The 55,777-nt window shown below is 59.8% G+C and carries 52 protein-coding genes and 1 pseudogene (1 of these 53 running past the window's edge); 21 read left to right on the top strand and 32 right to left on the bottom strand.

Annotated elements, in window-relative coordinates; translation table 11 throughout:
* Positions 1–41: 41 nt before the first annotated feature.
* Positions 42–989: a LysR substrate-binding domain-containing protein gene (locus tag PSH90_RS04420; protein ID WP_016771630.1), complete on the bottom strand. Its 948-nt coding sequence runs from the start codon at positions 987–989 to the stop codon at positions 42–44.
* A 135-nt stretch (positions 990–1,124) separates the two neighbouring features.
* On the opposite strand from PSH90_RS04420, the gene PSH90_RS04415 reads away from it, so the two are divergent.
* A complete protein-coding gene (locus tag PSH90_RS04415) occupies positions 1,125–2,501 on the top strand; it encodes an L-serine ammonia-lyase (RefSeq protein WP_305382240.1) in 1,377 nt (458 codons plus the stop codon).
* 263 nt (positions 2,502–2,764) lie between these two features.
* Positions 2,765–3,082: a DUF3509 domain-containing protein gene (locus tag PSH90_RS04410; RefSeq protein ID WP_016771632.1), complete on the top strand. Its 318-nt coding sequence runs from the start codon at positions 2,765–2,767 to the stop codon at positions 3,080–3,082.
* Here PSH90_RS04410 and PSH90_RS04405 read toward each other — a convergent pair.
* Positions 3,079–3,579, bottom strand: coding sequence for a phosphate-starvation-inducible protein PsiE (locus PSH90_RS04405; RefSeq protein ID WP_039759287.1), 501 nt, complete (start codon positions 3,577–3,579; stop codon positions 3,079–3,081). The genes PSH90_RS04410 and PSH90_RS04405 overlap by 4 nt on opposite strands.
* 347 nt (positions 3,580–3,926) lie before the next feature.
* Here PSH90_RS04405 and PSH90_RS04400 point away from each other — a divergent pair.
* A pseudogene (locus tag PSH90_RS04400) lies at positions 3,927–4,181 on the top strand (YebG family protein); the annotation flags it as partial.
* A 155-nt stretch (positions 4,182–4,336) separates the two neighbouring features.
* On the opposite strand, the gene PSH90_RS04395 reads toward PSH90_RS04400, so the two are convergent.
* Positions 4,337–5,356 carry a Glu/Leu/Phe/Val dehydrogenase dimerization domain-containing protein gene (locus PSH90_RS04395; protein ID WP_041479665.1) on the bottom strand — a complete coding sequence of 340 codons (1,020 nt, stop codon included), beginning with the start codon at positions 5,354–5,356 and terminating at the stop codon, positions 4,337–4,339.
* A 184-nt stretch (positions 5,357–5,540) separates the two neighbouring features.
* Here PSH90_RS04395 and PSH90_RS04390 point away from each other — a divergent pair, with 184 nt between their 5' ends.
* Complete coding sequence (locus PSH90_RS04390; protein WP_305382239.1) at positions 5,541–6,344, top strand: SirB1 family protein; 804 nt, start codon at positions 5,541–5,543, stop codon at positions 6,342–6,344.
* A 139-nt stretch (positions 6,345–6,483) separates the two neighbouring features.
* On the opposite strand, the gene maiA is transcribed toward PSH90_RS04390, so the two are convergent.
* From maiA to hmgA, 3 genes are read right to left on the bottom strand one after another with little or no spacing between them, the layout of a single operon-like run.
* Positions 6,484–7,119 (bottom strand): maleylacetoacetate isomerase, encoded by a 636-nt coding sequence (maiA, locus tag PSH90_RS04385; RefSeq protein ID WP_056782996.1) that lies wholly within the window; start codon positions 7,117–7,119, stop codon positions 6,484–6,486.
* A 12-nt stretch (positions 7,120–7,131) separates the two neighbouring features.
* Positions 7,132–8,436, bottom strand: a complete 1,305-nt coding sequence (gene fahA / locus PSH90_RS04380) for a fumarylacetoacetase (protein ID WP_305382237.1) — start codon at positions 8,434–8,436, stop codon at positions 7,132–7,134.
* 3 nt (positions 8,437–8,439) lie between these two features.
* Positions 8,440–9,744 carry a homogentisate 1,2-dioxygenase gene (hmgA, locus tag PSH90_RS04375; RefSeq protein ID WP_056782993.1) on the bottom strand — a complete coding sequence of 435 codons (1,305 nt, stop codon included), beginning with the start codon at positions 9,742–9,744 and terminating at the stop codon, positions 8,440–8,442.
* Positions 9,745–9,907: 163 nt separating this feature from the next.
* Between hmgA and PSH90_RS04370 the strand changes: the two genes are divergently transcribed.
* The gene (locus PSH90_RS04370; protein WP_056782991.1) at positions 9,908–10,687 is read left to right on the top strand and encodes an IclR family transcriptional regulator; all 780 of its coding nucleotides are present in this window, start codon (positions 9,908–9,910) and stop codon (positions 10,685–10,687) included.
* A gap of 26 nt (positions 10,688–10,713) precedes the next feature.
* On the opposite strand, the gene PSH90_RS04365 is transcribed toward PSH90_RS04370, so the two are convergent.
* From PSH90_RS04365 to PSH90_RS04350, 4 genes are all read right to left on the bottom strand, one after another.
* Positions 10,714–14,178 (bottom strand): dermonecrotic toxin domain-containing protein, encoded by a 3,465-nt coding sequence (locus PSH90_RS04365; protein WP_305382235.1) that lies wholly within the window; start codon positions 14,176–14,178, stop codon positions 10,714–10,716.
* A 153-nt stretch (positions 14,179–14,331) separates the two neighbouring features.
* Positions 14,332–16,884 carry a LuxR C-terminal-related transcriptional regulator gene (locus PSH90_RS04360; RefSeq protein WP_305382234.1) on the bottom strand — a complete coding sequence of 851 codons (2,553 nt, stop codon included), beginning with the start codon at positions 16,882–16,884 and terminating at the stop codon, positions 14,332–14,334.
* 138 nt (positions 16,885–17,022) lie between these two features.
* On the bottom strand, positions 17,023–18,390 hold the full coding sequence (locus tag PSH90_RS04355) for a DUF1329 domain-containing protein (RefSeq protein ID WP_252887339.1): 1,368 nt from the start codon (positions 18,388–18,390) through the stop codon (positions 17,023–17,025).
* A 23-nt stretch (positions 18,391–18,413) separates the two neighbouring features.
* On the bottom strand, positions 18,414–20,207 hold the full coding sequence (locus PSH90_RS04350) for a DUF1302 domain-containing protein (RefSeq protein WP_236169711.1): 1,794 nt from the start codon (positions 20,205–20,207) through the stop codon (positions 18,414–18,416).
* Positions 20,208–20,917: 710 nt separating this feature from the next.
* Between PSH90_RS04350 and PSH90_RS04345 the strand changes: the two genes are divergently transcribed.
* The gene (locus PSH90_RS04345; protein WP_305382232.1) at positions 20,918–21,991 is read left to right on the top strand and encodes an S-type pyocin domain-containing protein; all 1,074 of its coding nucleotides are present in this window, start codon (positions 20,918–20,920) and stop codon (positions 21,989–21,991) included.
* 255 nt (positions 21,992–22,246) lie between these two features.
* Here PSH90_RS04345 and PSH90_RS04340 read toward each other — a convergent pair whose 3' ends face one another.
* The 4 genes from PSH90_RS04340 to PSH90_RS04325 all read right to left on the bottom strand — a co-directional run bounded on the left by PSH90_RS04340 (position 22,247) and on the right by PSH90_RS04325 (position 25,626).
* A complete protein-coding gene (locus PSH90_RS04340; protein ID WP_041478004.1) occupies positions 22,247–23,158 on the bottom strand; it encodes an SDR family oxidoreductase in 912 nt (303 codons plus the stop codon).
* Between the two features lie 152 nt (positions 23,159–23,310).
* Positions 23,311–24,213, bottom strand: a complete 903-nt coding sequence (locus PSH90_RS04335; RefSeq protein WP_305382231.1) for an alpha/beta fold hydrolase — start codon at positions 24,211–24,213, stop codon at positions 23,311–23,313.
* Positions 24,213–24,995, bottom strand: coding sequence for a class II aldolase/adducin family protein (locus PSH90_RS04330; RefSeq protein WP_150636128.1), 783 nt, complete (start codon positions 24,993–24,995; stop codon positions 24,213–24,215). Before PSH90_RS04330 ends, PSH90_RS04335 begins: the two co-directional genes overlap by 1 nt.
* 175 nt (positions 24,996–25,170) lie before the next feature.
* A complete protein-coding gene (locus PSH90_RS04325; RefSeq protein ID WP_041478001.1) occupies positions 25,171–25,626 on the bottom strand; it encodes a flavodoxin in 456 nt (151 codons plus the stop codon).
* A 154-nt stretch (positions 25,627–25,780) separates the two neighbouring features.
* Between PSH90_RS04325 and PSH90_RS04320 the strand changes: the two genes are divergently transcribed.
* Both PSH90_RS04320 and PSH90_RS04315 read left to right on the top strand, forming a co-directional pair.
* Positions 25,781–26,257, top strand: a complete 477-nt coding sequence (locus PSH90_RS04320; protein WP_252883192.1) for a PAS domain-containing protein — start codon at positions 25,781–25,783, stop codon at positions 26,255–26,257.
* 54 nt (positions 26,258–26,311) lie between these two features.
* Entirely contained in the window at positions 26,312–26,917 is a 606-nt protein-coding gene (locus PSH90_RS04315; RefSeq protein ID WP_024011639.1) for a hypothetical protein, read from the top strand.
* Between the two features lie 3 nt (positions 26,918–26,920).
* Here PSH90_RS04315 and PSH90_RS04310 read toward each other — a convergent pair whose 3' ends face one another.
* Positions 26,921–27,880, bottom strand: coding sequence for a MerR family transcriptional regulator (locus PSH90_RS04310; protein WP_095180389.1), 960 nt, complete (start codon positions 27,878–27,880; stop codon positions 26,921–26,923).
* A 211-nt stretch (positions 27,881–28,091) separates the two neighbouring features.
* On the opposite strand from PSH90_RS04310, the gene PSH90_RS04305 reads away from it, so the two are divergent.
* The 5 genes from PSH90_RS04305 (at position 28,092) to PSH90_RS04285 (ending at position 30,620) form a co-directional block, all read left to right on the top strand.
* The gene (locus PSH90_RS04305; RefSeq protein WP_041477999.1) at positions 28,092–28,661 is read left to right on the top strand and encodes an antibiotic biosynthesis monooxygenase; all 570 of its coding nucleotides are present in this window, start codon (positions 28,092–28,094) and stop codon (positions 28,659–28,661) included.
* A gap of 58 nt (positions 28,662–28,719) precedes the next feature.
* Entirely contained in the window at positions 28,720–29,430 is a 711-nt protein-coding gene (gene folM, locus PSH90_RS04300) for a dihydromonapterin reductase (RefSeq protein ID WP_252868814.1), read from the top strand.
* Between the two features lie 72 nt (positions 29,431–29,502).
* The gene (gene folX / locus PSH90_RS04295) at positions 29,503–29,874 is read left to right on the top strand and encodes a dihydroneopterin triphosphate 2'-epimerase (protein ID WP_016771653.1); all 372 of its coding nucleotides are present in this window, start codon (positions 29,503–29,505) and stop codon (positions 29,872–29,874) included.
* 118 nt (positions 29,875–29,992) lie between these two features.
* Positions 29,993–30,289 (top strand): DUF1244 domain-containing protein, encoded by a 297-nt coding sequence (locus PSH90_RS04290; RefSeq protein ID WP_039759325.1) that lies wholly within the window; start codon positions 29,993–29,995, stop codon positions 30,287–30,289.
* Positions 30,282–30,620 carry a HopJ type III effector protein gene (locus PSH90_RS04285; protein WP_305382229.1) on the top strand — a complete coding sequence of 113 codons (339 nt, stop codon included), beginning with the start codon at positions 30,282–30,284 and terminating at the stop codon, positions 30,618–30,620. Before PSH90_RS04290 ends, PSH90_RS04285 begins: the two co-directional genes overlap by 8 nt.
* Positions 30,621–30,811: 191 nt before the next feature.
* Here the strand turns inward: PSH90_RS04285 and trxB are convergent, their stop codons facing one another.
* Positions 30,812–31,774 (bottom strand): thioredoxin-disulfide reductase, encoded by a 963-nt coding sequence (gene trxB / locus PSH90_RS04280; RefSeq protein ID WP_016771656.1) that lies wholly within the window; start codon positions 31,772–31,774, stop codon positions 30,812–30,814.
* Between the two features lie 312 nt (positions 31,775–32,086).
* Here trxB and cysZ point away from each other — a divergent pair, with 312 nt between their 5' ends.
* Both cysZ and PSH90_RS04270 read left to right on the top strand, forming a co-directional pair.
* A complete protein-coding gene (gene cysZ, locus PSH90_RS04275; protein ID WP_056786736.1) occupies positions 32,087–32,839 on the top strand; it encodes a sulfate transporter CysZ in 753 nt (250 codons plus the stop codon).
* A 40-nt stretch (positions 32,840–32,879) separates the two neighbouring features.
* A complete protein-coding gene (locus tag PSH90_RS04270; protein WP_252868813.1) occupies positions 32,880–34,079 on the top strand; it encodes a glycosyltransferase family 1 protein in 1,200 nt (399 codons plus the stop codon).
* A gap of 127 nt (positions 34,080–34,206) precedes the next feature.
* Here the strand turns inward: PSH90_RS04270 and PSH90_RS04265 are convergent, their stop codons facing one another.
* The 3 genes from PSH90_RS04265 to PSH90_RS04255 all read right to left on the bottom strand — a co-directional run bounded on the left by PSH90_RS04265 (position 34,207) and on the right by PSH90_RS04255 (position 36,614).
* Positions 34,207–35,310, bottom strand: coding sequence for an NADH:flavin oxidoreductase (locus PSH90_RS04265; protein ID WP_095180385.1), 1,104 nt, complete (start codon positions 35,308–35,310; stop codon positions 34,207–34,209).
* A 212-nt stretch (positions 35,311–35,522) separates the two neighbouring features.
* The gene (locus tag PSH90_RS04260; protein WP_150742794.1) at positions 35,523–36,005 is read right to left on the bottom strand and encodes a glutathione peroxidase; all 483 of its coding nucleotides are present in this window, start codon (positions 36,003–36,005) and stop codon (positions 35,523–35,525) included.
* A gap of 123 nt (positions 36,006–36,128) precedes the next feature.
* Complete coding sequence (locus PSH90_RS04255) at positions 36,129–36,614, bottom strand: peptidylprolyl isomerase (protein WP_056782966.1); 486 nt, start codon at positions 36,612–36,614, stop codon at positions 36,129–36,131.
* Between PSH90_RS04255 and PSH90_RS04250 the strand changes: the two genes are divergently transcribed.
* Genes PSH90_RS04250 through PSH90_RS04240 form a run of 3 tightly spaced genes read left to right on the top strand, consistent with a single transcriptional unit; the run spans position 36,583 to position 39,963 of the window.
* A complete protein-coding gene (locus tag PSH90_RS04250) occupies positions 36,583–36,909 on the top strand; it encodes a DUF3565 domain-containing protein (RefSeq protein ID WP_076565878.1) in 327 nt (108 codons plus the stop codon). The genes PSH90_RS04255 and PSH90_RS04250 overlap by 32 nt on opposite strands.
* Positions 36,910–36,960: 51 nt before the next feature.
* Positions 36,961–39,060 carry a phosphate acetyltransferase gene (gene pta, locus PSH90_RS04245; protein ID WP_024011632.1) on the top strand — a complete coding sequence of 700 codons (2,100 nt, stop codon included), beginning with the start codon at positions 36,961–36,963 and terminating at the stop codon, positions 39,058–39,060.
* On the top strand, positions 39,061–39,963 hold the full coding sequence (locus PSH90_RS04240) for an acyltransferase (RefSeq protein ID WP_305382228.1): 903 nt from the start codon (positions 39,061–39,063) through the stop codon (positions 39,961–39,963). It begins immediately after the preceding gene.
* A 172-nt stretch (positions 39,964–40,135) separates the two neighbouring features.
* Here PSH90_RS04240 and cysN read toward each other — a convergent pair whose 3' ends face one another.
* The 3 genes from cysN to PSH90_RS04225 form a co-directional block, all read right to left on the bottom strand.
* A complete protein-coding gene (gene cysN, locus PSH90_RS04235; RefSeq protein ID WP_073473760.1) occupies positions 40,136–42,034 on the bottom strand; it encodes a sulfate adenylyltransferase subunit CysN in 1,899 nt (632 codons plus the stop codon).
* 9 nt (positions 42,035–42,043) lie between these two features.
* On the bottom strand, positions 42,044–42,961 hold the full coding sequence (gene cysD / locus PSH90_RS04230) for a sulfate adenylyltransferase subunit CysD (protein ID WP_016771664.1): 918 nt from the start codon (positions 42,959–42,961) through the stop codon (positions 42,044–42,046).
* Between the two features lie 249 nt (positions 42,962–43,210).
* Positions 43,211–43,969, bottom strand: a complete 759-nt coding sequence (locus tag PSH90_RS04225; protein WP_056782960.1) for a Nif3-like dinuclear metal center hexameric protein — start codon at positions 43,967–43,969, stop codon at positions 43,211–43,213.
* Between the two features lie 104 nt (positions 43,970–44,073).
* On the opposite strand from PSH90_RS04225, the gene algW reads away from it, so the two are divergent.
* The 3 genes from algW (at position 44,074) to PSH90_RS04210 (ending at position 48,157) form a co-directional block, all read left to right on the top strand.
* On the top strand, positions 44,074–45,231 hold the full coding sequence (gene algW, locus PSH90_RS04220; protein WP_016770590.1) for a Do family serine endopeptidase AlgW: 1,158 nt from the start codon (positions 44,074–44,076) through the stop codon (positions 45,229–45,231).
* An 88-nt stretch (positions 45,232–45,319) separates the two neighbouring features.
* Complete coding sequence (locus tag PSH90_RS04215) at positions 45,320–47,425, top strand: TonB-dependent siderophore receptor (RefSeq protein WP_305382226.1); 2,106 nt, start codon at positions 45,320–45,322, stop codon at positions 47,423–47,425.
* Between the two features lie 12 nt (positions 47,426–47,437).
* Entirely contained in the window at positions 47,438–48,157 is a 720-nt protein-coding gene (locus tag PSH90_RS04210) for a DUF4198 domain-containing protein (protein WP_305382225.1), read from the top strand.
* 323 nt (positions 48,158–48,480) lie between these two features.
* On the opposite strand, the gene hisC is transcribed toward PSH90_RS04210, so the two are convergent.
* From hisC to PSH90_RS04160, 10 genes are all read right to left on the bottom strand, one after another.
* On the bottom strand, positions 48,481–49,533 hold the full coding sequence (hisC, locus tag PSH90_RS04205; RefSeq protein ID WP_305382223.1) for a histidinol-phosphate transaminase: 1,053 nt from the start codon (positions 49,531–49,533) through the stop codon (positions 48,481–48,483).
* Positions 49,534–49,536: 3 nt separating this feature from the next.
* On the bottom strand, positions 49,537–50,874 hold the full coding sequence (gene hisD / locus PSH90_RS04200; RefSeq protein ID WP_056782950.1) for a histidinol dehydrogenase: 1,338 nt from the start codon (positions 50,872–50,874) through the stop codon (positions 49,537–49,539).
* Between the two features lie 126 nt (positions 50,875–51,000).
* Positions 51,001–51,636, bottom strand: coding sequence for an ATP phosphoribosyltransferase (gene hisG / locus PSH90_RS04195; protein ID WP_016771668.1), 636 nt, complete (start codon positions 51,634–51,636; stop codon positions 51,001–51,003).
* A gap of 128 nt (positions 51,637–51,764) precedes the next feature.
* The gene (gene murA / locus PSH90_RS04190; protein WP_016771669.1) at positions 51,765–53,030 is read right to left on the bottom strand and encodes a UDP-N-acetylglucosamine 1-carboxyvinyltransferase; all 1,266 of its coding nucleotides are present in this window, start codon (positions 53,028–53,030) and stop codon (positions 51,765–51,767) included.
* Between the two features lie 22 nt (positions 53,031–53,052).
* Positions 53,053–53,292, bottom strand: a complete 240-nt coding sequence (locus tag PSH90_RS04185) for a BolA family protein (RefSeq protein ID WP_016771670.1) — start codon at positions 53,290–53,292, stop codon at positions 53,053–53,055.
* A gap of 115 nt (positions 53,293–53,407) precedes the next feature.
* The gene (locus PSH90_RS04180; RefSeq protein ID WP_041477984.1) at positions 53,408–53,713 is read right to left on the bottom strand and encodes a lipid asymmetry maintenance protein MlaB; all 306 of its coding nucleotides are present in this window, start codon (positions 53,711–53,713) and stop codon (positions 53,408–53,410) included.
* A complete protein-coding gene (locus PSH90_RS04175; protein WP_056782946.1) occupies positions 53,710–54,363 on the bottom strand; it encodes a phospholipid-binding protein MlaC in 654 nt (217 codons plus the stop codon). Before PSH90_RS04175 ends, PSH90_RS04180 begins: the two co-directional genes overlap by 4 nt.
* A gap of 11 nt (positions 54,364–54,374) precedes the next feature.
* Positions 54,375–54,842, bottom strand: coding sequence for an outer membrane lipid asymmetry maintenance protein MlaD (gene mlaD / locus PSH90_RS04170; RefSeq protein ID WP_016771673.1), 468 nt, complete (start codon positions 54,840–54,842; stop codon positions 54,375–54,377).
* A complete protein-coding gene (gene mlaE / locus PSH90_RS04165; RefSeq protein ID WP_305382221.1) occupies positions 54,842–55,639 on the bottom strand; it encodes a lipid asymmetry maintenance ABC transporter permease subunit MlaE in 798 nt (265 codons plus the stop codon). The genes mlaD and mlaE overlap by 1 nt, the downstream gene beginning before the upstream one ends.
* A protein-coding gene (locus tag PSH90_RS04160; RefSeq protein ID WP_056782943.1) for an ATP-binding cassette domain-containing protein crosses the window boundary here: on the bottom strand, positions 55,639–55,777 show its end. The gene runs 671 nt beyond the window's last position; only the last 139 of its 810 coding nucleotides appear in the window; its start codon lies beyond the right edge, outside the window; the stop codon is at positions 55,639–55,641. The genes mlaE and PSH90_RS04160 overlap by 1 nt, the downstream gene beginning before the upstream one ends.

Genomic DNA, 55,777 nt, shown 5'->3' with positions numbered 1-55,777 from the left:
ATGTCGGGAGTTGGGTCGACCCGCTCCGTAGAAAAATCTGCTCACATCTGTTGCTCATTCAGCGGGTGCAGGCTGCGAAAAATCCCCGCCTCTTCCACCAGCCAGTCATGCACAGCGCGCACGCCCGGATGGCTCAACGCCCCCGGCGCATATAGCAGCACGTAGCGTTTATGGTTGGGCACCGACAAGCCGAACGGCACAATCAAAGTGCCGCGCTCCAGCTCATCATTGAGCAACGTGCGCCGGGCAATCGCCACGCCCATACCGGCAATCGCCGCTTCAATGGTCAGGTGATTGCGATTGAACGTGTGCCCGCGCCGCACATCGGCGCCTTCGAAGCCGATCGCATTCAAATAGAACTCCCATTCCGCGTATTCGTAACTGCCACGCCAAGCGGTGATGTCGTGCAGCAACGGGAAATGCACCAGATCCGCCGGCCCGTGCAACGGCGGTCGCCCACGCAACAGGCTCGGCGCGCACACCGGGAAAATCTGCTCGTCGAGCAAGGCTGTGGATAACAATCCGGGGTAACTGCCATCGTTGAGGTCGATGGCCAGATCGAAATCGCCTTCGTGCAACGGCACGCTGCTGTCCTCGGCCACCAGGCGCAACTGGATATCCGGAAAGCGTTGCTGCAAGCGCGGCAGGCGCGGAGTCAGCCATTTGCCGAGAAACGACGGGATCGACCGCAACCGCAGAGTTCCGCTGATCATCCCGGCGTCCAGCCGGCGCAATTCCGCATCGATGCTGCCGTACGCTTCATTGACGGTAATCGCCAGTCGCTGCCCCTGTGCACTCAACTCAACGCCCCGCGCGCGCCGATGAAACAGGCGAAAGCCCAGGCGTTCTTCCAATTGGCGGATCTGCTGGCTGACCGCGCCCGGGGTGATGTGCAGCTCTTCGGCACAACGGGTGAACGACAGGTGCCGCGCGGCACAGGCAAACACCTGCAGCCAGACGTAGGTCTGGGCATGCAATTGACGACTCATTGTTTAGTCCTGCTAAAGGCTGTCTTAGGAGGTTTCGTTGGTCACCTCGAAGCGAGGCAGGCAGTATCGCCGACATTGCGCTTGTCCGACAAAAAATGGCAGCGATTCCTACTCCATTGCTTGTAAGGGTTTAGCATGGCTATCAGTGTTTTCGATCTATTCAAAGTGGGCATCGGCCCGTCCAGTTCCCATACCGTCGGCCCGATGCGTGCAGCGGCGACCTTTGCCCAGGCCCTGATCGACCAACATCTGCTCTATGACGTGCGACGGGTGGAAATCCGTCTGTACGGCTCGCTGTCTGCGACCGGCGTTGGCCATGCCACCGATCGCGCGACGGTCATGGGCCTGATGGGCGAGTGGCCGGACAGCATCGATCCTTCGACCATCGATCCACGCATCCAGCAACTGCGCGAAACCGGGCAATTGTCCCTCGCCGGTCAACGCTCGATTGCGTTTGACTGGCAGAGCGATCTGCTGCTGCTCGACGAGAGCTTGCCCTACCACCCCAACGCCATGTCGCTGAGCGCATTTGGCGAAAGCGCCGAGCTGTTCACGCAAACCTATTACTCGGTGGGCGGCGGCTTCATCGTCGAAGCGGCTGAAGCCGAGTCTGGCGTGGCGCCAGCCAGCGACGTGGTGTTGCCCTACGATTTTTCCAGCGCCGCCGAACTGCTCGCTTTGTGCAAAAAGCACAATCTGCGCGTGTCCGAACTGATGATGGCCAACGAGCGCGCCTGGCGCAGCGATGCCGAGATTCGCCAAGGCCTGCTGCACATCTGGTCAGTGATGCGCGAGTGCGTCGAACAAGGTTTGCGCCACGAAGGCATCCTGCCCGGCGGTCTGAAAGTACCGCGCCGCGCGGCGAAACTGCATCGCAGCCTGTTGGAAATCGGCAAACCGAATGTGATCAGCTCGACCCTGTCGGCGATGGAATGGGTCAACCTGTTCGCCCTTGCCGTCAACGAAGAAAATGCCGCCGGCGGGCGCATGGTCACCGCGCCGACCAATGGCGCCGCCGGGATCATTCCGGCCGTTCTGCACTACTACATGAAATTCAATCCGGATGCGTCTGACGATGACGTCGTCGCGTTCTTTCTCGGTGCAACCGCCGTCGGCATTTTGTGCAAGAAAAACGCCTCCATCTCCGGTGCCGAGGTCGGCTGTCAGGGCGAAGTCGGTTCGGCTTGCGCCATGGCCGCCGCCGGCCTCGCCGACGTCCTTGGTGCGACACCGGAGCAACTGGAGAACGCTGCCGAAATCGGCCTGGAACACAACCTCGGCCTGACCTGCGATCCGGTCGGTGGCCTGGTGCAAGTGCCGTGCATCGAGCGCAATGCCATCGCGGCGGTGAAGGCGATCAACGCCACGCAAATGGCCCTGCGCGGCGACGGCAATCATTTCATTTCCCTCGACCGGGTGATCCGCACCATGCGCGACACCGGCGCCGACATGCACGACAAGTACAAGGAAACCTCGCGGGGCGGGCTGGCGGTGAACTGGGTGGAATGCTGATCGGCCTGACTGCACTGTCAGCGATCATCGGCTGATTCCTGCCCTGAAAACGCGCCACAAAAAACGGCGAGCCCCGAGGCTCGCCGTTTTTTTCGCCGTGTTTATTGTTCGACAATTTTTCCGGCATGCCCCTTGCTACATCACCCTTGAGGCAAACGGACATTGCAAACCTCAGCGAACGAGATGCCAGTGGTCTGGTGTTGCGAACCAAATCAGATCATGGCCGGTCAACAACTGCACGTTCAATCAGGCGGTGACGCATCATGGACAACCCATTTCAGATCATTACCGATGCTTTCGCGCCGGACTATCAGATCAATCTGAGCATTCAGGGCCTGGACGGCAGCATCATGCTGACCCTGTCCAACGCCGGCCGCATTGTGGCCAAGCGCATGATCAGTGCCGAACAGCGCAACGATCCCGAGCGTTTGAAGAGGCTGGTGCAAAGCATCCAGTTCGGCATCGCCATCGAACAGGGCCACAGCGCCATGTCGATTCTCGAAGCCATGACCAGCGGCGCCGGGCTCACCCCGCCACCGCCACGCGTCAAGGGCCAGCCCGGCCAGGCGGCGGGCCTTTAAAGCTCGCCCTTCTCCACTTCAGGATGTTCGCTGGAGCCCGTGCCGAGCTTGCGCTGCGGGTTCTCGATCTTCACTGAGGGGAATTGCGACGAAGCGTAACGCACCACCAGGATCGCAAACGCCAGCAGCAGAATGCCGCCGCACAGGTAGATAATGCCCATGTCCGGTGGGTTGTGGTGCGAGACGTTGGAGATCAGCAGGCGCGTCAGCGCGGTGATCGCCACGTAGATCAGGAAGCGCACCGGCATGTGGTTGGTCTTGAAATAAATCCCGACCATCGCGCCCAGTTCCAGATAGATGAACAGCAACAGAATGTCATCGATCTTGATGTGCCCGACTTCGAGCATCCCGAGAAACTCCATCACCGCCGCCCACGCTGTCACCGCACCGATGGCGAATAGCGCCAGATAGTGAAAGGTTTCGACGAACAGGTTGCCCAGGGACTCGGCCAGTTGATGCACGTTACGCCGCAGTTTCTCGGCCCAATTTATTTTCACGATGAGTTTCCTTAGCCCGTTTCGGGCGGATGATGCGTATCGCACGTGACGGTTTTGCGCGCGCGCCTTGTAGCAACGGTTTTCATGCAGGTTCAGGGCCACGCATCATGGCGATCCGCCGCAAATCCCGCGCCGTGGCGTTTGGTCGCAGGCTCGCGGCTTTGCACAATCCCCGTGGGAGCGAGCCTGCTCGCGAATAGCAGCCACACCGTACCCCTGACAAACCCCGAATCCGGTCTACATTGAAAAGCCACTACCCATGGCGCAGGGATTCGCTTATCCTTTTCGCTGTATATGGATACAGTAGTCGTCAAGACAACTTAATGTGAAGGCATGTGAGGTGGTGAATGGCCGTCGAAGTGGTATACCGCAGCAGCCGAGATCTGGAGCGCTTGTTCATGGATAAAGCCGAAGCTGATCGTCATGACAAAATGCTCGAACTGGCCGAATATCTGGCCGATGTGCTGCAAAAAGCCGTTCCGTCCCTGACTGAACAGCAAGTGGAAGAAGCCGGGATCTACATGGCGAAGAATCGCGATGTGTTCGCCAGAGCGTTCAAGAGCCAGCCCGATGCGCTGTCGGAGCTGATCAATGCGCCGGCCGAGCCTGTCGAAAAAGCTGAAGCGGCAGAACCTGATGAGGCGCCGGCGAAGCCAGCCAAACCAGCGAAAGCGCCGAAGTAATTAGAAAGATCGCAGCCTTCGGCAGCTCCTGCACTCGGAATGTAGGAGCTGCCGAAGGCTGCGATCTTTTGCTTTCAGCGATACAAAACCTTTTCGGCCAACTCATCCGCCACCCGCGCCGGCGAACGTTTTTCCGCCTGAGCATGGGCGAAGACTTCGGTCAGCCGCGAACTGATTTTCGACAGATGCGCCGTAATCGTCGGCAACTCCTCACCGCGATGTTTAAGCGATACGTAAATCAGCCCGCCGGCATTGATCACATAATCCGGCGCATAAAGAATCCCGCGCCGTTCCAGTTGATCCGCCACATCCAGATGGGAAAGTTGATTGTTCGCCGAACCGGCCACCGCCGAGCAGCGCAGCTGTGAAACGCTGTGACTGTTGAGCACACCGCCCAACCCGCACGGCGCGAGAATGTCGCACGGCGTGCTGAGCAATGCGTCGTTGGCGATCGGGTGAGCATTGAGCTGCTCCATCGCCAGTTGCACCTTGCCGTGGTCGATGTCACTGACGAGCAACTCGGCGCCTGCCGCGTGCAGTTGCTCGGCCAGCGCAAAACCGACATTGCCAAGCCCCTGGATGGCAACGCGCAGACCTTCGAGGTTGTCGCTGCCCAAGCGCGCCATCGCCGTGGCGCGTATGCCGGCGAACACGCCCATGGCCGCATGCGGCGCCGGGTCGCCTGCCGAAGTGGTGCTGGTAACGTGGCGGGTCTGCTGGGCAATGCAGTCCATGTCCGCCACTGACGTACCGCTGTCGATGGCGGTGATATAGCGGCCGTCGAGTTGCTCGATGCAACGTCCGAAAGCCTCGAACAACGCGGCGCGATTCTCGACATGGGCCGGGCGCACGATCACCGCCACCCCGCCACCTTGCGCGAGGCCGGCGAGCGCCGCTTTGTAGCTCATGTTTTGCGCCAGGCGAATGGCGTCCTCGACCGCAGATTCGTCGTTGGGATAGGCAAGGTAACGGCACCCACCCAGGGCTGGCCCCAGATGGCTGTTATGAATGGCAATGACCGCCTTCAACCCGGTGGCCGGGTCCACGCTCAGGTGCAGCGATTCCAGGCGAGTGCTTTGCATGAGAGCGAACATCGACAGGCTCCCGAATCACTTCTTGTAGAACGCCAGTATAGGCTTGCCCCTGAAAATTGCTGGCGCACACCGGCATGAGCCGCCGAGCGGACAATGCTGCGCCGCTATAACTCGCGCTCAGTGAGCCCGGCACTGGACGAACAACCCGGACGGGGCTAAAACGAGGCATTGGAGGGAGATTTTGATGAGTGCGCGCCAACGCTTTTTCGAATGCCTGCATCGTTCACCGCCGGCCCTGCTGGAAGCTGCGCTGTGGATAAGTGCCGAGCACGACAAAACCCTCGAGCCCGAGGCATGGTTGCGCACCTTCAAGGATTTGCAACTACGCGTCAGCTATGGGCTGCCGATGCTGCCGATCAGCGAACTGGCGCAACCGCTGTTGCGACGCATGGTCGATCTCGGTTTCGCGCAGGATGATTTCCTGCCGCTGCGCCCGCAGGCGGCGCTGCTGCATCGCGTGTTGCACACCCAACGCGGTCAGCCGTTGGCATTGGCGTTGATCGCACTGGAATTGGCGCGTGGGTTGGAGATTCCTCTGGTCGGGGTCAACTTCCCCGGACATTTTCTGCTGCGGGTACCCGGCGCCGACCACTTGCTCGATCCTTGCGGCGGGCGGCGACTGTATCCCAATGACTGCCGAGAACTGTTGCAACGCCAATACGGGCCGAACATGCAGCTCAGCGCCGAACATTTGCTGAGCGCAACGCCGGTGCAGATGCTGCAACGTCTGTCACGCAACCTGCGCCAATTGCACCTGACCCACGACGATCACATCGCCGCGCTGATCGACGCAGAACGAGTGCTCGAACTGGGCGATGCGAAGGCCTCCGATTACATGGCCCGGGCCAGTCTGTATCAACGGCTGGATTGCCCGAACGCTGAACGCTTCGATCTGGAGCATGCATTATTGCTCAGCGAAGACCCGATCCAGCGCCTGCGCCTGACCGAACGCCTCGGCCATCTGCCGCCCAACTCCGTCGTGCATTAACTACCTTCCGCAGGCTGCCACCATCCTTGAGGCCCACACAAACCTGTGTGGGAGCGAGCCTGCTCGCGAAAGCGGTGTGTCAGCTGAATGAAAGGCCACTGACACTCCGTCTTCGCGAGCAGGCTCGCTCCCACAGGAATTACGGGGTGTCTGGTTGATTGGCAGGATGCGCCTTGATAAACGCCGGATGTTCAGCCGCCAACGCAGCCACACGGCAAATTTTCGGATACGCCTCCAGGCTGACGTTGAACCGCTCAGCCGCATACAACTGCGGAATCAGATACACATCTGCCACGCACGGCCATTCGCCAAAACAGAAACCGCTGTCGCCGATCAACTGCTCCACCGTTGCCAGCCCTTGGCTGATCCAATGGCTGATCCACTCCACCACTTGCGCCTCATTCTGCCCCGCCTGGCGCAGGCGATTGAGCACGCTGACGTTGTGCAGCGGGTGCACGTCGCAGCCGATCACCGCCGCGACACCGCGCACCTGCGCGCGCGCCAGCAGATCATCCGGCAGCAACGGCACCTGTGGATAACGCTCTTCCAGATACTCGATGATCGCCGGCGATTGAATCAGCAGCGCACCATCATCGGTGCGCAAGGTCGGCACCCGGCCCTGCGGATTGAGCGCCAGATACGCCGGTTGCCGATGTTCACCGCCCGACGGTGCGATCAGGTTGACCGGCAACGCCTGGTAATCGAGGCCCTTCAACGCCAGCGCAATCCGCACCCGGTACGATGAAGTGGAACGGTAATAGCCATAGAGATCCATAAGCCGCTCCTGTCAGCGCGCAGCGATCACGGTGCCGCGACATTCGCCGAAGCCGATCGAGGCAAAACCGTCGCGGGCGCAGCGGGCACGCAGGATGATTTCGTCACCGTCCTCAAGGAATTTGCGCACTTCGCCAGAAGCCAGTTCGATCGGTTTCTTACCGCCCTCAGTGATCTCCAGCAGGCTGCCGAACTGACCGTTTTCCGGCCCGGACAAAGTGCCCGAACCGAACAGGTCACCGGCCTGCAACTGGCAACCGTTAACGCTGTGGTGCGCGACCATTTGCGCGACGGTCCAGTACATGTAGCGGGTGTTGCTCTGGGTCAGGCGATGGGCCGGCAGGTTCTGCTCGCGCATGGTTTCGGTACGCAAAAGCACTTCCAGCTCGATGTCGAAGGCGCCGCCATCCTGATCGCGCTTGTCGAGCAGATACGGCAGCGGCTGCGGATCACCTTCAGGGCGCGCCGGTTGCGCCGTGCGGAATGGTTCCAGTGCTTCAGCCGTCACCACCCACGGCGAGACGCTGGTGATGAAACTTTTCGACAGGAATGGGCCGAGTGGCTGGTATTCCCAAGCCTGGATATCCCGCGCGGACCAGTCGTTGAGCAGGCAGAAACCGGCGATGTGCTCGGCAGCGTCACCGATGGCAATCGGCTCGCCCATCTCATTGCCCTGGCCGATCCAGATACCCAGTTCCAGTTCGTAATCCAGACGCGCGCATGGACCGAATACCGGTTCTGTCTGGCCGGCCGGCAGCGTCTGGCCTTTCGGCCGGCGCACGTCGGTGCCGGACGCTCGCACCGTGGAAGCGCGACCGTGGTAACCGATCGGCACGTACTTGTAGTTCGGCAGCAGCGGGTTATCCGGGCGGAACAGTTTGCCGACGTTCTGCGCGTGCTCGATGCCGACGTAGAAGTCGGTGTAATCGCTGATCCGTGCCGGCAGGTGCATCTGGCAATCGGCAGCCAGCGGCAAGAGTTTCGCGCCTTGCGCTTCGATGTTGCCACGCAGGGTGCTGCCTTCACTGAACAGTTCGATCAGGCGTTCGCGCAGGGCAACCCGCGCCTCACGGCCAAGTTCAAAGAACGCGTTCAACTGCCCGCCGTGCATGGCTTCCACCGCACTGCGTGCGACACCGTCGAACAGACCGGCCTCAAGCGCCACCTGCAAATCGAAAATGTGCTCGCCGATCGCCACGCCCGCGCGAGGCGCCGAACCGTGCAGGCTGAACACGCCCAGCGGCAGATTCTGCAAGGGGAAATCGCTGTGACCGTTGGCCGAAGCGACCCAGCTGCGGGGAATGGAATTCTGTGTCATGGGTTATCTCCGGGTCGGGTCGAACGTGGCGGGCAGCGTCGCCCAGCAAGCGTCGTAACTGGGTTGCAACTGTGGGCATTCGAGGGCGAAACGACTTGGACGAAGCACCTGGCTGGTCTCGAACATGAAGGCCATGGTGTTATCGATTTTTGCAGGTGCAAGCTCGGCGTTGATCGCCCTGGTGCAGGTTTCGCCGTCCGGGCCGTGGGCGCTCATGCAGCTGTGCAGCGACGCGCCACCGGGCACGAAGCCTTCGGCCTTGGCGTCGTATTCGCCCTGGATCAGGCCCATGAATTCGTTCATCAGGTTGCGGTGGAACCACGGTGGCCGGAAGGTCTTTTCGGCGACCATCCAGCGCGGCGGAAAGATCACGAAATCGAGGTTGGCCAGACCGTGCACGCTGGTCGGCGAGGTCAGTACAGTGAAAATTGAAGGATCAGGGTGATCGAAACTCACCGTGCCGATGGTGTTGAAACGGCGCAGGTCGTATTTGTACGGCACGTTGTTGCCATGCCAGGCGACCACATTGAGCGGTGAGTGATTGAGTTCGGTGGCCCACAACTGGCCAAGGAATTTCTGTACCAGAGTAGTCGGTTGCTGCAGGTTTTCGTAGGCAGCGACCGGGGTGAGGAAATCCCGTGGATTGGCCAGACCGTTGCTGCCGATCGGCCCCAGATCCGGCAGGCGCAGCGGCGCGCCATGGTTCTCGGCGAGGTAGCCGCGTGCCTGTGGATCGAGCAGTTCGACGCGAAATTTCAGGCCACGCGGCAGAACGACGATTTCCAGCGGTGCCACTTCGAGTACGCCCAGTTCGGTGGCGATACGCAGGCGACCGAGTTGCGGCACCAGCAGCATTTCCCCATCGGCGTTAAAGAACACACGCTCCATTGAACGGTTGGCGGTGTAGTTATAAATGCTGATGCCGGAAGGTTTTTCGGCGCCAGCATTGGCCGCCATGCTGACCAGACCATCGATGAAATCCGTTGGCTCGGTCGGCAGCTCCAATGGATTCCAGCGCAGGCGATTGGGCGTCACTTCACCCAAAGGTCCGCCGGCCAGTTGCCGCTCCAGTTTGACGAACGCCGGGTGATTGGCCGACGGCTGAATCCGGTACATCCAGGTACGCCGCGCTTCGCTGCGCGGCATGGTGAAGGCGGTGCCGGAGAACAGCTCGGTATACAGGCCGTACGGGGCTTTCTGCGGAGAGTTCTGGCCAACGGGCAGCGCGCCGGGCAACGCTTCAGTGCTGAATTCGTTGCCGAAGCCGGACTGGTAAACCAGGTCCTGCGCGGTTGAATCGGGGTTCATGGAGCCTCCTGAACAGGGAGTCGGCAGTGGCCCATCGCTCTGGCTCAGAGTTCTCGGCACGCCGGGGTTGTTATTATCGTAATCTGATTACGCATAACGTAATTTGCTCGCTATCCAGCGTCAAGCTATAAAGACGCCCATTCGAACCGGAACCGCCAGCCCCATGGAAAAAACCAGCGACAGCAACGGCAAACAGAAAGTCCGCTCCGCCGAAGTCGGCACCGACATCCTCAAGGCTTTGGCCGAGTTGTCACCGTCGACTTCGCTGTCGCGTCTGGCCGAACATGTGCAGATGCCGGCAAGCAAGGTGCATCGCTATCTGCAGGCGTTGATAGCCTCCGGATTTGCCGAACAGAACACCGCCACCAACCATTACGGCCTCGGTCGCGAAGCACTGCGCGTGGGCCTGGCCGCGCTCAACAGCATGGACGTGCTGAAAGTTGCCGCCCTGCCGCTGTCCGAGCTGCGCGATGAACTCAACGAAACCTGCTTTCTCGCGGTGTGGGGCAATCAGGGCGCAACCGTCGTGCACATTGAACCGGCGGTGCGCGCGGTGACGGTGGTGACGCAGTTGGGTTCGGTGCTGCCACTGCTCAGCTCTTCCACCGGGCTGGTGTTCAGCGCTTACCTGCCGCACCGGGAAACCGATGAATTGCGCGAGCAGGAGATCGCTGTCGAAAAGCATCCCCTCAAGGACGAAAAGGCCTATGCAGCGCTGTGTGAACAGATCCGCGAACGCGGTCTGCATCACGTGCATGGTTTGTTGATGCCGGGTGTGGATGCGCTTTCTGCGCCAGTGTTCAACGCGGTCGGGCAGATCGCTGCGGTGCTGACCATCGTCGGCCCGACCTCACTGTTCCACGCCGACGAAAACGGCCCGGCGGCGCAGCGGTTGTTGGCTGCGACGCGGGCCGTGAGCTGGCGCATGGGTTACGAAAGATAAATCAGACTATGAGCCCTCGAAACGGCTCAGCGAACCGTGGTCTTGCTGAATGCAGACTCAGCCTCTTGCATCAGTGCCTTGAAGAACCCGATCAGTTCATCGGCGGGGTCTTCATGGCCGGTGTAATACGTAACCAGCTCCGCGACCGTGCGGGCGTCTTCAAACAGACTGAGAAACGAGCGTTGCGCACGGGTAAGTTCTTTAGCCGGCGCCCCCGCCGCTGCAGCCTGACCCAATGTCAGCAGTCCGCTCAATACATCCTGCACATGCCCCAGCGCGGCGGAATAATCACCGCGTCGGTGCGACTGCGACGCGTCGTAGATGCTTTTCATCACCTGCACAGCCACCACCACAGTGCCTACGGGTGGCACCAGCAGGCTGACAATGTTTGCGGCCTTCAACAGATTTTCATAAACCACACTGGCGATTATTTCGTTGAGACTGGTGGTCCGTTCGTCGATGTCACTCAATACACGGCGCACTCGCTCGTCATGGAAAGTGAACAGATCGGGCAGTAACGAACGCTGCTGTGTGCGAATGACCGGTCGGGTATCAACCGTTGCGACCAGATTATCGAAGTAGTCATTGGTCACTTTCTGGTCAACCAGCAGTATCCGCTCGCTGTAATAGTTCCTGAACGGGCCTTTTCGAAAACGAATCGAAGGAACGAACTCAGCGATCGGCCGGAAGTTGACTTGATCCGGTGCGTCAGGCGTATAGAGCAAGTCGAAGAAACCTGACGACAACTTCAGTCGAAAAATATAAACGCCGCCAACCGCGCGGTCCCCAGGAGTCGTCAGACCCAGCGCGCCAATATTGAATTTGTACAGCCCGATATCACCTTCGGCGGTGCTGGTCCCTACCGACTGATAACCGCCACTCTCTTTCAGGTTATCGATGACCCCTTGGACAGCAGAGAAAGACTCTGTCGATAATCTGCCGTTGGTGAAATCGGCAAACGCATTGCGATACATCTCACAGCGGATTTTCCGGGCGTGTACCGCGCGCTTGAAAGCGTAATCAGGATGAGCCTTGTTCAGATATTGCTCTTCCAGCATCGCGCTGTATCGGTCACCAGGGCGGAAGGTTTTCGATAGCGAAGACAAATCCCGGATATCCAGTTTTTCAACGAGGGGATGTCCATTCACCAAGTAATATTTGGGGCTGTACTTGGTTTCATAGGCCGGATGCACCGCTTCGAAAGCGAGTCCCTCAAGCAAGACGTCGGTAACGCTCTTACGAAACTCTTCGGTCTGAATAATGATCTGGTCGGGATTGACCGAAATGTTGCTGCCGCGCGAACGCAACAGGTCTTCTATCTGGGCTTTCACCGCGTCATAGGTGAACTGCTCGAATGTCGGAAAACCATTGTCTCGTGCATCAACCGTGGACAGCGCCTTGAGTTCGGTTGTCAGACGCGAATAGCGCTTGCGCCCCTCAATGCCAAGCGCCCGATAAGCTGCCGGTGCAATGGCCTTGTGCAGCGCAACTTCGGCTCGGTAGGCGACATTTACGTAGTCCGCCAAAGGTGCCTTGGCGTTCAGATAAAGATCGACCGGCCGGCTATCAAGCGTGTAGCGGTAGCTCAGTTGAGTACCAGCGCTGCCAAGCAACTCACTCGCCTCGTGCAGGTAGTCGGGATGAATCATCAATGCGGCGTATTCACGATCCGCCGACAATGCCGACTCCAGCCAGCGGTTCGCCGCGTAGATATCGGAAAATTTCTGCAGTTCGAATTGCCCGTCAGCTGTTTTGACCAACATCAGCGACGGTGCGTATTCTTTGGCCGAAATCATCAGAACATCTTTCAATGCTGGGACTTGCAGCCTGATTTTCAAGCCCTGAATAGTCACCGCAGGGTCGTTGGCCATGGCTCGCGCGATGATGTTCGCATCGGTGGAATCCAGCTTCCCGGACTGGCGAGCTACAAAAACTGCAAACTCCATCTGGCTGAAGAGATAGTTGCGATAGGCCTCCTGCCAAGCAACCGACGGCGAGTATGCAAGACTGCCGGTAAACTCCAGGCGCAGGTTACGATTTTCCAGCCACTGTTCAAGCGCTACTGCCGTCAGCCGACTTCCGTCGGGAGCGCCGATGATGGTCAGAGTCGCTTTGTAACCATTGTCGTGCAGACCGAAAACAAGAAACTCCGTCAGCGTCCGGGTTTCTTCCTGCTCGATGGTCCGTCCGGCAATCTGCAAAGTGTACGAGCTATGGACACTGATCGCTTCAGGATCCAGGCGTTCGTCAAAGGCCCTCTGCGCCCATGCGGAGAACGTGCGCAGCACATAGTCCTTGAAAGAAAAACACGTATCGAACGCGCTCGAATATGCAGCCTCATACTGGTCTTTGGATTCTTCAAGCTCGCTATAACGTTGTTGAATATCGCTACCAGCGGCATGCAGCCAAAGCGGCCAGTCGGTGCGCTTCAGTGCCGCCCAGAGCAGATAGAAACGGGTGTCGATACCGTAACGCAGCACATGCAGGCGTTGATTCTCTTGAAGCATGGAGATCAGTGGTTTTTCCAGTTGTTCCCGGCCACTGATCAAGGATGAAACATTTTCAAGCTGACCTTTGAGGTGAGTGTCGACACAAAAGACATGAGGACTTTGCGTGGCTTTCGGATAACTGATCTGCTCGCTACGCAGGGAAAGTCTCTGCTGAAGTTTGCTGTGCAAATCGGTATTTCGTTCAAAGAACTCAAAGCCGTTTTCCGGCGTGTGCAGCAGATAGGAAGTCGACTCGTTGACCAGTTGCATCTCTGCGACCGCACGCTCGGCGTTGTCCAGAACGAAACAGGGCTGGCGCACCAGAAGATAATCCTGTGCCGGTTGCAGGTTGACTTCAAACGCTGCGCGACCGGCATCTGCTTCCAGCAGATGAGCGAATCGCTCGCCCAATCGGGCATCGAAATTGTTGGCCATGACCGACAGCGACATCTCTGCACCGGTGACCACGGCATAGGCCTTGATGAAAGCCTGTTTGTTCGACAGCGGTGCATTGTCGGCATGGACGGGTTTCGCTGGCGCAGCCCAGAACTTTGCGATCTCGGCTCGCAATGTTTTTTCCAGTCCGGCAGTTACAGCAGCGATCAGATCTTCAACAACAATGGTATTGAGCACCTTGACTTTGAATTGCTCACTGAACGTATCCGGCAGAACAAAAACCCCATCACCACCCATAATATAGGCAGGACTTATATGGTTATTCAGACAATGAACCGTCACCTCCCAAAGAGTGCCTGATGGCCGATTTTCATCGGCAGGGAAAGCAGGATCCGTATTGATATAGACCTTGTCGATATCAACTGTTTTGCCCAGACGCTTCAATTCACCCTCAAGCATGCTGCGCAGAATATCCAGCACGCTCGGCATGGCGTCGATGATCTTGAACAGATCTGTTTTAGCCTGTGTTGCCTTTTCCCACTCTTCCGGCCAGGTAACCTGCTCACCGAAAGAACCACGCATCAAACTTTTATATAACTTGGCCACAAACTTTCCTTACTTGATTATCCAGAGCTGCAAGTGCAGCCACCGCCGATAATTGCAAGGTAGTTTCTTTTTCAGCCGACATGAAGCTCGAACAAATTACAAAACATGCCACCCAACAACGAACACCATGTTGTGCTACTGAAATTTACAAAACTAAACCAGTATCCCCATCAACTTGGCTTTCGCCACAGCCTGGGTTCTGCGTTCTACACCCAACTTACCGTTAATCCTTCTCGCATGGGTTTTTACTGTATGTAATGAAATAAACAGTTGTTCGGCAACTTGCTGATTAGAAGCCCCTTGAGCAATCAACATCAGCACTTCCCGTTCGCGCCGACTGAGGCCAGGCGCCTGTTCATCGTTATCCCGTGGCCAGGCAGAGACCTCCTTGCCAGCCCCAGTGAGGCTACCTCGGCGTAATTCCCACTCGCGCACGGCTTGCTGCAATCGGCAACGCTCCGCCAGCGTTGCGGCTCGCTGGAACGCTTGCTGCGCCGCCGCCGTGTCACCGTGCGCTTCGGCCAACTGGGCGAAGGCCAGCAACAATTCCGTTTCCGCCGCCAACATGCCTTTGGCCTGAGCGCGCTTCAACAATCGCTCAATGGTTGACAGAGCGCTTTCGTCCGGGACCGATTGCGCATTCGCGCAGGCCAGCAGGTATTCGATGCGAATAATCAGTTCGAACGTCGCGGGTGGCGCCTGCAACGCCGAAGGTCCCCGGTAATGCCGTAACAGTCGGCTCAACGCTTCTTGCGCAAGATGCGGTCGGCCCTGCTGCAACCAGAACTGGCTGCTCACCTGCAACACAACACCGCGATAGACCGTATCGGGAATCTGCCGCTGCTGCATGACCCTTTCGGCCTCGCGCAGGCGTTCGAAAGCGCAGGCATAATCGCCGCGATTGCCGGCCAGTTGCGCCTGCCCCAGATAACCATACAAGACCCGCTTGTCGTGGCTGCGCAAGCAATCTTCAAGGCCCTGGCTGAACAACTGCGCAGCCTGCTCTTCAAGTCCCATGCACAGCGCCAGTCGTCCGCGCCGCAGGGCAATCCGGCCGAGCAGTGGCACGGGCACTGTGGCGCGCTGGCGCAGCAAGTGCTCGATCTCCACCAGCAGGCTTTCGGCACGCAAAGGCGCGCCCCGCTGCTCGAGCCATTGCGCATGGTCAAGCTCAAGCAAGCCTTCGAACAGCAAGGAGCCGTGAGCACGCGCCAGGCACAGCGCTTCGCGGTTGAGGGCATGGGCCTGATCCAGCTCGCCGCACAGTAACGCCTGCTGGGTCAGTCCCGACAGGCACATCAAACGCGCCTGCCAGGCATCGTCAGCCAGTGCAGACAAAGCCTCCTGAAAGCAGGCGCGTGCCGGCTCCATTTGCCCTTGCAGGTGAAACAGCCATCCCTGTTGCGCCTGCCAGCGGGCCAGCAGTTGCTGCTCCAGTTGCGCTGTCGGCTGCGGCATGAAGCGGCCGAGATGAGCCAGGCATTGCCCGGCCTGTTCGAACCGGCCGGCAAACAATAAGGCGCCCGTGACCAGCACGATCAGCTGTGGTGTCATCAGGGTCAGTTGCTGGCTTTGCTGCTCGTGCAAACGCAACAGCAGGACGACGGTCTGGTCTTCGAACAAGTCTTCGAAGCCGAAATGCTGCAACAGGCTGACGGCAGTTTCGTATTCCTCGGCCAACAACGCTTGCTCGAACGCCGCTCGCCAATCCTGCGTCGCGCTGAACCACTGACAGGCGCGCCGGTGCCAGGAACGCGCACACGGCCAGTGCGACTCCTGGATGATTCGCGACAGCGGGCGGAACACCTGGAGCCAGTCAGCGGATTGCTGCCATGGCTCGATAAAGCAGCCCAACACCTGCAGATCGTGCAGCAGCCGCGCGCCTTCGCCGGCGCCGAACAAATGCTCGCATAACGGCGCATTGAACCGTGGCAGGTGAGCCAGCACACGCCATGCCTCGTCCTGCTCCGGCGTCAGGTTGCTGAACAGTTCATGCTGCAGATAATCGAGCAGAGTGTCGACACGCTGCTGCGGTTGCAGGTTTTGCGACCAGTCGCATTTCTGCAGGAGCGCCATGCGCGCCCCCGCGCACCAACCGCCAGTACGCTGGATGATACGGGTGGCGACGCGGTCCGCCTGGTCAGGCGGCAAATGGTGCAACACCGATACAACTTCATCGTGAGTCAGCGCCAGGCTGGCGCTCTCGAATTCGTAGAGTTCGTCATCGAGCAACAGGCGCGGCCAGTTGCACTGCGGCCGGCGGCGAGTGCTGATCCACCAGGTGAGCGCCGGGCTGCTGACCGCCAGCAAGCGATCCAGCAGAGCATCCACAGCCGGATCCGGCAGCCGACTGTAATCGTCGATAAACAGCGACGTCGGCCTCGACCAATGGGCCAGCTCCGCCATCAGTTGCGTATCGTCAAGGCCTTCGACCAGCCCGAGCGCCCGCGTCAGACGCAGGCAGAATTCTTCGGTGCTGAGCGCCGCTCCCGCCAGCGGCAGCCAGATTGCCTCGCACTCCGCGCGCACCTGAAGGAGACATTCGGTGAGCAGTGCGGTTTTGCCGCTGCCTGCGGGCGCGCACAACAGCCTGACCCGTGCGTTCGATGTCAGCAAAGGTGCGCTCAAACGGCTGCGAAGTTGATGATGCGAAGAAAGCCTGGGCAAAAATCCGGGTCGATCCAGGCACGGGGTCATGGCGGTCATCGGGTGAGCCTTCTTATCGTTGTGCGCTCACCCTAGCCCTCTCCCGCGCCCTTGTTGACGAGTATTCAGCACGCTGATTGATGGCCATAAAAAAGGCGACCGTGCGGTCGCCTTTTGTCCAGCGGTACAGCAGAGCCGTTAGCGCACGCCCTCGGCGCGCAGGGCCGAAGGTGTGTAATCGGCAGCCTTGGCTTCAAAACCGAATTCGAAGCTGTGCTTCTCTTCGTTCTTCATGCCCAACGCAATGTAGCGGCCGGCAATGATGTCGTAGAGCGCTTCCAGCGTGTAAGCCTGAGCCTGATGATCGTAGTAGTACTGCGCGTGACCTTCGGCAACGCGCCACAGTTGCCCGCGACCGTCGTAGTGATCGGCCAGTGCCACTTGCCAGCTGTCCTCGTCGATGTACATGTGGCGCTTGGCGTAGATGTGCCGCTCGTTCGGTTTCACCGTGCCGATCACTTCCCAGACGCGGTGCAGTTCGTAACGGGTCAGGTCCTGATTGATGTGCCCGGCCTTGACGATGTCGTCGTACTTGAGCTTTGGCGAGTCGAGTTTGTAGCTGTTGTAGGGAATGTACATTTCCTTCTTGCCGACCAGTTTCCAGTCGTAGCGATCCGGCGCGCCGGAGAACATGTCGAAATTGTCGGAAGTCCTCAGGCCATCGGCCGCTGTACCCGGGCCGTCATAGGCCACTTGCGGTGCGCGACGTACGCGGCGCTGACCGGCGTTGTAGATCCACGCCAGACGCGGTTCCTTCACCTGATCGAGGGTTTCGTGCACCAGCAGCACGTTACCGGCCAGCCGCGCCGGAGCGGTCACCGATTGCTTGAAGAAGGTCAGTACGTTGGCGGCTTTATCCGGGTCGATGTCTTTCATCAGTTGCGGCACGGCGATCTCTTCTTCGAAGCGGATCGGCGTGTAACTGCCGTTGGTCTGCGGCGTGACCTGGGTGATGATCCGCCGCAGATTACCACCGTGGTAGCGGGTGATGTGGTTCCACAGCACCTCGACGCCGTTCTTCGGAATCGGGAAGGCGTAGTAGCGGTTGCCGGTGAAATTGGCCAGGCCGTTGCCGTCGTTGATTGCGTTGACGTTCAGCGCGCTGCGCTTGGCCGACTCATAGATTTCCGCCGGCGCCCCCACGGAGCGGTGGGTCGGGTAAACCGGGATCTTGTAGGTTTCCGGGTAGCGTTTGAACATCGCCACCTGGCCATCGGAGAGCTTGCTTTTGTACTGCTCGACGTTCGCGGCGGTGATGGTGAACAGCGGTTTTTCGTTGGCAAACGGGTCGGCGAGGAAGCCCTTGCTGTCCACCGCACCGGCGTTTTTCGGGATGCCGCCGGTCCAGGCCGGAATCGAACCGTCCGCATTGCCGGCCTTCTCGGCGCCGAGCGGGGTCAGGCTGGTGCCGAGTTTGTTCGCTTCATCCGGCGACACCGCCGCCATCACGTTGGCGGCCAGCAGACTCAAGGCCAGCACGCCACATTGCAGAATCGTTTTGCGCATTGCAGTCATCCTTCTCGGGCAGATCAGAAGTTCACGCCGAAGCTCAGGGCCACGAAGTCACGGTCTTCGAGGACGTTGTAGTCGCCACCGAAAAAGTCGGTGTAACTCAGACTCGCGGTGTAGGTGTTGCGGTAGTCGGCATCGACGCCGAAGCTGATGGCTTTCGCACCTTCGTTGAACAGTCCGTTGGGGCCGTAACCGGCGACGTCGTGCGACCACGACAGGTTGGGCTTGAGGTTGATCCCGCCGATGACGTTGGCGTAATCGAGAATCGCCCGGGCGCGATAGCCCCAAGAGGTCGAGGTGACGAAGCCGTCGGTATCGCCGCCGAAACCATACTGGCCGTAGACCGAATCACGGCCATAACGCAGCTCACTGCGTGACTCCAGACCACCGACATGCACCACCGCTGCTTCGCCGACCACGGTCAGGCGTTCGGCGCCGAGCACCTGATCGAAGAAGTGTGTGAGGGTGCTCTGGATCTGCGTGACTTCCTTGCGCCGGTAGCCTTTGTTGTCGGCACCCGGCGAAGTGGCGAGTGGCGATGCGGTGCCGCCGGCAATCGGGTTGACCAGCGCCAGGGTGAGATCGTTGGTGTTGACCTGCACCGGCGCGTTCGGCCGGTAGCTGATCTCGCCGGTCCACGCGGTGCCGGTGGGCAGCGTGGTGGAGAAACTGGCGCCGTACAGACGAATGTCTTCCGGGTATTCGAGGTAATACTGACCGCGCCCGAGCATCACGCTCTGCGCCAGCCCCGCACCGCTGCCAGGCGCAAGGCCGTTCGCAATGCCGACCATGCCTGGCAACGCCGCCAGTGTCGACAGCCCCGCCGTGGTGGTGCCGACCGTCGGCGTACGGCTGTGGTAGTTCATGAAGTAGAGGCCGTACTCGGTGTCGTCGCCGAGCCAGCGCAGCGCCGTGCCCCACTGCCCGGAATCGCGCGCATCACGATCGCCGCCACGGGGGATCACCACGCCCTCGCGGGTGACCTGGATGCCTTGGCCGAACGCGGTGGTCAGCGGCACCAGTGGCGCCACCGCTGGGCTGCCGACGGTGTAGCCGTTGTTGCAACCGTCCGCCGCCACGTCGACGCCGAAGAACGTGCCGCAGTTGTCGAGAACGGTCTGGTCCCACTCCAGTTGGTAGAAGCCTTCGACCGAGAGTTTGTCGGTCAGGCTCTGCGAGCCAAACAGCATGTTCACCGGAATCAGGCCTTCCTTGATCTCGGCACCGGGACGGCGGAATGCCGAGACGTCGACCGGGTTGATGCTGTTGATCGAGTTGCCGATGAAGGTACTTTCACCCCAGCTCACCACCTGCTTGCCGGCCCGCACGGTGCCGGGCAAATCGGCGATGGCGTAGTTGTGATAGACGAAGGCATCGAGGATCTGCGCGCCGGAAGACTTGGCGCCTTCCTTGCGGCCGCTGTCGCTGATCTGTTTGAACTCGCGGTCTTCGTCCTTGAGTTCGAAGTCGTACCAGTATTTGCCCCGCACGAACACGCCGGTATCGCCGTACTTCAGTTCGAGGTCATGGATGCCCTTGAAGATCTTCGAAAAGGTTTCGCCCTTCTTGAAATTCAGGCGCCCGTCATCACCGGTGGACGATTGTCCGCTGCCGCCATTGACCGTGCCGACCAGCGAGTTGTCGGCATCGCGCAGACCCCAGCTCGCGCCGACCGAAAGTGACGAGTCGAAGGTGCCTTCGATTTCGCCGATGTTGAAGGCGACCGCGTGCGCCTGGGCGCCGCAACCCAGAGCCACCGCAGCGGCCAGCGCCTGCGGTGTGAAGATGGCGCGCATTGTTGTTTTTGTCATGCGTCTTCCCCGGTGAGTGACAGAAGGCCCCACCCTACTGCCGGGTGAAGCGGTCGATAAGCGCACCAAGGAGGTATTTGCGTTGTCGCTCGAAAGGATGAATGGCCTTGTACGGCGGGGCCTGGGGCGGTTCATGGACTGGCTGGATAGCGCGTCATCAGCGCCATCCATGCGCACGCCACTGTTGCGCGCCCCGTAACAGTGCATGTCTGGAATCGGTATTTTTCCTACAGGCTTGAGACCTTATTCTGAGCGCGCTTTCCTCGGCACACGCCGCAAAGCGCCAAGCTCGCCACGCTGAATCGCGAGCGACTGGCTACAGATTCTGGATAAATCGATGTTTTCGGTTTACCGCCCCGGTGTTCACTGACGTTGATTTGTAGCTCCTTGATCCAACGTCTTACCTTGGCCGCTGCGTTTGCAGCGGCCTTTTTTATGGGCGTTTAAAAAGGCTGGTTAGCGGTTCGGGAGCGCTTCCGATCAGCGCGTCAGACATTTCTTCGAAGCTCGGACGAATTCCCTCTGCATCGATGAAAACCCGCGAAAACCCTTTCGACATAACGCCCTGTTACCGACGGGCTTCTCGGATTTGATTACCGCCACTCTGATGTAACTTGAAACACCTCAACCATTCGCTGGTGACACGGATGTCATCGCCACCCGTGCGCACTTTCGAGCGAGTGAAAACGCACATTCACAAGGATATGAATATGCCAAAGCCTCCACCGTTAGAACTGGATCCGCTCCAGCGTGACATTGCCGAAGCGGTGCGCCGGGAGCAGGAAGAAATCCGCGTACGCGAACAGGCGCGTCTGGCCGCGTTGGCGGAGAAACAGCGTCGGGATACCGAACAGGCTCGACTGGCGGCTGAGACCGCGCGCCTGAATGCTGAGGCTGAAGCTCGGAAGAAAGAGCGGCTGGCTGAGTTGAAAATCGCCCAGGCCGAGGCACAAGCCAAAGCTGAAGCAGCGGCGCTGGCCAATGCGGCAGAACAGGCTCGGTTACAGGAGGAACGCAAGCATGTCTTTCCGGCTTATGGAGCAGTGGCCCGCAACGGCCCGGCCGTTTCTTTCGCTTCGACAGCCGTCCCGCTCGGCCCGGCTACCTCGGCGGGAATACTCAATGCGCTACGTACGGCAAAAGCGACCCTGACAGCGACGGGCACGACGCTGTTCGGCAGTCCGGTACTGATGGGATTCGCAGCGCTGTTGATGCCGTCACCTCTGGGCAACGGCGAACGCTTTGCGATGAGCGTTCCACTGGCCGAGTTGTCGTCCGAGCCGGCCGAGACGCTGCGTGAAATCGCAGACCGGCAGGGCACTTTGGAGATGCAGGTCGGGCTAGGGGTCAGGCGACTCGGGGCTGGCACGCAAGTGTTCGTCGCTACGAGTGATGACTTCCATATTCGCTCAAGTGTGATGGTCCTTAATGCCGCATACGATTTGCTCAACGACGTATACCAGGTCGCGCTATCGAACTCGCCCACCGACTTGCTGACCTGGACTCCGGCTATCTCGCCGGGAGACCAATCGACCGCCTTGCCAATAGTGGATACCGGTTCGCCCGCCTATTCCGGCGCTTCCGTTGTTCCGATTGAAGGGCGGCTGGATCTGAACCCGATCCTGGTCGAACGCTGGGATCGATTCATCATCGTTTTTCCGGCTGATTCGGGGATAGAGCCGCTTTATGTGGTGTTCAGCAGTCCTTATGAGGGGGCAACCGAAAAGGGAAAGCACAGCGGGCGTGGTTTCAACCCAGACGAGACTGGAGATGAAATGACATAGTCACTGTGTTCGCGTTACTTCAGGCAACGCCACATCTGGACATGATGATCAGACGGCACAATCGAGACCTGATCAACGAGTATGGGACCCTGGAAGCGTCGTACTCTCGGCTCTTCGCTGCGGGAATTTTGCTTGAGGGAGAAAAGGGCCTAGCTATCAAAGGACCTAACTGGAAGCCGCCCAAGTTCATGACAGAAAAAAGATACATTTGAAAACTGGAGCCACCCGCCGCGAGGGTTGGTGGCTCCGTTAACTTCAAATCGAATACTTCTGCAAATTCGCCATCATTTCCTTCAATGCTTCAATATTGTCCTTCGGGTGCGCCGCCCCTTCGAAATCGCAAATCTGCTGCCAGTGCGCCGCGACGTCTTCCGGCGAGAACCCTTCGCGCGGATCGAAGCCGGCACCGAGGCTGCGTTCCCAGCGCACCTTGCCCATCCAGCCGCCGCCGACTTCGAACAGGCCCGACGTTTCCTGGCATTGCTCGCTGGCCAGATACACCACCAGCGGGCTGACCAGTTCCGGCTTCAGTTGCTCGAATACTTGCGGCGGGATCAGGCCCTCGGTCATGCGCGTGCCGCCGGTCGGGGCGATGGCGTTGACCAGAATGTTGTTCTTGCGCCCTTCGATCGCCAGCGTTCGGGTCAACCCGTAAAGCCCGAGTTTGGCCATGCCGTAGTTGGACTGACCGAAATTGCCATAGATGCCTGAAGTCGACGCAGTGAAAATCACGCGACCGTAGTTTTGCTCGCGCAGATGCGGCCAGGCGGCACGGGTAACCTTGTAGGCGCCTTCGACGTGGACGCGATAGACCAGATCCCAGTCGGCGTCGTCCATCTTGTGAAACGACTTGTCGCGCAGGATCCCGGCATTGTTGACTACGACGTCGACGCGGCCGAAGGCATCAAGGGCGTTCTGTACCAGTTTGTCGCCGTCAGTCACCGAGTCGTGGTTGGCTTCGGCAATACCGCCGGCCTCGCGGATTTGCGCCACTACGCGGTCGGCAGCCGAAGCGTTGGCGCCCTCGCCCTGCGTCGAGCCACCGAGATCGTTGACCAGCACTTTGGCGCCCTGCCTGGCGAACAGCAGCGCATGCGCACGACCGAGGCCGCCACCGGCGCCGGTCACTATCACGACTTTATCTTCGAAACGCACAGGTTCATTCATCGCGGCAACTCCAGCAGGCCAAGGGATATTGCCCCGAGTGTCAGGCACGGCGCTTTGGGTCACAACGAACACGGCTGCGGCTGAATGGTGCGCGATAAGGCTGAGGGATGATCGAGTGTCAGGACGCCGAGAGCCCGTGCTCTCGGCGAGAATCAGGAGTACGCCACTTTGCGCGGAGGCAATACCAGACGATCGCGGAACGCCAGATAGTGCTTGAGCACCAGCGCCGGCGCCTCGGTTTGCGGATAGTGGCCGATGCCGGGTAAGAGCACGGTGTCTGCATCAGGGATCAGTTCGCGATATCGCTCGACCATGTGCACGCCGGAGATCGGGTCAAATGCGCCATCGATCACCCGCAAGGGAATGTCACCCTGCTGCATGGCCGTCACCCAGCGCTCACGTTGCACCCGGCGCTCGGGGATATAAGTGATCAATTTATGCAGGATGCGCGGGCCATGGTTGCTGTCGACCAGACTCCAGTAATCATCCAGTTCGCTTTCAGTCGGCTGGGTCTGCGGGCCGAAGATCTGCCGGAAACCTTTGACCAACGCCTCACGACTGAATGCGCGACCAAGCAGCCAGCCAATCGGACTGAGCAGCAGTTTCTGCATCAGCAGCGGACGATGGGTTTCCGGAAACAGCCCGCCGTTGAGGAACACGCAACTGGCGACTTCGATGCGCTTTTCGTAGTGCCGCGCGAGCAGTTCCTGAGCGACGCTGTCGCCATAGTCGTGGGCAAGAATATGCACCGCTTGTTCAACCTGCAGATGGGCGAGCAGCGCCTGTTGCAGATCGGCCTGTTCCAGCAGGCTATAGGTGTGATTGCGCGGTTTCGCAGAATCGCCGAAACCGAGCATATCGCAGGCGATCACCTGATAACGCTGGGCCAGTGGCTGCCACAAGTAATGCCAATCCCAACTGGCGGTGGGGAAACCGTGAATCAACAGCAACGGTTCACCCTGCCCGACTGTCCAGTAGCGGATCGACTGGCCACGAAAGACAAAAGTCCGGCTGCGCTTGCGCCAGACACACAAAGGAATCTCGGCAAGTGGCATTAGAATTTATACCCCGAATCCTGCAGGTCGAGTTTGCGCAGCAGCGCCGGCCACGCCAGCGCGCCGCCCATGCCCTGCGCGCTCTTGGTGACGCCGGCAATCATCGCTTTGGCGCCGGCGAGAATCTGCGGTTCGATGGCGATCAGTTCGGTCCCTCCAGTCTGCGCCATGACCTGAATGTCGCAGGCCCGCTGGAAAGTGAACATCATCAGAAAAGTGTCGGCGATAGTCCCGCCGCAGGTGAGCAGACCGTGGTTGTGCAGCATGAGGAAACTGTTGTCGCCGAGATCGGCTTGCAGGCGCGCCTTTTCTTCATGATTCAGGGCCACGCCCTCGTAGGCGTGATAGGCCAGGCTCGACAACACAAACAGTGACTGTTGACTGATCGGCAACACCCCCTGCCTTTGTGCCGACACCGCAACGCCTGACGCAGTGTGCGTATGCAGCACGCAAACCACATCGTGGCGAACTTCGTGGACGGCGCTGTGAATGGTGTAGCCGGCGGGGTTGATTTCGTAGGGGCTGTCCATGAGTTTGTTGCCGGCCTGATCAACCTTCACCAGGCTTGAGGCGGTAATCTCGTGGAACATCAGGCCAAACGGATTGATCAGGAAATCTTCAGTGCCGGGCACCTTGGCCGAGATATGCGTGAAGATCAGATCGTCCCAGCCGTGCAGCGCGACCAGACGGTAACAGGCGGCAAGATCAACGCGGGTCTGCCACTCGGCAGCGCTGACCTGATCTTTGACGTTCGGCGACGATTGGACGGGGGCTACGCTCACTGTATGCACCTCTGCGTTCTTCTTGTTCTGCTCGTGTCAGCAGTCTAGTCAGGCGCAGGGCATCGCGTAGTTGCATTGGCAGCCAGCTTGATGACTGAACGAGTCAGCCGGGCAAACAGCCTGGATCCGTTGCAATGCAACAACGCTTATAAGGTGCAGCGATTATTGCCCGCAATCAGCCCTTGAGCGCTTCGATCAACTGCGCCAGCCACGGCTCGGCATCGGTTTCCGGCGTGACGCTTTCGCTGGCGTCGATGCGCAACATTTCCTGAACCTCGTTTACGCCCAGTTCGGCAAACAGTTCGCGCATCTGCTCGCCACCGCCGCAGAAGGTGTCGCCATAGCTGGCATCACCGAGGGCAATCACCGCGCCGGGCAGGCCCCGCAACGAAGCAGGCAACTGATCGCGCAGCATCGAATACAACGGTTGCAGGTTGTCCGGCAGCTCGCCCATGCCAGTGGTCGAAGTGACGGCCAAAAGAGCCTCAGGAGCGAACGCCTGAATATCGGCCAGCGCGGCCCGCGAGTTGTAGAAGGTTTCAAAGCCGGCGGCTTTCAGCAGGTTCTGGGCGTGGCGGGCGACTTCTTCGGCGGTGCCGTAGACCGAACCTGAGAGGATGGCGACTTTCATCAATCTGATCCTGGAACTGAAAAAAAAGAGCCGCGATAGTAACAGCCCATGCCGCGAAGTTGCGATTGGCTCTCAATGCAAGCGGATGGCCTATAGACAGTCCGCGGCTTTCTTCTAGAATGCCTGCCACTGACATAACGGAAGGGATTCTCGGATGATCAACGCCAGCCTGCTGCAAATGGTGATCAATGCGTCGAATGACGGAATCGTGGTCGCTGAAAAGGAAGGCGAGCAGGACAACATCCTTATTTACGTCAACCCTGCCTTCGAGCGCATGACCGGTTATAGCAGTGAGGAAATCCTCTACCAGGACTGTCGTTTTTTGCAGGCTGGAGACCGTGATCAACCAAGTCTGCAACTGATTCGCGAGACATTGCGTGAAGGCGGTTCCTGCCGGGAAATCCTGCGCAACTATCGCAAGGATGGCACGCCGTTCTGGAACGAATTGTCATTGTCGACGGTAAAGAATGCCGAGGACGGGCAGACTTATTTCATCGGCGTGCAGAAGGATGTGACGGTTCAGGTCAAGGCGCAGCAGCGGGTTGCACAGCTGGAAGCTCAAGTGGCGGCGCTGCAAAGCGAGCTGGCGGCACTCAAAGCGACGAACGGCGCAAACAAAACCGCGAACTGACGGTCATTAACTACAATCACCAATGACTTTGTAACTATTCACTTCGAGTTAGCCATGCAGCGCGACGCCCTCCTCACCCAGGACGAGCTGGATTTCATCCAGACAATGCAGCACAACCCGCAACTGAACGTGCGGGATGCAACGTCGAGTCTGCTGGTTAATGGTGGTTCGCAGATCCGTGACCTGCTGACACGTCTGGCTGCTCACGAGCAAGTGACGATCCAGGCAAACTTCGAAAATCAGCAGATGACTTTCCCGCTGCATCTGGTGGAAGACGAGTTCCACGCGCTGCATCTGCGTCTCGGGGTGCCGAGCATCTATGAAGACGGCCCGATGGTGCGGCCGTGGCGCCTGGTATTGGAAGAGCCGGTGGCATTGGAAAACGCCAAAGGCCAGCCCGGCACGCTGTGGGTGCACGAGGTGTCGCACAAAGGTGTGTTGCTGGAAGTGCGCAACAAGACCAAACCACCGAAACATTTCGCCCTGTGGTTCAGCCCTTCCGGTTATGAGCGCATCTCGTTGCGCGGCCATTTCGAGCGTGAAACCGAGCAAGGTTTCTTCGCTTACGAACTGAGCCAGACCGATGCCGACGAAACCGAGCGCCTGCGCCAGTTCATCCTTCAACAGCATCGCCTGACCCATCCCGCCCTGCACGCCTGAGTCTCAGGTATCCAGCTTGCCTGCCATGAATTGCTTCATGCGTTGACGCATCGTTGCGCCCTCATTCCCCAGACATGCAACGGATGAACCGGCCAGACTGTCTTCGGCCAGTTCCGAGGCATCGCCGGCCAACATCAATTGGCAATCGAGGCTCAGTGCCAGACGATTCAGGCGTCGGGGCAGCTCTGGACCGGGGGCATGATTGGAAAACAGTACAAGTGCGTCAGGCTTGACCTTTTCGCAGACCAGCGTCAATTCATCGAACGGCTGGCCCGTGGTCAGCACCCGCACGCCAGAATCGTTGCCGCTGAGAAACAGCGCCGCGACCAGCAACTCAAGCTCTCTGCACTGCCCCGCGAGCGCGCTGACAATCACCCGGCGCGGTTGCGCACCACGCAACATGACAATGCGCTGCAGTACACGCACCCTGAGAAATCCGTCGAGAAACAACCATTCGCTGGTTTGCCCGAAAGCGTCCTGGCGCTGCAGCAGTTGACGCCACAACGGCATCAGAATGGCTTCGAACACCACCGGCAGCGCGTACGACGAGAAAATCTGCCCGTAGACGCGATCCAGCTGCTGATCGTCGAACGCACTGACCGCCTGCTGAACCTGCTCCTGCCATTGCTTGTAATCGGCCTGCACATGGTCATCGGGGATGAAGTTTGCCAGCACCTTCAGAGGCTCTGTTTTCGCCAGGATCTTGCCGACTTTGCTCACGGCCACGCCGCGATCGATCCAGTCGACAATGCTGCGCACGCGCTCGATATCGTTCATGGAATACAAACGATGCCCGCTTTCGGTGCGCGTCGGCTGGATGAGTCCGTAACGGCGCTCCCAGGCACGCAGGGTCACCGGGTTGACGCCAGTCAGGCGCGCCACTTCGCGGATGGGAAACAGCTCTTCGCGCTCGATCGTGCCGAGTGCTGTCGAAGCCGGGCGAGGGTCCGTGATTACAGGCATCTGGCGGTCAACTTCCATGTCGGTTCATTGGATCCCATTTTAAACATGATGGACTGGAAACCTTCAAGTAGTGATCTACGACGAATGTGGCTGGTTTAATCGACAAAATCAGGAATAATCCTTGCTTGCTGCAAAGCGCAGGTCTCTACCCCGGCCTGCGTCAGGCGAAGCTCTTACCCGGAGCGACGCACTCGAAATACGGAGATACAAAATGTCTACTTCCCCCGTCACGCTAATGGTAGCGCGTCGCGTCGCTGATGGCCGTTATCACGATCTTATCGCCTGGTTGCGCGAAGGCGAGCAACTGGCCACCGACTTCCCCGGCTACCTCGGCTCCGGCGTCCTCGCGCCACCGCCCGGTGACAACGAATTCCAGATTATCTTCCGATTTGTCGATGAGCAGACCCTGCACGCGTGGGAATACTCGGCGTCGCGTACCGCCTGGCTGAATCGTGGCAGCGATCTTTTCGAACATCCCAAAGAGCACCGGGTCAGCGGCATTGAAGGCTGGTTTGGTGCTGCCGGCCAACGCCCGCCGCGCTGGAAACAGGCCGTGGCGATCTGGCTGGCGTTTTTTCCGGTGTCGCTGATATTCAACTTTGCCCTCGGCCCGCTGCTCGCTGAGCTGAGCCTGTTGCCGCGCATCTTGATCGGCACGGCGTGCCTGACGCCGCTGATGGTATATTTCTTCATCCCGTTGTCGACGCGTCTGCTGGCGAACTGGTTGAACAGCACGCCGACGAGGCCATTGGCTGGCGCACCGTCGGCGCAGAATCGCTGATCCGCAGCGGGCGGCGAGCCTGTTATAGTTTTCGCTTCAACCGCGATGCGAGCCGCCCATGCCAGATTCCGCAGCCCCTATCCTCATCACCGGCGCCGGCCAGCGTGTCGGTTTGCACTGCGCGCAGCGCTTGATCGAGGATGGCCACCCGCTGATTTTCACTTACCGCACCGAGCGACCGGGCGTACAGGCCCTTCGCGATCTCGGCGCGACAGCGCTGTTCGCGGATTTTTCCAGTGAGGCAGGAATACTGGCCTTCATTGATTCACTGAAAGCGCACACCGACAGTTTGCGCGCGATTGTGCACAACGCCTCCGAATGGCTGGCGGAAACCCAGGGCAGCGAAGCACAAGCCTTCAATCGCATGTTCAACATTCACATGCTCGCGCCTTACCTGATCAACCTGCACTGCGCCGGGTTGCTGCAACGCTCGACACCTGCCGACATCATTCACATCAGCGACGACGTCACCCGCAAGGGCAGCAGCAAGCACATCGGTTATTGCGCCAGCAAGGCCGGGCTCGACAGTCTGACCCTGTCGTTTGCCGCGCGCTTTGCGCCCGCCATCAAGGTCAACGGCATCGCTCCGGCGCTGCTATTGTTCAACCCCGACGATGACGCCGCCTACCGCAGCAAGGCGCTGGCCAAGTCCGCGCTGGGTATCGAGCCGGGCAGCGAGGTGATCTATCAGAGCCTGCGCTATCTGCTCGACAATCCCTATGTCACCGGCACGACCCTGACCGTCAACGGCGGCCGGCACGTCAAATAGGCCGTCCCGCTTCAGCCGCGAGTCGAGTAAGATCCACCTGAACGCCTGCAATAGACTGGACGGAGCAAATCAATGCCACAACTTCAACCGGGAATGGCGCGCATCCGGGTCAAGGATCTGCGCCTGCGCACCTTTATCGGCATCAACGAGGACGAAATCCTCAACAAGCAGGATGTGCTGATCAACCTGACCATTCTGTACGCAGCGCAGGAAGCGGTGCGCGACAACGATATCGACCACGCGCTGAATTACCGCACCATCACCAAGGCAATCATCGCCCACGTCGAAGGTAACCGCTTCGCGCTGCTCGAACGCCTGACGCAAGAATTGCTCGATCTGGTGATGACCAATGCATCGGTGCTGTACGCCGAAGTCGAAGTCGACAAGCCCCACGCGCTGCGCTTCGCCGAATCGGTATCGATTACGCTCGCAGCGAGCCGCTAGCTTCAAGCTTCAAGCTTCAAGCTTCAAGCTTCAAGCCGTAAGCGTTAATCTAACGCCCCCCACAATTCAATCTTGCAGCTTGTAGCTTGCCGCTTGAAGCTGTCTCGAAGAGACCCTTATGACCGAGCAACAACGCCTGGAACTCGAAGCCGCCGCCTTTCGCCGACTGGTCGCTCACCTCGACAGCCGCAAGGACGTGCAGAACATCGACCTGATGAACCTCGCCGGGTTCTGCCGCAACTGCCTGTCGAAATGGTACAAGGCTGAAGCCGACCAACGTCAGATCGAGGTCAGCCTCGATGACGCCCGCGAAGTGGTGTACGGCATGCCCTACGCCGAGTGGAAAGCCCAATACCAGCAAGAAGCCAGCGCCGAGCAGCAAGCAGCGTTTGCCAAAGGAAAACCCAATGACTGATCTGAACACCCTGCGCGCCAGCCTCAAGAGTGGCGAGCATGCTTTCGCCGACACCCTGGCGTTCATCGCCGCCGGTTACGACTACCAGCCGCAAGCATTCAACAACGGCGGCGTGGAAAATGCTGCCGGGCAGAACGAAGGCTCGTGCAAGACCCTGGGCCTGGCACTGCTGGAAGGTCTGAGCGATGAAGAAGCGCTGCTGGCGTTCGGCGAGCATTACCGTTCGGTGCTGGCGACGCCCGAGGGCAGCGATCACGGCAATATCCGCGCGTTGATCAAGCACGGCCTGGCCGGGGTGAAGTTCAGCGCCCAACCCCTGACCCGCCGCTGATCCCCAACAGCCACACATAACACCTGTGGGAGCGAGCCTGCTCGCGAAGACGGACTGACATTCAACGTTGATGTCGACTGATACACCGCTTTCGCGAGCAGGCTCGCTCCCACACTGGATGCGTGGCGACTGCGAATCTCGGGCACAAAAAAACCGGCCAATCTGGCCGGTTTTTTTTATGCCCTGCGGTCTTAGAACGTGGCGTTCTGCAAGCCGTCCAGGTAACGCTCGGTGTCCAGTGCCGCCATGCAACCGGCGCCGGCCGAGGTGATGGCCTGACGGTAAACGTGGTCAGCCACGTCACCGGCAGCGAAGATGCCTTCGACGCTGGTGGCAGTCGCATTGCCTTCACGGCCGCCCTGCACAACCAGGTAACCGTCTTTCAGCGTCAACTGGCCTTCGAACAGCGAAGTGTTCGGGGTGTGGCCGATGGCGATGAACACGCCGTCGACTTTGATCTCGTCGAAGCTGCCATCATTGTTGCGCAGGCGCGCACCGGTCACGCCCATGTTGTCGCCGAGGACTTCGTCCAGGTTGGCGTTCAACTTGAGAATGATCTTGCCTTCAGCCACACGAGCGTTGAGCTTGTCGATCAGGATCTTCTCGGCGCGGAAGGTTTCGCGACGGTGGATCAGGGTCACGGTGCTGGCGATGTTGGCCAGGTACAGCGCTTCTTCGACAGCGGTGTTGCCACCGCCAACCACGGCGACCGGCTTGTTGCGGTAGAAGAAACCGTCGCAGGTCGCGCAGGCCGACACGCCTTTGCCCATGAACGCTTCTTCCGACGGCAGGCCCAGGTAACGGGCGCTGGCACCCGTGGCGATGATCAGCGCATCGCAGGTATAGACGGCGCTGTCGCCGGTCAGGGTGTACGGCTTGGCAGCGAAGTCCACGGCGTTGATGTGATCGAAAACGATCTCGGTCTCGAAACGCTCGGCGTGCTCGCGCATGCGCTCCATCAACACCGGACCGGTCAGGCCATGAACATCACCCGGCCAGTTGTCGACTTCGGTGGTGGTGGTCAGTTGACCGCCGGCCTGCATGCCGGTAATCAGCAGTGGCTTGAGGTTGGCGCGGGCCGCGTAGACCGCAGCGCTGTAACCGGCGGGGCCGGAACCGAGAATGATCACTCGCGAATGACGGACTTCAGACATGAATCTGCTCCTGTTGGCCGGCCATGAAAAATCTGGCGCGGACGCCGGACGGCCGGCGGAATAAAAAAGGACCGTGGACACCTTGGGGAAGGCTTGAACTCGACAGTCCTGTAAAAAGTTGGGTGCAGCGTATCGAGGGGGGCAAGATTAAGGAAATACGGTTTAACAATCCAGCTCATAGGTGGTCTCTATGCCGAGACGGTGACGAGATAGACCTCTTTGTTACAGTGAATGTCGATTGCTCTGCCGCGCTTTCGCCGCTGGGGCAAAGTCGGTAACGTCGGCGCGATTTCCCTTGCTTCGGAGCACCTTATGCCCGCCCCTGTTCTGTCAGGCCCGCAATACCTGCGCGAAGGCCTCAAACTGGTCCTGAGCCCTGGCCTGCGCCTGTTCGTGTTGTTGCCGCTGGCTATCAACCTGGTGCTGTTCGTCGGATTGATCTATCTGGCCGGCCACCAGTTCAGCCTGTGGGTCGACACGCTGATGCCCTCGTTGCCTGAATGGCTGAGTTTCCTCAGCTATATCCTCTGGCCATTGTTCGTGGTCCTGGTGGCCTTGATGGTGTTTTTCACCTTCACCATGCTCGCCAACATCATTGCCGCACCGTTCAACGGCTTCCTTGCGGAAAAAGTCGAAGTGGTGGTGCGCGGTACCGATGATTTCCCGGCGTTCAGTTGGGGCGAACTGATCGCGATGGTCCCACGCACCCTCGCCCGGGAAATGCGCAAGCTCGGCTACTTCCTGCCGCGCGCCATTGGCCTGTTCATCCTTTCGTTCATCCCGGTGGTAAATATCGTCGCCGCGCCGTTATGGCTGCTGTTCGGTGTGTGGATGATGGCCATCCAGTACATCGACTACCCGGCGGATAACCACAAACTCGGCTGGAACGAGATGCTCGCCTGGCTGCGGCAGAAGCGCTGGCAGAGCATGAGTTTTGGCGGGATCGTTTATCTGGTGTTGCTGATTCCCGTGGTGAACATCCTGATGATGCCAGCGGCGGTGGCCGGAGCGACATTGTTCTGGGTGCGCGAACGTGGCGCCGAAAACCTGGTGATACAGCACTGACCGCGTCACAAATCCATCATCCGATCGTAACAAGCTCGACATGGCCTCAGCCGACACTGAGGTCATGACGACAGCTCTACATATCACCCTCATCAGCGAAACCTTCCCACCGGAAATCAACGGCGTGGCCAATACCCTTGGCCGCTTGTGCGAGGGTTTGCGCGCACGAGGGCATCAGGTGGAGCTGGTGCGCCCGCGCCAGGCCGGTGATCCACAACGCAGCGAAGACGATGCACTGTTGCTGTGTCGCGGATGGCCGCTGCCGGGCTATCCGGGGCTGCAATGGGGCCAGTCGTCGATGCATAAACTGCTGCGCCGCTGGAAACGCCAGCGCCCCGATGTGCTGTACATCGCCACGGAAGGCCCGCTGGGATTGTCAGCACTGCGCGCCGCACGGCGCCTGGGGATTGCGGTGGTGAGCGGCTTTCACACCAACTTCCAGCAATACACCAGCCAGTACGGCCTCGGTCTGCTGACGCGGATGCTTACCCACTACCTGCGCTGGTTTCACAATCGTTCGGCAATGACTTTAGTGCCGAGCGCCAGTCAGCGCCTGGAGTTGGAGCGGCGGCATTTCGAGCGGCTGGCGTTGTTGTCGCGGGGTGTGGACAGCCAGTTGTTTCATCCGAGCAAACGTCAGAGCGCGTTGCGTGAGCAATGGGGGCTCTCTGACACGGATATCGCGGTCATCCACGTAGGAAGGCTCGCCCCGGAGAAAAATCTGGGCCTGCTCAAACGCTGCTTTGAAACCCTGTGTGAGACTTATCCACAGCGCCATCTGAAGCTGATCGTGGTCGGTGACGGCCCGCAGCGTTCGGCGCTGGAAAAAGAATTGCCGGAAGCGATCTTCTGCGGCGCGCAGCGGGGTGAAGTACTGGCGGCGCACTATGCCTCAGGGGATCTGTTTGTATTTCCCAGCCTCACCGAAACTTTCGGCAATGTGGTGCTGGAAGCCCTGGCTTCGGGACTTGGCGTTATTGCTTATGACCAGGCAGCGGCGGCGCAGCATATTCGCCATGGCTACAACGGCGTTTCGGCAATGCCCGGCGATGAGCAGGCGTTTTGCGAAGCGGCGGCGTGGTTGCTGGAGGAAGATGAACGGTTGCGTTGTGTGCGGCTGAATGCGCGGCAGCATGGCAGTCGCCAGGGCTGGGCGGCGATTATCGAGCAATTCGAGGGGTATTTGCGGGGGGCTTGTGTGGGGGAGTTGGTGGTGCCTGGGGCTCAGACACAACCATAGATTTGCGTCGACATAGAAACAGCGTTCGCGAGCAGGCTCGCTCCCACATGGGCACCGCATTCCTTCATATGAAATGCAGTAGAGGGTGGGAGCGAGCCTGCTCGCGAAAAGGTCGAACTGGCGCTGCTTAAACCAGGGTCATCAACGCCTCACGACTGAACGGCAGAATATCCTGCTCACGTCCTTCACGGACTTTCTGCGCCCAGTCCGGATCGACCAGCAGCGCGCGGCCCACTGCTACCAGGTCGAACTCTTCTTTGTTCAGACGCTCCAGCAGATTTTCCAGGCTGGCCGGTTGCGCGACCTTGTCGGTGTTGACCATGAACTGCAGGAACTCGCCGTCCAGGCCGACGCTGCCCACGGTGATGGTCGGTTTGCCGGTCAGCTTGCGGGTCCAGCCAGCGAGGTTCAGATCCGAGCCGTCGAACTCCGGCTCCCAGAAGCGTCGGGTCGAGCAGTGGAAAATGTCCACGCCAGCGTCAGACAGCGGCTTGAGAAACTCGCCCAGCGCTTCGGGAGTTTGTACCAGACGCGCGGTGTAATCCTGCTGCTTCCATTGCGAGAAGCGGAAGATGATCGGGAAACCCTCACCGACAGCCGCGCGTACTGCTTGAATCAATTCGATGGCAAAACGCGAACGGTTGGCCAGGCTGCCACCGTATTCATCGCTGCGCTGATTGCTGCCTTCCCAGAAGAACTGGTCGATCAGATAACCGTGAGCGCCATGGATTTCCACACCGTCCATGCCGATGCTTTGCGCATCTTTGGCAGCCTGGGCAAACGCAGCGATCACGTCCTGGATGTCCTGCTTGGTCATGCCGTGAACCACGACCTGACCGTCCTTGAGTTTTTCCGACGGACCGTAGCCCGGCACGCTGGCGTCCGGCTCGGTGCCGAGGCGGCGTACGCTGCCGACATGCCACAGTTGCGGGACGATCTTGCCGCCCTCGGCGTGCACGGCGTCGACAACTTTTTTCCAGCCGGCCAGCGGCGCTTCACCGAAAAACTGCGGCACGTTTGGATAGCCATTGGACGCGATGTGGCCGACCGTGGTGCCTTCGGTGATGATCAAGCCAACCCCAGCGGCCGCACGACGACGGTAGTACTCGATGACTTTGGAATTCGGCACGCCGCCCGGGGAGAACGAGCGGGTCATTGGCGCCATGACGACGCGGGTCGGCAGTTCGAGGGCACCGAGATGGAACGGTTTGAACAGGGCTTTAACGGGCATCGAGAGGCTCCACGAAAACATTGGCGACAGGCATGAATCGATATGACGCCGATAATATTGAGAGTCGAGAGCTCTGAACAGCATTATTGATTTTGGTGATTAAGGATCAAAAGATTGAAAAGCAAAAGATCGCAGCCTTCGGCAGCTCCTACACGAGATTGGTGTTCTCCCTGTAGGAGCTGCCGAAGGCTGCGATCTTTTGATGCTGCTTTTCAGCCCAGCGCTTTTTCAATCGCATGCACGATCGTCGGATCATCCGGCGCCGTGCGCGGCGAGAACCGCGCCAGCACCCGGCCGTCCTTGCCGAGCAGAAACTTCTCGAAATTCCAGGTGATGTCGCCGGGAAACTCGGCGCCCTCGCCCGCCAGCAGGCGATACAACTGATGCCGTTCGTGGCCGTTGACTTCGAGTTTGCTCGCCAACGGGAACGTCACGCCATAGTTGAGGCTGCAGAATTCCTGGATTTCCTTTTCCGAGCCTGGCTCTTGACCGGCAAACTGGTTGCACGGCAGGCCCAGCACAGTGAAGCCTTTGGCCTTGTATTGCTGGTAGAGGTTTTCCAGTGCCGCGTACTGGGGGGTCAAGCCGCATTTGGAGGCCACGTTGACCACCAGCACGACTTGGCCCTTGAACGGCGCCAGCGGTAGCTCCTGACCATCCAGGCCGGTCAACTTAAGGTCGTGAAAAGCACTCATGCCGAACTCCAGGATTCTCGTGTTCTACTCGAAACAGCCACTTGGCGAGGCCACCAAGGACAGCCGCGGACTAAAAAGGCGCCCACAGGCGCCTCTCCAGTACTCGAAGCTTAGCGCAGAAAATCAGTGGTGATGGCCACCTTCGCCATGGACGTGACCATGAGCGATTTCTTCCTGGCTGGCGTCACGGATATCAACGATCTTCACCTTGAAGTTCAGGCGCTGACCGGCCAGAGGGTGGTTGCCATCAACGGTGACGTCGTCGCCGTCCAGGTCACGAATGGTGACGATCTGCATCTGGCCGTCCGGCGCCGAAGCGTGGAACTGCATGCCGACTTCCAGCTCGTCAACGCCTTCGAACATGCTGCGGCTCAGGGTGCTGACCAGCTCGGCGGCGTATTCGCCGTAAGCATCTTCCGGCTCAACGGCCACTTCCAGCTCGTCGCCGACAGCTTTGCCTTCCAGGGCTTTTTCCAGGCCCGGGATGATGTTGCCTGCACCTTGCAGGTAAACCAGCGGAGCGCCGCCGGCGGAGCTGTCGATGACCTCACCAGCGTCGTTGGTCAGGGTATAGTCGATGGAGACAGCCTTATTGGCGGCGATCAGCATGGGGCGAGACCTTTTGCATAAGAATATAGAAAGGCCAAGTTTAGCGAAGCAATCGCGTGAAAGCGACCACAACCCGGACAAACGGGTTTCGACCATCACCGGCTTCCATCAGGACGAAGAAGGCCATTGGGTGGTCGAGCTTTCCTGTGGCCACACCCAGCACCTGCGCCACCAGCCGCCGTGGCAAACCCGCGCCTGGGTCCTGGATCCGGCGCAACGTATTGAAAAAACAGGTCAACCCTTTGCCTGCGGTTGGTGTGCACAAGGCTCGGTTAGCGCTAACCTTGGCGACTGAATTTCGGTAGTCGGCCAGACATAGGCTGACACCCTTGCATAGAGAATTCCCATGCAAACTTTTTTTATCGCCCCCACCGATTTTGGCGTGGGTCTGACCTCCATCAGCCTCGGGCTGGTGCGCACGCTTGAACGCGCCGGGCTCAAAGTCGGCTTCTTCAAACCGATCGCCCAGCCGCACCCCGGCGACACCGGCCCTGAGCGATCCACCGAACTGGTGGCGCGCACCCACGGTCTGAAACCGCCGCAGCCGTTAGGCCTGGCGCACGTTGAACGCATGCTCGGCGACGGTCAGCTCGACGAACTGCTCGAAGAAATCATCGCCCTGTATCAGCAAGCGGCGGTCGGCAAAGACGTGCTGGTGGTCGAAGGCATGGTGCCGACCCGCAGCGCCAGTTACGCCGCGCGGGTCAATCTGCACCTGGCCAAGAGTCTGGATGCCGAGGTGATTCTGGTCTCGGCGCCGGAAAACGAAGTGCTCGCCGAGCTTTCTGGCCGTGTCGAGCTTCAGGCTCAATTGTTCGGTGGCCCGAAAGATCCGAAAGTCCTCGGCGTGATCCTCAACAAGGTCAAGACCGACGAGAGCATGGACGCCTTCGCCACGCGTCTGAAGGAGCATTCGCCGTTGCTGCGCAGCGGTGATTTCCGCTTGCTCGGCTGCATCCCGTTTCAGCCGGAACTCAATGCGCCACGCACCCGCGACGTCGCCGACCTGATGGGCGCGCAAGTGCTCAACGCGGGCGACTACGAAACCCGGCGCATGAGCAAAATCATCATTTGCGCACGAACCATGCGCAACACCGTCGAGCTGCTCAAGCCCGGCGTGCTGGTGGTGACGCCGGGCGATCGCGACGACATCATCCTCGCCGTCAGCCTCGCAGCGATCAACGGCGTGCCGCTGGCCGGCCTGCTGCTGACCAGCGACACCCTGCCCGACCCGCGCATCATGGATCTGTGCCGGGGCGCGTTGCAGGCCGGTCTGCCGGTGTTGTCGGTGAGCACCGGCTCCTACGACACCGCCAATCTGCTCAATGGCCTGAACAAGGAAATCCCGATCGATGACCGCGAGCGCGCGGAGATCATCACCGATTTCGTCGCCAGCCACCTCGACGCCAACTGGCTGCATCAGCGCTGCGGTACGCCTCGGGAGATGCGCCTGTCGCCGGCAGTGTTCCGCTATCAATTGATCCAGCGCGCGCAAGCGGCGAACAAGCGCATCGTCTTGCCCGAAGGCAGCGAGCCGTTCACCGTGCAAGCGGCGGCAATCTGTCAGGAACGCGGGATCGCCCGCTGCGTGCTATTGGCCAAACCCGAAGACGTCGAAGCGGTCGCCCGCGCGCAAGGTATCGTGCTGCCGCCGGGTCTGGAAATCCTTGACCCGGACCACATCCGCGAGCGTTACGTCGAGCCGATGGTCGCTCTGCGCAAGAGCAAAAGCCTCAACGCACCGATGGCCGAGCAACAACTGGAAGACACCGTGGTGATCGGCACCATGATGCTTGCGCTGGATGAGGTCGACGGCCTGGTTTCGGGTGTGATCAACACCACCGCCAACACCATCCGCCCCGCCCTGCAACTGATCAAGACCGCACCGGGCTGCACGCTGGTGTCGTCGGTATTCTTCATGCTGTTCCCCGAAGAAGTGCTGGTCTACGGCGACTGCGTGATGAATCCACACCCGAGCGCCGCGGAACTGGCCGAGATCGCCCTGCAAAGCGCTGACTCGGCGGCCGCATTCGGTATCACTCCACGGGTGGCGATGATCAGCTATTCCAGCGGCGAATCGGCTCGCGGTGAAGAAGTCGAGAAAGTCCGCGAGGCGACTCTGCTGGCTCATGAGCAACAGAATTCGCTGCTGATCGACGGCCCGTTGCAATACGACGCCGCCGCCAACGCCGACGTCGCGCGGCAACTGGCGCCGAACAGTCAGGTCGCCGGGCGCGCCACGGTGTTTGTGTTCCCCGATCTGAACACCGGCAACACTACGCACAAAGCCGTGCAGCGCAGCGCCGATTGCGTCAGCCTCGGGCCGATGCTGCAAGGCCTGCGCAAACCGGTGAACGACCTGCCGCGCGGCGCGCAAGTCGATGACATCGTCTACACCATCGCGCTCACCGCGATTCAAGCCGCCAACCGACCTATGGATGTATAAATGCTGGATTTTCTACCCGCACCCGTGCGCGGCGTGATCGCCTCGCTGCTGTTGGCGCTCAACACGATTCTGCTGTGCTCGTTTCTGTTCTGCGTGGCGCTGGTCAAGGCCCTGTCGTTTGCCTTTACCCAGCGCATTGCCGGTTGGCTGATGAGCCACACTCACGAGGCGTGGATCAGCAATAACAAGGGCTGGATGAATCTGGTTCGGCGCACCCGCTGGCACGTCAGCGGCCTGCAAGGTCTCGACTATCAGCACTCGTACCTGATCACCAGCAACCACCAGAGCTGGGTGGATATTCTGGTGCTGCAATACGTGCTCAACCGCAAGATTCAGCCGCTGAAGTTTTTCCTCAAGCAGGAGCTGATCTGGGTGCCGGTGATTGGCCTGGCCTGGTGGGCGCTGGGCTTTCCGTTCATGAAGCGCTACTCCAAGGCGTATCTGGAAAAACACCCGGAAAAGAAAGGTAAGGACCTGGAAACCACGCGCAAGACCTGCGCGAAATTCCGCCATAACCCGGTGGGGATTTTCAACTTCGTCGAAGGCACACGCTTCACCGAAGGCAAGCATGCGCAGCAGCAGTCACCGTTCAAATACCTGCTCAAGCCCAAGGCCGGCGGGATCGCCTTTGTGCTGGATGCGATGGGCGAACAGCTGGAGTCGATCGTCAACGTGACGATTCATTATCCAGCGGGGCGTCCAGGGTTCTGGGATTTGCTCTGCGGCAATGTGCGCGATGTGGTGGTGCATTTTGAGGAAATCAAAATCCCGCCGGCCTTCATCGGCAAGAACTACGACCAGGACGGCGAGTATAGATTGCAGTTCCAGGGCTGGATCAATCAGCTGTGGCTGGACAAGGATGCGTTGCTGGAGCAGATGCACCGCGAATTTCCTCCAGTATGATCGTTCCCACGCTCCGCGTGGGAATGCAGCCCGGGACGCTCCGCGTCCCTGCCGAAGCGGACGCGGAGCGTCCAATGAGGCATTCCCACGCGGAGCGTGGGAACGATCACCCAACACTAAAAAAGCCCGCCGATGATCACTCATCGGCGGGCTTTTCATTAGTGCCTAACGCTTATATCGCGCCACGCTGACGCAACAGCTCCAGCACTTGCTTGACGCTTTCTTCCAGACTCAGCGACTGCGTGTCGATCACCAGGTCGGCGTTGAGCGGCACGTCGTACGGGAAGGATTCGCCCGGGATGTTGTCGCCACCAGCGGCGTACAGCCCTTGCGGATCACGCTCGGCGCACACGGTCGGCGAGGCCTGCACGTAGACCGTCAGCAAGCGATCCTTGCCGATCAGTTCCTTGGCCTGCTCGCGACCTTCGGCACTTGGCGCAACGAACGCGGCCAATGTCAGCAGCCCCGCTTCGTTGAACTGACGCGCCACGTGCGCGGCACGACGCCAGTTCTCGGTACGCCCGGCGCGATCCTGCGGCAGACCCTTGTTCAGATCGTGACGCAGGTTCTGGCCATCGAGTACAAACACCGCACGGCCCATGTCGAACAGCTTGCGCTCGACCGCATACGCCAGGGTGCTTTTACCCGCGCCGGACAGGCCGCTGAACAGCACGGTGGCCGGTTGCTGGCCGAAGCGCTGGGCACGTTCTTCTGTCGCCACGTGGGCCAGTTTGCCGTGGTGGGTGGCGGTGCCATGGGCCACTGGCTGAGCGACGATCATGCCGGCGCCAACGGTGCCGTTGGTCAGGCGATCGATGACGATGAACGCGCCGGTAGTGCGGTTGCTTTCGTAACCGTCGAGGGCGATCGGCGCGTCGAGCGCGATCTTCACCTTGCCGATTTCGTTGAGCTGCAACGCGCTCGCCGGGCCTTCTTCCAATGTGTTCACGTCGACCTTGTTGACGATGCTGGCGATGGAGCCCGGCACGTAACTGGTGGCGCGTTTGATGTCGTATTTCTTGCCCGGCAGCATCGGCTCTTCAGCCATCCACACCAGCATCGCTTCGAAGCTGTCGGTGACCGGCGGCACGTTGTCGGCATGCACCAACAGGTCGCCACGGGAGATATCGATTTCGTCTTCCATGGTCAGGGTTACCGCCTGACCTGGACCTGCGTGCTCCAGTTCACCTTCGAAGGTGACGATGGATTTCACCCGGCTGCTCTTGCCCGACGGCAGCACCACGACTTCGTCGCCCTTGTGCACGATGCCGCTGGCCAGGGTGCCGGCGAAACCACGGAAATTCAGGTTCGGACGGTTGACGTACTGCACCGGGAAACGCAGATCGGTGAAGTTGCGATCGCCCGCCACTTCCACTGTCTCGAGAATTTCCATCAGCGACTGGCCGGTGTACCACGGCGAGCGCTCGGACTTGTTCACCACGTTGTCGCCTTTAAGGGCAGACATCGGCACGAAGTGCATGCTGGTCGGCTTCATCTTCAAGCCTTCGGCGAACTTCAGGTAGTCGGCCTTGATCGACTCGAACACGCCTTCGTCGAAGTCCTTCAAGTCCATCTTGTTGATGGCAACGACGATGTGTTTGATGCCCAGCAACGAAGCGATGAAGCTGTGGCGACGGGTCTGGGTCTGCACGCCGTAACGGGCGTCGACCAGAATGATCGCCAGGTCACAGGTGGACGCACCGGTGGCCATGTTGCGGGTGTACTGCTCATGGCCGGGGGTGTCGGCAATGATGAATTTGCGCTTGGCGGTGGAGAAATAGCGGTAAGCGACATCAATGGTGATGCCCTGCTCACGCTCGGCCTGCAGACCGTCGACCAGCAATGCCAGGTCGATGTCGTCACCGGTGGTGCCGACTTTCTTCGAATCGCGGGTGATCGCTTCGAGGTGATCTTCGTAGATCATCTTCGAGTCGTGCAGCAGGCGCCCGATCAGGGTGCTCTTGCCGTCATCGACGTTACCGCAGGTCAAAAAGCGCAGCAGCTCTTTACGTTCGTGCTGGCCCAGGTAGGCGAGGATGTCCTCGCTGATCAAATCAGAAACATGCGACATGACAGCCCCTTAGAAATAGCCTTGACGTTTTTTGTCTTCCATCGAGCCTGCGCCATCGTGGTCGATGACCCGGCCCTGGCGCTCGGAAGTTCGCGTCAGGAGCATTTCCTGAATGATGTCCGTAAGGCTTTCGGCCTCGGACTCCACCGCGCCCGTCAACGGGTAGCAGCCAAGGGTGCGGAACCGCACTTTCTTTTTCACGATGCGCGCTTTGTCTTCATCGGACAGGTGCTCGAGGATGCGCTCGTCGTCGATCATGATCAGCGTGCCGTTCTTCTCGATCACTTCGCGTTCGGCGGCAAAGTACAGCGGCACGATCGGGATGCCTTCGAGGTAGATGTACTGCCAGATATCCAGTTCGGTCCAGTTCGACAACGGGAACACACGGATGGATTCGCCCTTGTTGACCTTGCCGTTGTAGACGTTCCACAGCTCCGGACGCTGGTTTTTCGGGTCCCAGCGGTGCTTGCTGTCACGGAACGAGTACACGCGCTCTTTGGCGCGGGATTTCTCTTCATCGCGACGGGCGCCGCCGAACGCTGCGTCGAAACCATGCTTGTCGAGTGCCTGTTTCAGGCCTTCGGTTTTCATGATGTCGGTGTGCTTGGCACTGCCGTGGGTGAACGGGTTGATGTTCTGCGCCACGCCATCGGGGTTGATGTGGGTAATCAGGTCCAGGCCCAAGTCTTCGACCATCTTGTCGCGGAACTTGTACATTTCCTGGAATTTCCAGCGGGTGTCGACGTGCATCACCGGAAACGGCAGTTTGCCCGGGAAGAACGCCTTGCGTGCCAGGTGCAGCATCACGGCGGAGTCTTTACCGATGGAGTACAGCATCACCGGGTTATCGAACTCGGCGGCCACCTCGCGGATGATGTGGATGCTTTCCGCCTCCAGCTGTTTCAGATGCGTCAGTTTGTCGACCATGGCTACTCACGAAAGCTTTCTTATGAACGGCCAGCGGGCCGTGTTCGAGCGAGGAATCCTAGCACAGCGACCTCTTCTAATCAGGACGCCAACTAGATCGAAAGGGTATATGAATATGCCCACCAGTTCGGCCGTCAGGGCCGAACGTGGGAGCGAGCCTGCTCGCGAAGGCGGAGTGTCAGGCACCTTTGTATTGAAGGTCTGACGCCTTCGCGAGCAGGCTCGCTCCCACAGGAGTTTGCGGTGAGCTCAGATCGGGTTGGGGCAATCGATGAAGATGTGCTCAAGGGCAAAGCGCTTCGCCAGATACTCGCCCAACGCCTGCACGCCATAGCGTTCGGTGGCGTGATGGCCGGCGGCGATGAAGCTGATGTCGTTTTCCCGCGCACTGTGGAAAGTCTGCTCGGAGGCCTCGCCACTGATGAACAGATCGACCCCCGCCGCCACGCCCTGATCGATATAACCCTGGCCACCGCCGGTGCACCAACCGACGCGGCGGATCATGCCGCTGCCTTCGATCAGCAGCGGCTCGCGGCCCATGACTTCCTGCACCTTGCGCGCGAAATCCCGCGCGGTCATCGGCTCATTCAGCGAGCCTACCAGCCCGACGATTTTCGGGTTGCTCGGGTCCAACGGCCCTTCGACAGTGATGTCGAGCTGACGCGCCAGTTGCACGTTGTTGCCGACGTCCGGGTGCAGATCCAGCGGCAGGTGATAGGCGAGCAGACTGATGTCGTGCTTGAGCAAGGTTTTCAAGCGGCGCTGTTTCATGCCGGTGACGCAGGGGTTTTCGCCTTTCCAGAAATACCCGTGATGGACCAGGATCAGGTCGGCCTCGGCCTCGACGGCGGCATCGAGCAACGCCTGGCTGGCGGTGACGCCACTGACGATGCGCATCACTTGCGGGCGGCCTTCGACCTGTAATCCGTTAGGGCAATAATCGGCGATTTTCGCACTGCCCAGGTAACGGTCGGCTTCTTCGACGAGGGTGCTGAGGGCAACGGCCATGAAAGACTCCTAAATATCCCGTTCAGAGGCGCGCGCGGCCTCGTATAATGCGCGACATTATGGGCGGTCTGACCTCGCCTGCAACCTTTCCAGGAACGTGCTTAATGCTCAAGGCGCTGCGTTTTTTTGGCTGGCCGCTGTTGGCCGGTGTGCTTATCGCTCTGTTGATTATTCAGCGTTACCCCGAGTGGGTCGGGCTGCCGAGCCTCGACGTCAATCTGCAACAGGCGCCACAGACCACGATCGTGCAACAGGGGCCGGTGTCCTATGCGGATGCGGTGGGCATCGCCGCGCCGTCGGTGGTCAACCTGTACACCACCAAGGTCATCAACAAACCGGCGCATCCCTTGTTCGAGGATCCGCAGTTCCGCCGCTTCTTCGGTGACAATTCGCCGAAACAGAAGCGCATGGAATCGAGCCTCGGTTCCGGAGTCATCATGAGCCCGGAAGGCTACATCCTCACCAACAACCACGTCACCAGCGGCGCCGACCAGATTGTCGTGGCGTTGAAGGACGGTCGCGAAACACTCGCACGGGTGATTGGCAGCGATCCGGAGACTGACCTGGCTGTCCTGAAAATCGACCTGAAAAACCTCCCGGCAATCACCGTCGGCCGCTCCGACAGCATTCGCATCGGTGACGTCGCGCTCGCCATCGGCAACCCGTTCGGCGTCGGTCAGACCGTGACCATGGGCATCATCAGCGCCACCGGCCGCAATCAGTTGGGCCTGAACAACTACGAAGACTTCATCCAGACCGATGCGGCGATCAACCCGGGCAACTCCGGCGGTGCGCTGGTCGATGCCAACGGCAACCTCACCGGAATCAACACGGCGATCTTTTCCAAGTCCGGCGGCTCGCAAGGCATCGGATTTGCCATTCCGGTGAAACTGGCGATGGAAGTGATGAAGTCGATCATCGAGCACGGCCAGGTGATTCGTGGCTGGCTGGGCATCGAAGTGCAACCGCTGACTCAGGAACTGGCGGAGTCGTTTGGCTTGTCCGGGCGTCCTGGGATTGTCGTCGCCGGAATCTTCCGTGACGGCCCGGCGCAGAAAGCCGGCCTGCAACTGGGCGATGTGATTCTGAGCATCGATGGCGAGCCCGCCGGCGATGGTCGCCGCTCGATGAACCAGGTGGCGCGGATCAAACCGACCGACAAGGTGACAATTCAGGTCATGCGCAACGGCAAGGAACTGAAGCTGACGGCTGAAATCGGCCTGCGTCCACCACCGGCACCGGTGAAAGAAAAAGAAGAGTAAAAATGTTTTCGCGCCAACGGCGCGAATAGCAGACATTCTCAACGGGCATGTTATATTGTTTCAATTCTAGCAATTGGAACAACATAACATGTCGTCTCGCAAAAAGGCCTCACTGTTGGGCCTGACTCTGGGTTTGCTCTGCGATCCCGCCCTCGCCGATGAGCCGCAGCCCGTTGAGCTGGAAGCCATCAGCGTCACCTCCGACTACGAAACACCCACCGGCCCGGTCAGCGGTTATCGCGCGACTCGCTCCGCCAGTGCGACCAAAACCGACACGGCGATTCGCGATATCCCGCAAGCCATCAGCGTGGTCCCGGCCAGTGTGCTCTCGGATCTGGGCAGCAGCAGCGTCGAACGCGCGCTGGATTTTGCTGGCGGCGTATCGAAGCAGAACAACTTCGGCGGCCTGACCCTGTACGAATACAGCGTGCGCGGCTTCACCACGTCCGAGTTCTACAAGGACGGTTTCAGCGCCAATCGCGGTTACCCGAGCACGCCGGATGCGGCCAATATCGAGCGCATCGAAGTGCTCAAAGGCCCGGCCGCCAGCCTGTACGGCCGGGGCGATCCCGGCGGTACGGTGAACATCGTCACCAAGAAACCGCAGCCCGAAGCGTTCACCACTGTGCAAACCAGCGCCGGCAGTTGGGACCGCTACCGCACCGCGCTGGACGTCAACACGCCCCTCGATGATCAGGGCGATTTGCTCTCGCGCATCAACCTCGCCGTAGAAGACAACAACAGCTTTCGCGATCACGTCGACAGCCAGCGGGTCTTCGTTGCGCCCTCGATCAGTTGGCAGTTGAGCCCGGACACATCGCTGCTGGTGGAGAGCGAAATCGTCCGTCACAACTCGACGTTCGATCGTGGCGTTGTGGCGCCGAACAACAAATGGAGCGGCGTATCGCGCTCGACGTTCTTGGGCGAGCCCAACGACGGCAACATCGACAACCATAACAACCTGCTCCAGGCCACTCTTGAACACCATCTGAACGACAGCTGGAAACTGCGTCTGGCCAGCCACTACAAGGAAGGCAAGCTCTGGGGCGACGCCACGGAACAACGCGCGCTGAACGCCGACGGCCATACGGTCAACCGCCGCTTGCGCGAACGCGACACGAGTTGGCACGACAGCATCACCCAACTGGAACTGCGCGGTCTGTTCGACCTCGGGCCGTGGCAGCATGAATTGCTGATCGGCACCGAGTACGAGAATTACCGCAAGGACGAACGCGTCACCACCATTGCTGGCGGCCCCTACGCCATCGACATCTATAAGCCGGTCTACGGCCAGCCGAAACCCAACGGCGCACGCTCGGGCACCGACTTCTTCGAACACGTCGAAAGTCATGCGCTGAATCTGCAGGACCAGATCATCTTCACCGACAAGCTGCGCGGCATGGTCGGCGCGCGCTTCGAGCACTTCGATCAGCGCATCGACGATCACAGCCGCAACGCCAAAAGTCAGCAACGCCACGACGCGCTGACTCAACGCGCCGGCCTGCTCTATCAGCTCACGCCGAACACCGGCCTGTTCGCCAACGCCTCGACCTCGTTCAAACCGAACAACGACCTGGATGCTTCCGGCAAATCCTTCGATCCGGAAGAAGGTGTCGGTTACGAAGTGGGGATCAAGAACGAACTCTTCGATGAGCGCGTGAGCAGCACCCTCGCCTTCTTCCACATCGACAAGGAAAACGTCCTCGCCCTCGATCCGGGCACCGACACCAGCCGCGCCATGGGCAAGGCGCGCAGTCAGGGTTTCGATTGGCAAGTGAGCGGCCAGGTGACCGACGCGATACGGGTCATCGGCGCCTTCGCCTACATCGACGCCGAGGTGACCAAGGGCGACGCGACCATTCCCACCGGCAGCCGCATCCTCGGCGTGGCCAAACGCAGCGGCAGTCTGCTGGGCGTCTATGAATTTCAGGATGGCCGTCTGCGCGGTTCAGACGTCGGCGCAGCGTTCACCTACGTCGGCGATCGCTCGGGCGAATCCGGCAGCGACTTCGAATTGCCGGCCTACCAGACCGTCGACTTGCTCGCGCACTACAAGGCCAGCGACAACGTAACGGTCGGCCTCAACCTGAACAACGTCTTCGACGAGAAATATTACGAGCGCTCCTACAGCAACTACTGGGTCAACCCCGGCGAGCCACGCAATTTCACCGTCAGCCTGACACTCAACCTGTAAAAGGACGTCACCATGCACTACGGCAAATCCCTTCTGCTCATCGCTGCGCTCTTCACCGGGCAAGTGTCGGCCCACGGCCTGTGGACAGAGGAACGACGCGGCAACATCGAAGTGGTCTACGGTCACGGCGCCGAAGACAACGCCTTCAAGGCACAAAAAATCAGCGGTGCCTGGGCATATGACGCAAGCGGCAAAATGATCCCGGTCAGCGTCGAGCGCCTGGCCGATCATGCCCGTTTGAAACCATTGAAGCCGCCGGCGGTGATGGCCGTGGCGCTGAATAATGGCATGTGGTCGCAGACGGCGGACAAGAAGTGGATCAACGAAGGACGCAGCAAAGTGCCCGGCGCCACCGAGGCTACGCAGACGTTCAAGTACAGCCTGGCGATCTATCAGCCGGGGGCGAAATTGCCGAAACTGGACCAGATCAAACTGCTGATCCTGCCGGAGGTCGATCCGCTGACGGTCGGGCCGGGCAAATCGTTACCGGTGCGGGTGCTGCTCGATGGCAAACCGGCGGCAGGGGTGAAGTTGATTGGCGACTATCGCAGCGCGCCCAACACCCTGAGCACCGAGACCGACAAGGAAGGGCGTGCGCAGGTGCTGGTGCGTAATGAAGGGTTGAATGTGATTGCGGCGCAGGTTGAAGTGCCGGTGAAGGACAGTGTGGATGTGGACAGTCGTGGGTTGTTCAGTTCGCTGACATTCGTTAGCGAGCCGCATCACGAATAAAAGCACACCCTCACCCCAGCCCTCTCCCGGCGGGAGAGGGAGCCGACCGAGTTGTCTTGCGGGATACATCGACCTGAAAGACCGAGTTGATTATGGATTCAATACAAATCGTTCAAGTCGGTGAACCTCTGCAATATTCCCATTCAGCCCCCTCTCCCTCTGGGAGAGGGGGCCGACCGAGTTGTCTTGCGGGATACATCGACCTGAAAGACCGAGTTGATTATGGATTCAATACAAATCGTTCAAGTCGGTGAACCTCTGCAATATTCCCCATTCAGTCCCCTCTCCCTCTGGGAGAGGGCTAGGGTGAGGGGCTTTTGCTTTTAGAGGTCGCCAAGGCCGTCGATCAACGCCTGATTCTGCTCCGGCGTACCCACCGATATCCGCAAGAACTGCGCAATCCGTTCCTGCTTGAAGTGCCGCACGATCACGCCCTGCTCGCGCAGCTTGGCCGCCAGGCCCGCCGCATCATGCTGCGGGTGGCGAGCGAAGATGAAGTTGGCCGCCGACGGCAGCACTTCAAAGCCTTTAGCCTGCAACTGCGCCACCACCCATTCGCGGCTCTCTATCACCTGACGACAGGTCTTGTCGAAATACTCGCGATCGGCAAAAGCCGCCGCCGCGCCGACAATCGCCAGACGATCCAGTGGATAGGAGTTGAAGCTGTTCTTGATCCGCTCCAGCGCTTCGATCAGGTCCGGATGCCCTACCGCCAGACCGACACGCAGGCCGGCCAGCGAGCGTGACTTGGACAGCGTCTGCGTCACCAGCAGGTTCGGATAGCGGTCCACCAGACTGATCGCCGTCTCGCCGCCGAAGTCGATGTACGCCTCGTCGACGACCACGACCGAATCAGGACTGGCCTTGAGGATTTTCTCGACGGCGTCCAGCGCCAGCAGGCATCCGGTCGGGGCGTTCGGGTTGGGGAAAATGATCCCGCCATTCGGTTTGGCGTAGTCGGCCGGGTTGATCTGGAATTGCGCATCCAGCGGCACCGCATCGAATTCAATGCCGTACAGACCGCAGTAGACCGGATAGAAGCTGTAGCTGATGTCCGGGAACAGCAGCGGCTGATCGTGTTGCAGCAGACCGTGGAAGATGTGCGCGAGCACTTCGTCCGAACCGTTGCCAAGGAACACCTGACTGGTTTGCACGCCGTAATATTCGGCCACGGCGTTTTTCAGCAGATCACTGTTCGGGTCCGGGTACAGGCGCAAGTTGTCGTTGAGTTCGGCTTGCATCGCCGCCAGCGCTTTTGGCGACGGGCCATACGGATTTTCGTTGGTATTGAGCTTGACCAGTTTGGTCAGCTTCGGCTGTTCGCCCGGCACGTAGGGCACCAGATCCTTGACGAACGGGCTCCAGAATTTACTCATCGCTCAGTTCCCCTGCCCTTTCAGAAAGTCTTGGTCTTTGATGCGGTATTCGGCGCTGCGCGCGTGGGCGCTCAGCGATTCACCACGGGCCAGTACCGATGCAGTTTTGCCCAGTTCGGAAGCGCCGGCCTCGGAGCAGAAGATGATCGACGAGCGCTTCTGGAAGTCGTAGACACCCAGCGGCGAGGAGAACCGCGCGGTGCCGGAAGTCGGCAACACGTGGTTCGGACCGGCGCAGTAATCGCCCAACGCTTCGGAAGTGTGGCGGCCCATGAAGATCGCACCGGCGTGACGAATCTGCGGCAACCAGGCTTGTGGATCGGCGACCGACAACTCCAGGTGTTCCGGGGCGATACGATTGGCGACTTCGATGGCCTGGGCCATGTCACTGACCTGGATCAGCGCACCACGGCCATTGATCGAAGTTTCGATGATGGTCGCGCGGTCCATGGTCGGCAGCAATTTATCGATGCTCGCGGCTACCTTGTCGAGGAACTCGGCGTCCGGGCTGACCAGAATCGCTTGCGCGTCTTCGTCGTGCTCGGCCTGGGAGAACAGGTCCATGGCAATCCAGTCCGGATCGGTCTGGCCGTCGCAGACAACAAGAATTTCCGAAGGGCCGGCGATCATGTCGATGCCGACCTGGCCGAACACATGGCGCTTGGCCGTGGCCACATAGATATTGCCCGGGCCGACAACCTTGTCGACACGCGGCACGCTTTCGGTGCCATAAGCCAGTGCGGCAACTGCTTGCGCGCCGCCGATGGTGAACACGCGGTCGACACCGGCGATGCAGGCAGCGGCCAGCACCAGCTCGTTGATTTCACCGCGCGGGGTCGGCACGACCATGACCACTTCGGTCACGCCGGCCACCTTCGCCGGAATCGCGTTCATCAATACCGACGACGGATACGAAGCCTTGCCACCTGGCACGTACAGGCCGGCACGATCCAGTGGCGTGACTTTCTGGCCGAGCACCGTGCCGTCAGCCTCGGTGTAGCTCCAGGAATCCTGCTTCTGTTTTTCGTGATAGCTGCGCACGCGGGCGGCGGCTTTTTCCAAGGCCTCGCGTTGCGGCACAGTGATGCGGGTCAGGGCCAGTTCGAGACGCTCGCGCGGCAGGATCAGGTCGGCCATCGAGGCGACTTCGAGGCCGTCGAACTTCTGGGTGAACTCGACCAGCGCCGCGTCACCGCGCTCGCGCACAGCCTTGATGATGTCGAGCACGCGCTGATTGACCGAGTCGTCAGACACACTTTCCCAGCTCAGCAGATGATCCAGATGATGCGCGAAATCCGGGTCAGCAGCGTTGAGTCGGCGAATTGCAGTCGGTGCGGTCATAGCGAGAGCCTCATAGGAATTGGCAAAAAACTCAGGCGCCCGAAACTAGCATTCGATCCGCTTGGGCACCTGAGAATTCTGGCTATGAGGCGGATAGACGGCGCGGCCTCGGGCCGCGCTGGTAGATCAGCCGCGGTGTCGCGATTCCACTGCGTTGCGCAGGGTGTCGATCAACGCCTGGATTCGGGCGTGCTGCATTTTCATTGAAGCCTTGTTGACGACCAGACGCGAGCTGATCGTGGCGATCAGTTCCTGTGGCTCCAGGCCGTTGGCGCGCAGGGTGTTGCCGGTGTCGACCACGTCGATGATCTTGTCGGCCAGCCCGATCAGCGGCGCCAGCTCCATCGAGCCGTACAGCTTGATGATGTCGACCTGACGGCCCTGCTCGGCGTAATAACGCTTGGCAACGTTGACGAACTTGGTCGCCACGCGCAGACGGCCCTTGGGCTCGGCTGCGCCGATCTTGCCGGCGGTCATCAACTTGCACTGGGCGATCTGCAGGTCCAGCGGCTCGTAGAGGCCCTGGCCGCTGTATTCCATCAGCACGTCCTTACCGGCGACGCCGAGGTCGGCCGCGCCATGCTCGACATAGGTCGGCACGTCGGTGGCACGCACGATCAGCAGACGCACGTCGTCCTGGGTCGTGGGAATGATCAGCTTGCGGCTCTTGTCCGGATTCTCGGTCGGCACGATGCCCGCTTCAGCGAGAAGCGGCAGAGTGTCGTCAAGGATGCGGCCCTTGGACAGTGCGATGGTCAACATGGGAAACGTCAGTCCTTATCAAGGTACTCATGCCCGGTCGCAATCGGCGCCGGACACACATCGAGGGTGCGTACACCCTCGACTCGAAACGAATTCAGCGGACACGTCCCTGTGTCCCGATGCAGCGATCAGCCCGGAACGCGACGGATCTTGGCACCCAGCATTTGCAGTTTTTCTTCGATGCACTCGTAACCACGGTCTATGTGGTAGATGCGGTCGATCAGCGTGTCGCCTTCGGCAACCAGCGCCGAGATCACCAGACTGGCCGATGCACGCAGGTCGGTGGCCATGACTGGCGCGCCCTTGAGCTTCTCGATACCGGTGACGATGGCAGTGTTGCCTTCAACCTGGATGTGCGCGCCCATGCGGTGCAGCTCGTACACGTGCATGAAACGGTTTTCGAAGATTGTCTCGATCACCGCACCAGTACCTTCGGCAATGGCGTTGAGCGAGATGAACTGGGCCTGCATGTCGGTCGGGAACGCCGGGTACGGCGCGGTGCGCACGTTGACCGCCTTCGGGCGCTTGCCGTGCATGTTCAGCTCGATCCAGTCTTCACCGCAGGTGATTTCCGCACCGGCTTCACGGAGCTTTTCCAGTACCGCTTCGAGAATGGTCGGATCGGTGTCCTTGACCTTGACGCGGCCACCGGTCACGGCAGCAGCGACCAGATAGGTGCCGGTTTCGATACGGTCAGGCATGACCTTGTAGAACGCCGAACCCAGACGCTCGACGCCATCGATAGTGATGGTGTCGGTGCCGGCGCCGGAAACCTTGGCGCCCATGGCATTGAGGAAGTTCGCCAGGTCGACTACTTCAGGTTCGCGCGCGGCGTTCTGCAACACGCTGCGGCCTTTGGCCAGTGCAGCGGCCATCATGATGTTCTCGGTACCGGTCACGCTGACGGTGTCGAAGAAGAAGTGCGCGCCGCGCAAGCCACCTTCAGGTGCCTTGGCCTTGATGTAGCCGCCTTCGACGTCGATGACCGCGCCCATGGCTTCCAGACCGCGGATGTGCAGGTCGACCGGACGCGAACCGATGGCGCAACCGCCAGGCAGTGCGACTTCGGCTTCACCGAAACGCGCGACCATCGGGCCGAGCACAAGGATCGACGCACGCATGGTTTTCACCAGTTCGTACGGCGCGATCAGGGTCTTGATGGTGCGCGGGTCGATTTCGACGCTGAGCTTCTCGTCGATTACCGGCTCAATGCCCATGCGCCCGAACAGCTCGATCATGGTGGTGATGTCGTGCAGGTGCGGCAGGTTGCCAACGGTGACCGGGCCATCGCACAGCAAGGTCGCGGCCAGAATCGGCAGGGCGGAGTTCTTCGCGCCGGAAATGCGGATCTCGCCATCAAGACGAGCGCCACCGGTAATAATCAATTTATCCATTAGTATCTCGACGCCCTAGGGCTCAGGTGCGCTCGGCCCAGGCCGCGCGGCTGAAAAATTTCATAGTGACCGCATGGATGCTGCCATCGGTGATCCATGGGTTCAAATGGGCATAGACCTGCTGCTGACGCTTCACCGGGCTCAACGCCGCCAGTTCATCGCTAATCACGTTCAGCTGGAAGTTGCAGCCTTCGCCCTCAACTTCTACCAGCGTTCCTGGCAGCTTTCCTTCAAGGAAGCTCTTCACTTCTACGGCCTGCATGCTCAACCTCAATCGGCGCCCTGTGCGCACGGGTCGGACATCATACAAAAAAGCCCCGCGCCTGCGAACCCCGCAACGCAGGACTCTGACGGGGGGCTTCTTTATAGATGATGGTTCAGGGTTGCGCCAACAGCTCGGTCAGTTCACTGACCTGAGCGATTTGGCGCATGTCTTCAGGCATCGCACGGATGCTGACGGCCTTGCCGGCCGCCTGGGCATCGCGCATGAAGCACAGCAGCAGCGACAGGCCGACGCTGCTGGACTTCTGCACCGCCGAACAATCGATGACCAGCGCGGACGCCTTGCTCGACTTGATCAGCGCCTGCCCTTCCTTGCGCAGCTCAGGCCCGGTGCGGTAATCCAGCACGCCGCTGAGCACCAGCTCGTCGACATCACTCATACGAACTGCCGCCTCACTCATTGCGCTGGCTTCGCGGCGGCTTTGTCGGTTTCCTGCTTGGCCTTGGCCACTTCACCGGCCCAGCCATCGATGGTCTTGTCCAGATCGTTGCCATTGCGTTGCATGGCGTCGGCGAACTGGTCACGGAACAGCTTGCCGATGTTGATGCCGTTGATGATCACGTTGCGCAGTTTCCACTCGCCGCTGATCTTCTCAAGCGTGTACTGCACCGGATAGATCGCGCCATTGCTGCCCTTGACGGTCATGTTGACGCTGGTGCGGTCGCCCGATTCGTCTTTGGCCGGGTCAACCGTGATGCCCTGGTTGTTGTATTCCAGCAGAGCGTTGCCATAGAACTGGAACAGACCGCGCTTGAAGTTTTCCTGAAAGCGCTGCATCTGCTCAGGCGTGGCCTTGCGCGAATACTTCACGGTCATGATGCTTTTGGAGATGCCCTCGGCATCCACCACTGGCCCCACAATGTTGTTGAGCGCCGCATAGAAATCCTGCGGATCCTGCTTGTACTTCTCTTTGTTTGCCTGCAAGTCGGCAAGCATCCGGTTCGTGGTGTCCTGAATCAGGTCATGAGCCGATTGCCCCGGTGCAGCGTTAGCCATCAACGGCAGGGCCGCGAGCAACACCAACAGGCCACGTCGCAAGATAGAGATCATTCAAAAGCTCCTCATTTGGCGTCTTTGCTAACGGTATTGAGCAGGAATTTACCGATCAGGTCTTCCAGTACCAGTGACGACTGCGTGTCGTGGATGGTTCCACCGTCTTTCAACTGGGTGTCTTCACCGCCGACGCTGATACCGATGTATTTCTCGCCCAGCAGACCCGCGGTGAGGATAGATGCAGTCGAATCGACCGGCAGGTTGTCGACCTTTTTATCCACTTGCAGCGTGACCCGACCGGTGAAGCTGTCGCGATCCAGATCGATTGCGGTGACCTTGCCGATGGTCACACCGGCCATGGTCACTTTGGCTCTGACCGTCAGACCGGCGATATTGTCGAAATACGCATACAACTTGTAAGTGTCGGTGGACGAAGTCGGAGACAGGCCGCTGACGCGCAAGGCGAGCAGCAGCAAAGCCAGGATCCCTGCCAGCAGGAACAGGCCGACACCGATTTCCAGGGTGCGGTTTTGCATCAGAAATCTCCAAACATCAAAGCGGTCAGAATAAAGTCCAGACCGAGCACTGCCAGCGAGGCAAACACCACGGTCTTGGTGGTGGCACGACTGATTCCCTCGGAAGTGGGTTCACAGTCATAGCCTTGGAATACGGCGATCCAGGTCACGACAAAGGCGAAAACGACACTCTTGATCACGCCATTTAGCACATCACTGGTGAAGTTCACGCTGTTCTGCATGTTCGCCCAGTACGAGCCTTCGTAGACGCCCAGCCAGTCGACCGCCACCCACGAACCGCCCCAGATGCCGACGACGCTGAAAATCATCGCCAGCACCGGCAGGGAAATGAAGCCGGCCCACAGGCGCGGGGCAATGATGTACTTGAGCGGATCGACACCGATCATTTCCAGGCTGGACAGCTGCTCGGTGGATTTCATGTTGCCGATTTCGGCGGTCAACGCCGAACCGGCCCGCCCGGCAAACAGCAACGCCGTTACCACCGGCCCCAGTTCACGCAGCAGCGTCAGGGCGACCATCTGCCCTACAGCCTGCTCTGAACCATAGCTGGAAAGAATGCTGAAGCCCTGCAGCGCCAGGACCATGCCGATGAAAATGCCGGAGACCACGATGATCACCAGCGACATGACGCCGACCGAATGCAGCTGCTTGACCAACAGGCCAAAACCACCGCTGATACCGTCACGGCCCAGCAGGGCGTGAAACAGGAACAGGGTCGCCCGACCAAACACCGCGACCGCGTCGATCGCCGATTCGCCGAACCGACGCACGCGTTCCATCAATGAAATTCTGCGCATCAACGCTTCCCCAGAAGATCTGCGCGGTAATCCGTCGCTGGAAAGTGATACGGCACCGGGCCATCGGGATCACCGGTCATGAACTGACGGATACGCGGATCATCCGAATTCATCAGCTCATCCGGCGTGCCCTGCCCC

This window comes from Pseudomonas sp. FP1762, assembly GCF_030687105.1.
In the GTDB taxonomy this organism is placed as follows: Bacteria; Pseudomonadota; Gammaproteobacteria; order Pseudomonadales; family Pseudomonadaceae; genus Aquipseudomonas; species Aquipseudomonas siliginis.
The sequence above is the reverse complement of the archived record's forward strand: the minus strand, read 5'-3'. Positions and strand labels throughout refer to the sequence as shown.

What these genes read in the sequence shown, in the direction of transcription:
- PSH90_RS04420 (WP_016771630.1), bottom strand. Translation starts at nt 989, where the DNA reads ATGAGTCGTCAATTGCATGCCCAGACCTACGTCTGGCTGCAGGTGTTT.
- PSH90_RS04415 (WP_305382240.1), top strand. Translation starts at nt 1,125, where the DNA reads ATGGCTATCAGTGTTTTCGATCTATTCAAAGTGGGCATCGGCCCGTCC.
- PSH90_RS04410 (WP_016771632.1), top strand. Translation starts at nt 2,765, where the DNA reads ATGGACAACCCATTTCAGATCATTACCGATGCTTTCGCGCCGGACTAT.
- PSH90_RS04395 (WP_041479665.1), bottom strand. Translation starts at nt 5,356, where the DNA reads ATGTTCGCTCTCATGCAAAGCACTCGCCTGGAATCGCTGCACCTGAGC.
- PSH90_RS04390 (WP_305382239.1), top strand. Translation starts at nt 5,541, where the DNA reads ATGAGTGCGCGCCAACGCTTTTTCGAATGCCTGCATCGTTCACCGCCG.
- maiA (WP_056782996.1), bottom strand. Translation starts at nt 7,119, where the DNA reads ATGGATCTCTATGGCTATTACCGTTCCACTTCATCGTACCGGGTGCGG.
- fahA (WP_305382237.1), bottom strand. Translation starts at nt 8,436, where the DNA reads ATGACACAGAATTCCATTCCCCGCAGCTGGGTCGCTTCGGCCAACGGT.
- hmgA (WP_056782993.1), bottom strand. Translation starts at nt 9,744, where the DNA reads ATGAACCCCGATTCAACCGCGCAGGACCTGGTTTACCAGTCCGGCTTC.
- PSH90_RS04370 (WP_056782991.1), top strand. Translation starts at nt 9,908, where the DNA reads ATGGAAAAAACCAGCGACAGCAACGGCAAACAGAAAGTCCGCTCCGCC.
- PSH90_RS04360 (WP_305382234.1), bottom strand. Translation starts at nt 16,884, where the DNA reads ATGACCGCCATGACCCCGTGCCTGGATCGACCCGGATTTTTGCCCAGG.
- PSH90_RS04355 (WP_252887339.1), bottom strand. Translation starts at nt 18,390, where the DNA reads ATGCGCAAAACGATTCTGCAATGTGGCGTGCTGGCCTTGAGTCTGCTG.
- PSH90_RS04350 (WP_236169711.1), bottom strand. Translation starts at nt 20,207, where the DNA reads ATGACAAAAACAACAATGCGCGCCATCTTCACACCGCAGGCGCTGGCC.
- PSH90_RS04345 (WP_305382232.1), top strand. Translation starts at nt 20,918, where the DNA reads ATGCCAAAGCCTCCACCGTTAGAACTGGATCCGCTCCAGCGTGACATT.
- PSH90_RS04340 (WP_041478004.1), bottom strand. Translation starts at nt 23,158, where the DNA reads ATGAATGAACCTGTGCGTTTCGAAGATAAAGTCGTGATAGTGACCGGC.
- PSH90_RS04335 (WP_305382231.1), bottom strand. Translation starts at nt 24,213, where the DNA reads ATGCCACTTGCCGAGATTCCTTTGTGTGTCTGGCGCAAGCGCAGCCGG.
- PSH90_RS04325 (WP_041478001.1), bottom strand. Translation starts at nt 25,626, where the DNA reads ATGAAAGTCGCCATCCTCTCAGGTTCGGTCTACGGCACCGCCGAAGAA.
- PSH90_RS04320 (WP_252883192.1), top strand. Translation starts at nt 25,781, where the DNA reads ATGATCAACGCCAGCCTGCTGCAAATGGTGATCAATGCGTCGAATGAC.
- PSH90_RS04315 (WP_024011639.1), top strand. Translation starts at nt 26,312, where the DNA reads ATGCAGCGCGACGCCCTCCTCACCCAGGACGAGCTGGATTTCATCCAG.
- PSH90_RS04310 (WP_095180389.1), bottom strand. Translation starts at nt 27,880, where the DNA reads ATGCCTGTAATCACGGACCCTCGCCCGGCTTCGACAGCACTCGGCACG.
- PSH90_RS04305 (WP_041477999.1), top strand. Translation starts at nt 28,092, where the DNA reads ATGTCTACTTCCCCCGTCACGCTAATGGTAGCGCGTCGCGTCGCTGAT.
- folM (WP_252868814.1), top strand. Translation starts at nt 28,720, where the DNA reads ATGCCAGATTCCGCAGCCCCTATCCTCATCACCGGCGCCGGCCAGCGT.
- folX (WP_016771653.1), top strand. Translation starts at nt 29,503, where the DNA reads ATGCCACAACTTCAACCGGGAATGGCGCGCATCCGGGTCAAGGATCTG.
- PSH90_RS04290 (WP_039759325.1), top strand. Translation starts at nt 29,993, where the DNA reads ATGACCGAGCAACAACGCCTGGAACTCGAAGCCGCCGCCTTTCGCCGA.
- PSH90_RS04285 (WP_305382229.1), top strand. Translation starts at nt 30,282, where the DNA reads ATGACTGATCTGAACACCCTGCGCGCCAGCCTCAAGAGTGGCGAGCAT.
- trxB (WP_016771656.1), bottom strand. Translation starts at nt 31,774, where the DNA reads ATGTCTGAAGTCCGTCATTCGCGAGTGATCATTCTCGGTTCCGGCCCC.
- cysZ (WP_056786736.1), top strand. Translation starts at nt 32,087, where the DNA reads ATGCCCGCCCCTGTTCTGTCAGGCCCGCAATACCTGCGCGAAGGCCTC.
- PSH90_RS04270 (WP_252868813.1), top strand. Translation starts at nt 32,880, where the DNA reads ATGGCCTCAGCCGACACTGAGGTCATGACGACAGCTCTACATATCACC.
- PSH90_RS04265 (WP_095180385.1), bottom strand. Translation starts at nt 35,310, where the DNA reads ATGCCCGTTAAAGCCCTGTTCAAACCGTTCCATCTCGGTGCCCTCGAA.
- PSH90_RS04260 (WP_150742794.1), bottom strand. Translation starts at nt 36,005, where the DNA reads ATGAGTGCTTTTCACGACCTTAAGTTGACCGGCCTGGATGGTCAGGAG.
- PSH90_RS04250 (WP_076565878.1), top strand. Translation starts at nt 36,583, where the DNA reads ATGGAGACAGCCTTATTGGCGGCGATCAGCATGGGGCGAGACCTTTTG.
- PSH90_RS04255 (WP_056782966.1), bottom strand. Translation starts at nt 36,614, where the DNA reads ATGCTGATCGCCGCCAATAAGGCTGTCTCCATCGACTATACCCTGACC.
- pta (WP_024011632.1), top strand. Translation starts at nt 36,961, where the DNA reads ATGCAAACTTTTTTTATCGCCCCCACCGATTTTGGCGTGGGTCTGACC.
- PSH90_RS04240 (WP_305382228.1), top strand. Translation starts at nt 39,061, where the DNA reads ATGCTGGATTTTCTACCCGCACCCGTGCGCGGCGTGATCGCCTCGCTG.
- cysN (WP_073473760.1), bottom strand. Translation starts at nt 42,034, where the DNA reads ATGTCGCATGTTTCTGATTTGATCAGCGAGGACATCCTCGCCTACCTG.
- cysD (WP_016771664.1), bottom strand. Translation starts at nt 42,961, where the DNA reads ATGGTCGACAAACTGACGCATCTGAAACAGCTGGAGGCGGAAAGCATC.
- PSH90_RS04225 (WP_056782960.1), bottom strand. Translation starts at nt 43,969, where the DNA reads ATGGCCGTTGCCCTCAGCACCCTCGTCGAAGAAGCCGACCGTTACCTG.
- algW (WP_016770590.1), top strand. Translation starts at nt 44,074, where the DNA reads ATGCTCAAGGCGCTGCGTTTTTTTGGCTGGCCGCTGTTGGCCGGTGTG.
- PSH90_RS04215 (WP_305382226.1), top strand. Translation starts at nt 45,320, where the DNA reads ATGTCGTCTCGCAAAAAGGCCTCACTGTTGGGCCTGACTCTGGGTTTG.
- PSH90_RS04210 (WP_305382225.1), top strand. Translation starts at nt 47,438, where the DNA reads ATGCACTACGGCAAATCCCTTCTGCTCATCGCTGCGCTCTTCACCGGG.
- hisC (WP_305382223.1), bottom strand. Translation starts at nt 49,533, where the DNA reads ATGAGTAAATTCTGGAGCCCGTTCGTCAAGGATCTGGTGCCCTACGTG.
- hisD (WP_056782950.1), bottom strand. Translation starts at nt 50,874, where the DNA reads ATGACCGCACCGACTGCAATTCGCCGACTCAACGCTGCTGACCCGGAT.
- hisG (WP_016771668.1), bottom strand. Translation starts at nt 51,636, where the DNA reads ATGTTGACCATCGCACTGTCCAAGGGCCGCATCCTTGACGACACTCTG.
- murA (WP_016771669.1), bottom strand. Translation starts at nt 53,030, where the DNA reads ATGGATAAATTGATTATTACCGGTGGCGCTCGTCTTGATGGCGAGATC.
- PSH90_RS04185 (WP_016771670.1), bottom strand. Translation starts at nt 53,292, where the DNA reads ATGCAGGCCGTAGAAGTGAAGAGCTTCCTTGAAGGAAAGCTGCCAGGA.
- PSH90_RS04180 (WP_041477984.1), bottom strand. Translation starts at nt 53,713, where the DNA reads ATGAGTGAGGCGGCAGTTCGTATGAGTGATGTCGACGAGCTGGTGCTC.
- PSH90_RS04175 (WP_056782946.1), bottom strand. Translation starts at nt 54,363, where the DNA reads ATGATCTCTATCTTGCGACGTGGCCTGTTGGTGTTGCTCGCGGCCCTG.
- mlaD (WP_016771673.1), bottom strand. Translation starts at nt 54,842, where the DNA reads ATGCAAAACCGCACCCTGGAAATCGGTGTCGGCCTGTTCCTGCTGGCA.
- mlaE (WP_305382221.1), bottom strand. Translation starts at nt 55,639, where the DNA reads ATGCGCAGAATTTCATTGATGGAACGCGTGCGTCGGTTCGGCGAATCG.